52 protein-coding genes and 2 riboswitches (2 of these 54 running past the window's edge) are annotated in these 56,587 nt (G+C 65.4%); of the genes, 26 read left to right on the top strand and 26 right to left on the bottom strand.

The window, feature by feature from the left end:
* Positions 1-277 carry the end of a malate/lactate/ureidoglycolate dehydrogenase gene (locus tag BMY35_RS32160; protein WP_093207320.1) on the top strand. It extends 782 nt beyond the left edge of the window, so the window shows 277 of its 1,059 coding nt (coding positions 783-1,059); its start codon lies off the left edge, out of view; the stop codon is at positions 275-277.
* Between the two features lie 14 nt (positions 278-291).
* On the opposite strand, the gene BMY35_RS32155 is transcribed toward BMY35_RS32160, so the two are convergent.
* From BMY35_RS32155 to BMY35_RS32135, 4 genes are all read right to left on the bottom strand, one after another.
* On the bottom strand, positions 292-1,185 hold the full coding sequence (locus BMY35_RS32155) for a DMT family transporter (protein ID WP_093207317.1): 894 nt from the start codon (positions 1,183-1,185) through the stop codon (positions 292-294).
* Between the two features lie 184 nt (positions 1,186-1,369).
* Positions 1,370-2,020, bottom strand: coding sequence for a nucleoid occlusion factor SlmA (gene slmA, locus BMY35_RS32150; protein ID WP_093207315.1), 651 nt, complete (start codon positions 2,018-2,020; stop codon positions 1,370-1,372).
* Between the two features lie 69 nt (positions 2,021-2,089).
* Positions 2,090-2,983, bottom strand: coding sequence for an acetylglutamate kinase (gene argB / locus BMY35_RS32145; protein ID WP_093207312.1), 894 nt, complete (start codon positions 2,981-2,983; stop codon positions 2,090-2,092).
* Between the two features lie 188 nt (positions 2,984-3,171).
* Positions 3,172-4,269: an MraY family glycosyltransferase gene (locus BMY35_RS32135; protein WP_093207307.1), complete on the bottom strand. Its 1,098-nt coding sequence runs from the start codon at positions 4,267-4,269 to the stop codon at positions 3,172-3,174.
* A gap of 45 nt (positions 4,270-4,314) precedes the next feature.
* On the opposite strand from BMY35_RS32135, the gene BMY35_RS32130 reads away from it, so the two are divergent.
* Positions 4,315-5,064 carry a glycosyltransferase family 2 protein gene (locus tag BMY35_RS32130; RefSeq protein ID WP_093207305.1) on the top strand — a complete coding sequence of 250 codons (750 nt, stop codon included), beginning with the start codon at positions 4,315-4,317 and terminating at the stop codon, positions 5,062-5,064.
* 22 nt (positions 5,065-5,086) lie between these two features.
* Here BMY35_RS32130 and BMY35_RS32125 read toward each other — a convergent pair whose 3' ends face one another.
* Complete coding sequence (locus tag BMY35_RS32125) at positions 5,087-6,070, bottom strand: glycosyltransferase family 2 protein (protein ID WP_093207302.1); 984 nt, start codon at positions 6,068-6,070, stop codon at positions 5,087-5,089.
* A 10-nt stretch (positions 6,071-6,080) separates the two neighbouring features.
* Positions 6,081-7,943: a glycosyltransferase family 2 protein gene (locus BMY35_RS32120; protein WP_256230221.1), complete on the bottom strand. Its 1,863-nt coding sequence runs from the start codon at positions 7,941-7,943 to the stop codon at positions 6,081-6,083.
* Positions 7,944-8,146: 203 nt separating this feature from the next.
* On the opposite strand from BMY35_RS32120, the gene BMY35_RS32115 reads away from it, so the two are divergent.
* The 3 genes from BMY35_RS32115 to BMY35_RS32105 are packed head-to-tail and all read left to right on the top strand — an operon-like array spanning position 8,147 to position 11,070.
* Positions 8,147-9,565, top strand: coding sequence for a mannose-1-phosphate guanylyltransferase/mannose-6-phosphate isomerase (locus BMY35_RS32115; RefSeq protein ID WP_093207297.1), 1,419 nt, complete (start codon positions 8,147-8,149; stop codon positions 9,563-9,565).
* Positions 9,562-10,365 (top strand): ABC transporter permease, encoded by an 804-nt coding sequence (locus BMY35_RS32110; RefSeq protein WP_093207293.1) that lies wholly within the window; start codon positions 9,562-9,564, stop codon positions 10,363-10,365. The genes BMY35_RS32115 and BMY35_RS32110 overlap by 4 nt, the downstream gene beginning before the upstream one ends.
* A gap of 3 nt (positions 10,366-10,368) precedes the next feature.
* Entirely contained in the window at positions 10,369-11,070 is a 702-nt protein-coding gene (locus BMY35_RS32105) for an ABC transporter ATP-binding protein (protein ID WP_093207291.1), read from the top strand.
* 37 nt (positions 11,071-11,107) lie between these two features.
* On the opposite strand, the gene BMY35_RS32100 is transcribed toward BMY35_RS32105, so the two are convergent.
* Positions 11,108-13,195: a glycosyltransferase family 4 protein gene (locus BMY35_RS32100; protein ID WP_256230218.1), complete on the bottom strand. Its 2,088-nt coding sequence runs from the start codon at positions 13,193-13,195 to the stop codon at positions 11,108-11,110.
* Between the two features lie 266 nt (positions 13,196-13,461).
* On the opposite strand from BMY35_RS32100, the gene BMY35_RS32095 reads away from it, so the two are divergent.
* The 9 genes from BMY35_RS32095 (at position 13,462) to BMY35_RS32055 (ending at position 27,145) form a co-directional block, all read left to right on the top strand.
* Complete coding sequence (locus BMY35_RS32095; RefSeq protein WP_093207286.1) at positions 13,462-14,730, top strand: FkbM family methyltransferase; 1,269 nt, start codon at positions 13,462-13,464, stop codon at positions 14,728-14,730.
* Positions 14,731-14,812: 82 nt separating this feature from the next.
* The gene (gene rfaD, locus BMY35_RS32090) at positions 14,813-15,787 is read left to right on the top strand and encodes an ADP-glyceromanno-heptose 6-epimerase (protein WP_093207283.1); all 975 of its coding nucleotides are present in this window, start codon (positions 14,813-14,815) and stop codon (positions 15,785-15,787) included.
* A 1-nt stretch (position 15,788) separates the two neighbouring features.
* On the top strand, positions 15,789-17,225 hold the full coding sequence (hldE, locus tag BMY35_RS32085) for a bifunctional D-glycero-beta-D-manno-heptose-7-phosphate kinase/D-glycero-beta-D-manno-heptose 1-phosphate adenylyltransferase HldE (protein ID WP_093207281.1): 1,437 nt from the start codon (positions 15,789-15,791) through the stop codon (positions 17,223-17,225).
* A 5-nt stretch (positions 17,226-17,230) separates the two neighbouring features.
* Positions 17,231-18,952 (top strand): HAD-IIIA family hydrolase, encoded by a 1,722-nt coding sequence (locus BMY35_RS32080; protein ID WP_093207278.1) that lies wholly within the window; start codon positions 17,231-17,233, stop codon positions 18,950-18,952.
* 5 nt (positions 18,953-18,957) lie between these two features.
* Complete coding sequence (locus BMY35_RS32075) at positions 18,958-22,620, top strand: glycosyltransferase (protein ID WP_093207276.1); 3,663 nt, start codon at positions 18,958-18,960, stop codon at positions 22,618-22,620.
* Positions 22,613-23,650: a GDP-mannose 4,6-dehydratase gene (gene gmd, locus BMY35_RS32070; RefSeq protein WP_093207273.1), complete on the top strand. Its 1,038-nt coding sequence runs from the start codon at positions 22,613-22,615 to the stop codon at positions 23,648-23,650. Before BMY35_RS32075 ends, gmd begins: the two co-directional genes overlap by 8 nt.
* Positions 23,647-24,498, top strand: coding sequence for a GDP-mannose 4,6-dehydratase (locus BMY35_RS32065; protein WP_093207271.1), 852 nt, complete (start codon positions 23,647-23,649; stop codon positions 24,496-24,498). The genes gmd and BMY35_RS32065 overlap by 4 nt, the downstream gene beginning before the upstream one ends.
* A gap of 84 nt (positions 24,499-24,582) precedes the next feature.
* Positions 24,583-25,563, top strand: a complete 981-nt coding sequence (locus tag BMY35_RS32060; RefSeq protein ID WP_256230214.1) for a glycosyltransferase — start codon at positions 24,583-24,585, stop codon at positions 25,561-25,563.
* A 4-nt stretch (positions 25,564-25,567) separates the two neighbouring features.
* Entirely contained in the window at positions 25,568-27,145 is a 1,578-nt protein-coding gene (locus BMY35_RS32055) for a hypothetical protein (protein WP_093207266.1), read from the top strand.
* A gap of 13 nt (positions 27,146-27,158) precedes the next feature.
* Here the strand turns inward: BMY35_RS32055 and rfbC (BMY35_RS32050) are convergent, their stop codons facing one another.
* The 12 genes from rfbC (BMY35_RS32050) to rfbB all read right to left on the bottom strand — a co-directional run bounded on the left by rfbC (BMY35_RS32050) (position 27,159) and on the right by rfbB (position 38,462).
* On the bottom strand, positions 27,159-27,710 hold the full coding sequence (rfbC, locus tag BMY35_RS32050) for a dTDP-4-dehydrorhamnose 3,5-epimerase (RefSeq protein ID WP_093207264.1): 552 nt from the start codon (positions 27,708-27,710) through the stop codon (positions 27,159-27,161).
* 27 nt (positions 27,711-27,737) lie between these two features.
* A complete protein-coding gene (locus BMY35_RS32045) occupies positions 27,738-28,478 on the bottom strand; it encodes a cephalosporin hydroxylase family protein (protein WP_093207262.1) in 741 nt (246 codons plus the stop codon).
* Positions 28,468-29,535 carry a class I SAM-dependent methyltransferase gene (locus BMY35_RS32040; protein ID WP_093207259.1) on the bottom strand — a complete coding sequence of 356 codons (1,068 nt, stop codon included), beginning with the start codon at positions 29,533-29,535 and terminating at the stop codon, positions 28,468-28,470. The genes BMY35_RS32045 and BMY35_RS32040 overlap by 11 nt, the downstream gene beginning before the upstream one ends.
* Positions 29,535-30,377 (bottom strand): NAD-dependent epimerase/dehydratase family protein, encoded by an 843-nt coding sequence (locus BMY35_RS32035; RefSeq protein ID WP_093207257.1) that lies wholly within the window; start codon positions 30,375-30,377, stop codon positions 29,535-29,537. Before BMY35_RS32035 ends, BMY35_RS32040 begins: the two co-directional genes overlap by 1 nt.
* A 2-nt stretch (positions 30,378-30,379) precedes the next feature.
* Positions 30,380-31,606, bottom strand: a complete 1,227-nt coding sequence (locus tag BMY35_RS32030) for a class I SAM-dependent methyltransferase (protein WP_093207254.1) — start codon at positions 31,604-31,606, stop codon at positions 30,380-30,382.
* Between the two features lies 1 nt (position 31,607).
* Complete coding sequence (rfbC, locus tag BMY35_RS32025; protein ID WP_093207252.1) at positions 31,608-32,162, bottom strand: dTDP-4-dehydrorhamnose 3,5-epimerase; 555 nt, start codon at positions 32,160-32,162, stop codon at positions 31,608-31,610.
* Positions 32,155-33,219, bottom strand: coding sequence for a CDP-glucose 4,6-dehydratase (gene rfbG, locus BMY35_RS32020; RefSeq protein WP_256230210.1), 1,065 nt, complete (start codon positions 33,217-33,219; stop codon positions 32,155-32,157). The genes rfbC (BMY35_RS32025) and rfbG overlap by 8 nt, the downstream gene beginning before the upstream one ends.
* The gene (gene rfbF, locus BMY35_RS38955; protein ID WP_093207249.1) at positions 33,216-33,989 is read right to left on the bottom strand and encodes a glucose-1-phosphate cytidylyltransferase; all 774 of its coding nucleotides are present in this window, start codon (positions 33,987-33,989) and stop codon (positions 33,216-33,218) included. Before rfbF ends, rfbG begins: the two co-directional genes overlap by 4 nt.
* A gap of 103 nt (positions 33,990-34,092) precedes the next feature.
* Entirely contained in the window at positions 34,093-35,568 is a 1,476-nt protein-coding gene (locus BMY35_RS32010) for a glycosyltransferase family 2 protein (RefSeq protein WP_093207247.1), read from the bottom strand.
* Between the two features lie 14 nt (positions 35,569-35,582).
* The gene (gene rfbA, locus BMY35_RS32005) at positions 35,583-36,479 is read right to left on the bottom strand and encodes a glucose-1-phosphate thymidylyltransferase RfbA (protein WP_093207244.1); all 897 of its coding nucleotides are present in this window, start codon (positions 36,477-36,479) and stop codon (positions 35,583-35,585) included.
* Between the two features lie 19 nt (positions 36,480-36,498).
* Entirely contained in the window at positions 36,499-37,389 is an 891-nt protein-coding gene (gene rfbD / locus BMY35_RS32000) for a dTDP-4-dehydrorhamnose reductase (protein ID WP_093207242.1), read from the bottom strand.
* On the bottom strand, positions 37,386-38,462 hold the full coding sequence (gene rfbB, locus BMY35_RS31995; RefSeq protein WP_093207239.1) for a dTDP-glucose 4,6-dehydratase: 1,077 nt from the start codon (positions 38,460-38,462) through the stop codon (positions 37,386-37,388). Before rfbB ends, rfbD begins: the two co-directional genes overlap by 4 nt.
* Before the next feature lie 118 nt (positions 38,463-38,580).
* Positions 38,581-38,680, top strand: a riboswitch (glycine riboswitch).
* Positions 38,681-38,683: 3 nt separating this feature from the next.
* Positions 38,684-38,789: riboswitch (glycine riboswitch) on the top strand.
* Between the two features lie 92 nt (positions 38,790-38,881).
* On the opposite strand from rfbB, the gene BMY35_RS31990 reads away from it, so the two are divergent.
* The gene (locus BMY35_RS31990; protein WP_093207237.1) at positions 38,882-40,189 is read left to right on the top strand and encodes a D-amino acid dehydrogenase; all 1,308 of its coding nucleotides are present in this window, start codon (positions 38,882-38,884) and stop codon (positions 40,187-40,189) included.
* A gap of 19 nt (positions 40,190-40,208) precedes the next feature.
* On the opposite strand, the gene BMY35_RS31985 is transcribed toward BMY35_RS31990, so the two are convergent.
* The 4 genes from BMY35_RS31985 to BMY35_RS31970 all read right to left on the bottom strand — a co-directional run bounded on the left by BMY35_RS31985 (position 40,209) and on the right by BMY35_RS31970 (position 45,524).
* Positions 40,209-41,615 (bottom strand): RtcB family protein, encoded by a 1,407-nt coding sequence (locus tag BMY35_RS31985; RefSeq protein ID WP_093207234.1) that lies wholly within the window; start codon positions 41,613-41,615, stop codon positions 40,209-40,211.
* Positions 41,616-41,820: 205 nt separating this feature from the next.
* Positions 41,821-43,101, bottom strand: coding sequence for an FIST signal transduction protein (locus tag BMY35_RS31980; protein ID WP_093207469.1), 1,281 nt, complete (start codon positions 43,099-43,101; stop codon positions 41,821-41,823).
* A 45-nt stretch (positions 43,102-43,146) separates the two neighbouring features.
* On the bottom strand, positions 43,147-43,887 hold the full coding sequence (locus tag BMY35_RS31975; protein WP_093207232.1) for a PhaM family polyhydroxyalkanoate granule multifunctional regulatory protein: 741 nt from the start codon (positions 43,885-43,887) through the stop codon (positions 43,147-43,149).
* A gap of 191 nt (positions 43,888-44,078) precedes the next feature.
* Positions 44,079-45,524, bottom strand: coding sequence for an aminotransferase-like domain-containing protein (locus BMY35_RS31970; RefSeq protein ID WP_093207229.1), 1,446 nt, complete (start codon positions 45,522-45,524; stop codon positions 44,079-44,081).
* A 122-nt stretch (positions 45,525-45,646) separates the two neighbouring features.
* Here BMY35_RS31970 and BMY35_RS31965 point away from each other — a divergent pair, with 122 nt between their 5' ends.
* From BMY35_RS31965 to BMY35_RS31915, 11 genes are all read left to right on the top strand, one after another.
* The gene (locus BMY35_RS31965; RefSeq protein WP_093207227.1) at positions 45,647-46,246 is read left to right on the top strand and encodes a LysE family translocator; all 600 of its coding nucleotides are present in this window, start codon (positions 45,647-45,649) and stop codon (positions 46,244-46,246) included.
* Positions 46,243-47,205, top strand: coding sequence for a DMT family transporter (locus BMY35_RS31960; protein WP_093207225.1), 963 nt, complete (start codon positions 46,243-46,245; stop codon positions 47,203-47,205). Before BMY35_RS31965 ends, BMY35_RS31960 begins: the two co-directional genes overlap by 4 nt.
* On the top strand, positions 47,205-47,612 hold the full coding sequence (locus BMY35_RS31955) for a VOC family protein (protein WP_093207222.1): 408 nt from the start codon (positions 47,205-47,207) through the stop codon (positions 47,610-47,612). The genes BMY35_RS31960 and BMY35_RS31955 overlap by 1 nt, the downstream gene beginning before the upstream one ends.
* Positions 47,613-47,676: 64 nt before the next feature.
* The gene (locus BMY35_RS31950) at positions 47,677-48,879 is read left to right on the top strand and encodes an aminotransferase-like domain-containing protein (protein ID WP_093207220.1); all 1,203 of its coding nucleotides are present in this window, start codon (positions 47,677-47,679) and stop codon (positions 48,877-48,879) included.
* A gap of 19 nt (positions 48,880-48,898) precedes the next feature.
* Complete coding sequence (locus BMY35_RS31945) at positions 48,899-49,534, top strand: LysE family translocator (RefSeq protein ID WP_093207218.1); 636 nt, start codon at positions 48,899-48,901, stop codon at positions 49,532-49,534.
* Positions 49,535-49,545: 11 nt separating this feature from the next.
* Positions 49,546-50,385 (top strand): PhzF family phenazine biosynthesis protein, encoded by an 840-nt coding sequence (locus BMY35_RS31940; protein WP_093207216.1) that lies wholly within the window; start codon positions 49,546-49,548, stop codon positions 50,383-50,385.
* Between the two features lie 35 nt (positions 50,386-50,420).
* A complete protein-coding gene (locus BMY35_RS31935; RefSeq protein WP_093207213.1) occupies positions 50,421-51,062 on the top strand; it encodes a glutathione S-transferase family protein in 642 nt (213 codons plus the stop codon).
* Between the two features lie 5 nt (positions 51,063-51,067).
* Positions 51,068-51,991, top strand: coding sequence for a PhzF family phenazine biosynthesis protein (locus BMY35_RS31930; RefSeq protein ID WP_176947376.1), 924 nt, complete (start codon positions 51,068-51,070; stop codon positions 51,989-51,991).
* Between the two features lie 24 nt (positions 51,992-52,015).
* The gene (locus tag BMY35_RS31925) at positions 52,016-52,708 is read left to right on the top strand and encodes a VOC family protein (protein ID WP_093207208.1); all 693 of its coding nucleotides are present in this window, start codon (positions 52,016-52,018) and stop codon (positions 52,706-52,708) included.
* A gap of 22 nt (positions 52,709-52,730) precedes the next feature.
* Complete coding sequence (locus BMY35_RS31920) at positions 52,731-53,363, top strand: LysE family translocator (protein ID WP_093207206.1); 633 nt, start codon at positions 52,731-52,733, stop codon at positions 53,361-53,363.
* Positions 53,364-53,385: 22 nt separating this feature from the next.
* Positions 53,386-54,360 (top strand): threonine dehydratase, encoded by a 975-nt coding sequence (locus BMY35_RS31915; protein ID WP_093207203.1) that lies wholly within the window; start codon positions 53,386-53,388, stop codon positions 54,358-54,360.
* Positions 54,361-54,419: 59 nt separating this feature from the next.
* On the opposite strand, the gene BMY35_RS31910 is transcribed toward BMY35_RS31915, so the two are convergent.
* The 3 genes from BMY35_RS31910 to BMY35_RS31900 form a co-directional block, all read right to left on the bottom strand.
* A complete protein-coding gene (locus BMY35_RS31910) occupies positions 54,420-54,767 on the bottom strand; it encodes a hypothetical protein (RefSeq protein WP_093207201.1) in 348 nt (115 codons plus the stop codon).
* A gap of 120 nt (positions 54,768-54,887) precedes the next feature.
* Positions 54,888-56,315 carry a sensor histidine kinase gene (locus BMY35_RS31905; RefSeq protein WP_093207198.1) on the bottom strand — a complete coding sequence of 476 codons (1,428 nt, stop codon included), beginning with the start codon at positions 56,313-56,315 and terminating at the stop codon, positions 54,888-54,890.
* Positions 56,316-56,323: 8 nt separating this feature from the next.
* Positions 56,324-56,587 carry the end of a response regulator gene (locus BMY35_RS31900; RefSeq protein WP_093207196.1) on the bottom strand. The gene runs 399 nt beyond the window's last position, so the window shows 264 of its 663 coding nt (coding positions 400-663); its start codon lies beyond the right edge, outside the window; the stop codon is at positions 56,324-56,326.

Below are 56,587 nucleotides of genomic sequence, written 5' to 3'. Positions count from 1 at the left end.
GGCGGATACGGCGCGCACGGTGCTCAACGGCATGCTCACGGTGCTGATCGATCCGGCGCGGCTGGGCACGCAGAAGTCCTTCGACGAGGAAGCGCGGGAATTCGTCGGCTGGCTGCGGCAGAGCCCGCCCGGCCAGGGCTTCGACGAAGTGCAGATCGCGGGCGAGCCGGAGCGCAAGGCGCGCGTGGCGCGGCGCAAGGACGGGATCTGGGTGGACGATGCGACGTGGGGTGAGATCGTCGCGGCAGGCGCTAAGGTGGGCGTGGCTGTCGCCTGAGGCCCTGACACCAGCTACCTGCGGGCGACGCTTCGCGACTTCTGGCTGAGCACGAGCGCGATGCCGCCCAGGATCGCCACGGAGGCCGCCGCCAGCCGCGGCGTGATCGCCTCCGACAGGAACAGCACGCCGCCGAACGCCGCCAGGAGAGGAACCGACAACTGCACGGTGGCAGCGCGCATCGCGCTCAGGCGGCTCAGCGCCGCATACCAGACGGCATAGCCGAGGCCCGAGGTCAGCGCGCCGGAAATCACGGCGAGCAAGATGCCGGCCGCATCCGCGCGGGCGCTGGCCGCGAACACCAGGCTGAGCGCAAGGGCGAGCGGCACGGCCCGCGTGAAGTTGCGCGCCGTGGCGGCCAGCGGATCGGCCACGCCACGGCCGCGCAGGGAATACACGCCCCACGCAACGCCCGCGACGGCCATCAGCACGGCCCCCAGAAGCGGCGGCGCGGCAACGCCCGGGGACACGAGATAGACCAGCCCGCCGGCCGCCAGCACGAAGCCGAACCACGCGAGCGCCCCGAAGCGCTCGCCGCCGGAGCGCAGGCCTACGCCGAACATCGTCAGCTGGACCGCGCCGAACAGGATCAGCGCACCCGTGCCCGCCGGCAGGCTGAGGTAGGCAAAGGAGAAGAACGCGACGTAGCCGAACAGCATGACGGCCGCCAGCCAGTCGACGCGGGCGGGCGAGACCGGAGGCTGCGTCCTGAACCGCACGATGAGCCCCAGCACGAGCGCTCCCGCCACGAGCCGGACGCTGCCGAAGGTCGCCGCGTCGATGCCCCGGTGCTGCAAGGCGAGCCTGCACAGCAGCGAATTGGCGGCGAAGGCCAGCATCGCGAGCGCCGTGAGGAGGAATGTCTGCAGCGTCGGCCGCAGGCTGTCGCGTGCATCGTCACCGGGCATGCCCGGACACCCGCGACAAGCGGGGCTCCACCAGATCACCGACCGTGCCGTGGCTCATGCGCCCTCCGTGGAGGAAACTGCGCAAACACAGGCTCGCCACCGGAGTCCGGCGGCAAGGGCTGTGGATGATGCTACGCCGCTGGAAGGCTTGAGGCGAGCCGGTCGGCCCCCGTGCTGGGTACCCTCAGACGATCAGCGCGATCGTCGCTTCGAGGTGCTCGGACGGCGCACGGCGGAAGCCCGAGCGCGCGAAGCGCTGCAGCTGCCCCACCACGAAGGCCGTGAGCGCCGCAGCGCGAACCTGCGCGTCGACGCTGGGCGTGGCCGAGCCGTCGGCCGCTGCCGCGCCGCGCAGCACCTGGCGCAGCGTGGCTTCGATCTTGTCGAAGAACTGGTTCATGCGCTGCTGCAGGCGCTCGTTCTCGTAGACCAGCGCATCGCCCACCATGACGCGGGTCATGCCGGGATTGCGCTCGGCGAACTGCACGAGCAGCGTGAGGATCTTGGCGGCCTGCTGGGCGCCGGTGGCGCCCTCGCGCTCGAGGATCTGGTTGACCAGCGTGAAGACGCTCTGCTCGATGAAGTCGATCAGCCCCTCGAACATCTGGGCCTTGCTCGCGAAATGACGATACAGCGCGGCTTCGCTCACCTCGAGCCGGGCCGCCAGCGCGGCAGTGGTCACGCGCTCGGCACCGGGCTGCTCGAGCATCGCGGCCAGCGCCTGCAGGATCTGCACGCGCCGCTCTCCCGGCTTCGGGCGCTTGCGCACCGGAGGGGTGGACGTTTCCGTCGGCGTGTCTACGCCGGAAGCACCTGTCGTCTCTTCGTTCTGCATGGGAGCGCGTGCAAAGATGTAATCAATTGATTCTCGCACAGCGCAGTAAGCACGCGCCCACCCGGCCCGTCAGCGGGCGCGGATCATCGTCCCGTAAGCCTGGTCGGTCAGGATTTCCAGCAGCATCGCGTGCGGCACGCGGCCGTCGATGATGTGCACCGCGTTCACGCCGCTCTTGGCCGCATCGAGCGCGCCTTCGATCTTCGGCAGCATGCCGCCGGAGATGGTGCCGTCGGCGAACAGGTCGTCGATTTCGCGGGCGCTGAGGTTGGTGAGCAGCTTGCCGTCCTTGTCGAGCACACCGGGCGTGTTGGTCAGGAGCATGAGCTTCTCGGCCTTGAGCACGGTGGCGAGCTTGCCGGCGACGACGTCGGCGTTGATGTTGTAGCTCTCGTTCTCCTCGCCGAAGCCGATCGGGCTGACCACCGGGATGAAGGCGTCGTCCTGCAGCGCCTTGACCACGCTGGGGTCGATGGAGACGATGTCGCCGACCTGGCCCACGTCATGGTGCAGGTTGGGATCGTTGCGGTCGGCCATCTTGAGCTTCTGAGCGCGGATCAGGCCGCCGTCGCGACCGGTCAGGCCCACGGCCTTGCCGCCGGCCTGGTTGATCAGGCCCACGATGTCCTGCTGCACCTCGCCAGCCAGCACCCATTCGACGACTTCCATGGTCTCGGCGTCGGTCACGCGCATGCCCTGGATGAAACTGCCCTTCTTGCCCAGGCGGTTGAGTGCCGCCTCGATCTGCGGACCACCGCCGTGCACCACCACCGGATTCATGCCAACCAGCTTGAGCAGCACCACGTCTTCGGCGAAGTCGGCCTGCAGCGCGGGGTCGGTCATGGCGTTGCCGCCGTACTTGATGACGATGGTCTTGCCGTGGAACTTGCGGATGTACGGCAGCGCCTGGGCCAGGATCTCGGCCTTGTCGCGCGGGGGAATGTTGAGGACGGGGTCGGTCATGGGCGGTCAGGCTCCAAAGCGGTGGACGATCAGGTGAAGCTCAAATTCTCGCGCAATCCCGGTGACAGCCGACTGACTGACTTCGCGGGAAACACCGTGGAACCGGCTTTGCCGGGCCACCGGTGTTGCCCCCTGCAAGGGGGTTGGCGCAGCGACACGAAGTGCGCGAAGCCTGGGGGTGTGCCTGTTCATGGCCGCAGCCAGCGAGGGACCTTGAAGCGCACGATCATCAGATAGGCGCCCACGTAGGTGGTGACGAACAGCAGGCAGAAGAACATCAGCACGATGGTGTTGTTCCAGAACAGCACCGCCGGCACCACCGACAGGGCCGCGAACATCCAGAGATACGGCGAGGTGCGGTTGTTGCGCGCCAGCAGCTGCCGGGCCTCGTCGTCCGCGAAGGCCACGCGCACGATGCGGCGGAAGATCAGCTGGTGGAAATGCAGCGCGTCGGCGGTACCGGGCGACTGGCCGCGCGCCAGCTTGCGGTAGATGGAGAACAGCGTCTCCCACACCGGGTAGATCAGCAGCAGCATCGGGAACCAGGGCGACACCACGCGGTGGCGCTGCACCAGCGTCACGCAGGCCACGGCGATCACCATGCCCCAGACGTAGGCGCCGCCGTCGCCGGCGAAGATCTTGCCGCGCGGGTAGTTCCACACCAGGAAGCCGAAGGTGGCGCCGACCAGGCAGATCACCATGGCCGCGAGCTGCCGGTCGCCGACCTGCAGCGCCACGTGGGAGATCGCCAGGCAGACCAGCACGGCCACGGTGCCCGCGAGCCCGTTGTAGCCGTCGATGATGTTGAAGGCATGCGGCAGGCCGCCGATGGCAAGCGCCGCGAACAGCACGGTGGCATAGGGCACCATCGCCAGCCAGCCGTCGACCGTCTCGAAGCCGGTGCGCGCCACGCCCAGACCCAGCAGCCAGCACACCAGCAGCGCCGAACCGATGGTCAGGCCCAGCCGGTAGCGCACCTTCACGCGCTGGGTGACGTCTTCGACGATGCCGCCCAGCACCGCCGGCAGGATGCACACCAGCGTGAGCATCGAGGTCGTGACCGGCCACGAGACATTGAACGGATCGGTGCCGGTGATGCCGGCGGCCAGCCAGGCCGCCCCCATGCCCAGCAGGATGCCCGCACCACCCAGGCGCGGCACGTGGCCCTTGTGGAAGCGCTGGGGCATGTCGGCGCCGTAGAGGCGGGCATGCCGCCGCGCACGTCGCATGAACACCTGGACCGAGAAGGCGGCGACGAAGAAACTGATGACGATCAGAGCAATCATGTGTGGGGGTTGGGGAACCCTAGAATTCCCGGGCGAAATTAGACCATGCCCACGCCCCCCTCCTCCCGCCACCCCGTCACCATTTCGATCGTGAGCCACGGCCAGCTCGCGCTGGTGCTGCCGCTGCTGGAGCAGCTGGACAGGCACAGCCGCGCCGTCATCGACAAGGTTTTGCTTACATTGAACATTCCCGAGGCCGACGTGCTTGCCGGCCGCAGCTGGGGTTTCGAGGTGGAGCGGATCGAGAACGCAAGCCCCAAGGGCTTCGGCGCCAATCACAACCAGGCCTTCGAGCGCTGCGACACGGACTGGTTCCTGGTGCTGAACCCGGACATCCGCTTCGACAACGACGTGCTGTCGCCGCTGCTCGCACAGGCTGCGGCCGACGCCGGCCTGCTGACGCCGCGCATCCTGGAGCCCGGCAAGACCGAGCCGGAGCCTCATCGAGCGCTGCTCACGCCACTGGAAATCGTAGGAAGAAAGAAGCCCGGCTACGTGCGGCCGACGGTGCCGGCCTGGATTCCAGGCCTGTTCATGCTGTTTCGCAGCGAGGCCTACCGGCAGGTCGGCGGCTTCGACGAGAAGTTCTTCATGTACGGCGAGGACTTCGACATCTGCGCCCGCACCCGGCTCGCGGGCTGGAAGCTGCAGGTGGGCGAGAACCTGCTCGCCCGGCACGACGCGCAGCGCGAGAGCCATCGGAGCAGGAAATACCTGTACTGGCACGTGACCAGCCTGCTGAAGGTGTGGCTGTCTGCCTCGTTCTGGCGGTACCTGCGGCTGCAAGGCCGCTAGCCAGCCCGTTCAGCGGGGACGGTCAGCCGCGCTCAAAGACGTCCTGCACGATGGCCTGCTTGCCGCGGCCAAAGCGTTCATAGCGGCCGCGCGCGGCCTCCAGAAGGATCGGCAGCAGGCGCAGCGGACGCGCCGCCGGCAATCCGGCCCGGAACCGCTGATGCGCGACCTTGTCGCGCTGCGCATCCAGGCGACCTGCCCGCACCCGCCCACCGAGCTGCTCCAGGCGCTGCAGCAGTGCCTCGGCCCGGCGCAGCCGCGCCACGTGCTTGTCGCCCCGCGCCACAAAGGCCTTCGCCACCTTCTCGGACAACGTCAGCCGCCGCGCGCCGATCTGGTTGTTGCCGTGCTGGCGGTAGTCGATGGTCGGTTCGGGGAGCACATCCATGCGGCCGGTGGCCGCGGCCACCGCGGCGAGCCACTCGTCGTGCACCCACTCGGGCGCGAACGGCAGCGCCGCATCGAGCAATGTCTTGCGGAACATCGTCGTCGCGCCCGTCACGAGGTTGCGCCTCAGCAGCACGCCGAAGGCCTCGCCGCTCGCGATGGCCTCCAGCTCGGCGGGCCGCACCTCGAGCGCGTGGAAGAGCGTGGAGCCCAGCGGCTTCAGGTCGCCATCGACGAGGCGCGCGTCGGTATGCAGCAGCAGCAGATCGGGCCGCGCCTCGAACTGCGCCACCATGCGCGCCAGCCGGCCCGGATGCCAGGCGTCGTCCTGGTCGCACAACGCGATGAGGTCGTGGCTGCAGGCGCGCACAGCCTGCTCGAAATTGCGCGTGACGCCCAGCGGCGGAGAGTTGCTGAACACCCGCAGCGCGATGCGGTCGGACATGCCGCACTGGGCGAGCGTGTCGCGCACCACGGCGAGCGTGCCGTCGGTGGAGCCGTCGTCGGACATCACGATCTCCCGCGGCAAAGGCGTCTGCGCGCAGATGCTCCGGATTTGCTCGGGGAGATAGCGCGCCCCGTTGCGGGTGCACAGCGCGACGGAGACTTCGAGTGCCATCCTGTCCCGATCAGACAGGCGCCACGCGGGGCGGCCAGGCGTAGCTGAAGTCTTCGCGGGCCAGCATGAGGTTGGGGCTGTAGGCGGGATCGTTCTGGATCAAGTCGCCCCAGCGCTTGTGCATGTAGGCAGCCTCTTCCTGGAACTGCGCCTGCTTCTGCGGCGAGACATCCTTGGCACGGGTCGCGGACTCGTGATGGAACAGCTCGGCATAGGGCGTCCAGACGTTGCGCAGGCCCGCTTCGCGAAGCCGCAGGCAGAAGTCGATGTCGTTGAACGACTCCTTCAGGTGCACCTCGTCGAGACCGCCCACCTCGAGGTAGTGGCTCTTGCGGATCACGAGACAGGCCGCCGTGACTGCCGAGAGCGACTGGATCAGCGCCGCGCGGCCGGCATAGCCTTCGCGGCCCATCGGCATGCGACGGTGCGAATGGGCGGCAATGCCACCCACGCCGAGGATCACGCCTGCATGCTGGAGCGTCCTGTTCGGGAACCACAGCCGTGCGCCCACGGCGCCCACGCCCGGCTGCAGCGCAAGGCTCACCATCTCGCTCAGCCAGTCGGGCGTGATGACCTCGATGTCGTTGTTGACCAGCGCCACGAGCTCGCCGTTGGCCACCCTCACCGCGCCGTTGTTCAGCGCCGCGTAGTTGAAGTCGCGGTCGTCGCGCAGCACGCGGACATTGGGCTTCTCGGCGGCGATGCGCTTGAACCAGGCCAGCGTGTCGGGATCGTCGGAGCCGTTGTCGACGATGATGATTTCGTAGTTCGAGTAGCTGGTCTTCTCCAGGATCGACTGGACGCACTGCCGCGTGAGCTGCAGCGCGTTGCGCGTCGGGATGATCACGGAAACCAACGGTAAGACATCGGGCAAGGCGTAATGCACCCGGTAGCCGAAATCGAGGTGCTCGGCCGTGGCTCGCACGCCGGTGCGCTCGAAATGCTCGTTCAACGCCCGCTCGCCCGCGATGGCGGCGTAGGGCTTGGCATTCATCGACTTGGCGGTGCTTTCGACGTGCACGCGCCAGTGATACAGGACGCGCGGAATGTGACGAATCTGGCCCGGTTCGACACGCTCCATGCAGCGCAGCACGAGATCCCAGTCCTGCGAGCCCTCCATGCCCACGCGGAAGCCGTCGACGGAGCGCATCAGTTCGGTCGAGAGCACGCCCAGGTGGCTGAACATGTTCTGCGAGCGGAAGAGATCGACGTTCCAGTCCGACTTGAAGTAGGGCCCGAAACGGTGGCCGCCTTCGTCGACCTTGTCCTCGTCCGAGTAGATCAGCTTCACGTCAGGATGGGCCGCGATGCAGTCGGCAACCCAGAAGAGCGCATGGGCCGGCAGCAGGTCGTCGTGGTCCATGAGGGCGACCCAAGGACCGGAGACGAGTTCGAGCGCGCTGTTGGAGGCCGCCGAGATATGGCCGTTCTTCGGACGGAATACGACCTTGATGCGCGGATCGCTCTCGCTGTACGACTTGAGAATTTCGCGCACCTCGGCCGACGGCGAGGCGTCGTCCGCGATGCAGAGCTCCCAGTTCGGGTAGATCTGGCTGCGCACCGACTCGATGGCCTCGCGCAGCCAGGCCGGTTTGGGGTTGTAGGTGGGCATCACGACCGAAATCAGCGGCCGGTCCTTCATGGCGGCGACGCGCTGGGCGATCTTCTCGCGCAGCTCGGGCGTCAGGGTGTCGTAGCGCTGCACCCACTTCGTGTAGTCGTTGTAGCCGCCGAAGCGCCGCCCCAGCTCCCAGCGGATGCCTGGCCAGCCCGACTTGTTGAACATTCGCCATGCCCGCTGCACGCGCCCCATCATTCCGGGTCCTTGCCAGAGTCCGGCCAGGCCGAGGATGAATCGATAGACAGATTTCATAGAGGAATCGAGCACCGTGGGGCGCGGCGTGTGAGAGAAATACCGGCGAGCCGGGCGGCACCAGGACAAAGCGTCGCGGCCATGCGGGAGGCGATTATCTTCGCAACCACCCGGCGAACCGGCCGGTCCGGGCTGTTTCGCCCCGGAAACAGGGCCACGGGGCTACCCGTAAAATTCGCGAGTTACAAAGCAAAAGGAAAAGAATGAGGCTGCTCTCAGTGGTGCTCTCGGGAGGCGCCGGCTCCAGGCTCTGGCCTGCTTCGCGCCAAGCCTTTCCCAAGCCATTCATGAAGATCGGCGACTCCACGCTGCTTCAACAAGCCATCGAGCGAGGCCAGGCCTGCGGTACGGGCGACCTGATGGTCGTGACCAACAAGGACCACCTGTTCCTGACCCGCGACGTGCTCCAGCAGATGAGCGACCCGCCGGAGACGACCTTCCTGCTCGAGCCGAAGGGCCGCAACACCGGCCCGGCCATCGCCCTGGCTGCGCTGCAGTGCGCCCGCCAATTCAGTGGCGACACCGTGATGCTGGTGCTGTCGGCCGACCACCTTGTGCCTGACGTGCACGCTTTCGTGGCCAGCGCAACGGAAGCCTTCCGCCTGGCGCAGGAAGGCAACCTCGTCGTGTTCGGCGTGAGTCCGACCAGCCCGGACACCGGCTTCGGCTACATCGAAGTCGAAAACGTCTCCCGCGAAAGCCAGGAGGTCAAGCGCTTCGTGGAGAAGCCCGACCTCGAGACCGCGCAGAAGTACCTGGCCACGGGCCGCTACTACTGGAACAGCGGCATGTTCGCCTTCACGGCCGACACCATCATCGCGGCGCTCGAAAAGCACGCCCCGGACGTGATCAGGGCGGCGAGGCATGCACTGGACAAGTCCAGGGCTTCCGCCAACTCCATCAACTTCGACCTGCATGCATTCGGCCTTCAGCCGGACATCAGCATCGACTACGCGGTTCTGGAACACGCTTCGAACGTCCACGTGGTGCCCGCGAAGTTCAGCTGGAGCGACGTGGGCTCCTGGCCCGCCGTGTCCAACGCGCTGACGCCCGACGCCAGCGGCAACACCCTCCCCGACGACGTCGTCGCACTCGACACGACGGGCACGCACGTCCAGGTCGAAAGCTATGGGCCGAAGGTCGTTGCCACCATCGGTGTCCATGACCTCGTGATCGTCGACACGCCCGATGCGCTGCTGGTACTCCACAAGAACAGCGCGCAAAAGGTCAAGAAAGTGGTGGACGTGCTCAAGGCCCGCAAGCATGAGACGGTGCATCTCCCACCGGTGGTCCATCGCCCCTGGGGAACCTACGCCTCGCTCAAGGAAGAAGACGGCTACAAGGTCAAGCGCATCACGGTGCGTCCGGGCGAGGCGCTGTCGTTGCAATACCATCATCAGCGCGCCGAGCACTGGGTCGTGGTGCAGGGCCAGGGTATCGTGCAGATCGGAGAAGTCGAGCACAAGACCTCCCCTGGCCAATATCGCTACATTCCCCTCGGGGAAAAACACCGCCTGACCAACACCGGCGACGAAGAGCTGGTGCTCATCGAGGTGCAGTGCGGTGGCTACCTGGGCGAAGACGACATCGTCCGTCTCGCAGACACCTACGGCCGTACATGAGTCAAGTCCACTCCAATCTTCATCGAAGCGCCCTTTCCGACTGGTGGCAGGGCACCCGCCGCACAGACATCTGGTGGACCCTCGCCTGGTTCGACATCGTCTTGCGCTATCGCCGCTCCATGCTCGGGCCGATGTGGCTCACCCTCAGCATGGGCGTGATGATCGCCGGCATGGGACCGCTGTACAGCTCCCTGTTCGGGACCGAGCTGTCCCGCTTCTTCCCCCACCTCGCGCTGGGCATCATCTTCTGGGGATTCTTCTCCAGCATCGTGACCGACGCCTGCAATGCCTTCATCGGTTCGTCCAACTACCTCAAGCAGGGCTACTTCCCGATCAGCCTGTTCGTCTGGCGCAGCCTGGCGCGCAACCTGATCCAGTTCGCCCACCAGATCGTGCTCTACATCCCCGTGGCGATCTGGGCCGGCGTCTCGCTGTCGTGGTCCGTGCTGCTGGTCCTGCCGGCCTTCGCCGTCCTGATCTTCAATGCGCATGCGCTCGGTCTGCTGCTGGGGTTGATCTGCACGCGCTACCGCGACGTCACCCAGATCATCACCAGCGTGATGCAGATGCTGATGTTCCTCACGCCTGTCTTCTGGCTGCCCGAGAACCTCCCCGGCCGCGCCAAGTACGTGCTGTGGAACCCCTTCGCGCAGATGCTGGACCTGCTTCGCACGCCTCTGATGGGCGGCACCGCGCACATACACAGTTGGATCGGCATCCTGTTCTGGACGGCGCTGTGCCTGATTCTTGCCGTCTTCGTGTTCTCGAAGTACCGCCGCCGCGTCGTCTACTGGCTCTGATACATGGCATTCATCTCACTCAAGAACGTAGCCGTCAACTTCCCGATCTACGGAGCCGGCGCGAACTCGCTCAAGAAGACGCTCGCGGCCTCGGTGACCGGTGGCCGCTTCGGCAAGGAAACCGGCGTGACGGTGGTGCAGGCGCTCAGCGGCATCAACATCGAACTGAAGAGCGGAGACCGGCTCGGGCTGGTCGGCCACAACGGTGCGGGCAAGTCGACCCTGCTGCGCACGCTTGCCGGGGTCTACGAGCCGTCGTCGGGCGAATTCGCGCGCCAAGGCACGGTGGCCAGCCTGATCGACCCTTCGCTGGGCATCGAAATGGACGCCACGGGCGTGGAAAACATCATGCTGCGCGGCCTCGTGATGGGCATGAGCAAGAAGGAAATCGACCGCCTCACGCCCGACATCTGCGAATTCAGCGGCCTGGGCGAATACGTGAACATGCCGGTGCGCACCTACTCGACCGGCATGATGATGCGCCTCGCGTTCTCGATCTCGACGAGCGTCGAGGCCGACATCCTGCTCATGGATGAATGGCTGTCGGTGGGCGATGCCGAGTTCACCGAGAAGGCCGAGAAGCGAATGCGGGACGTGGTTTCGAAGTCCGGCATCCTGGTGCTTGCATCGCACTCGCCGGAGCTCATCGCCAAGGAGTGCAACCGGGTGATCCACCTCGAGCACGGGCGGATCGTCGAGCAGTAATCATCATCTGACTTGGCCGGCAACACACCGGCCCGGCTCAGCGTCCCTGTCGCCGCAACGCCTCGATCTCTTCGAGGCGAGCCCTGATCCTCCGTCCCGCGGCTTCCAGGGACAGATTGGCCTCGGCACTTGCCTTGGCACGAGCGCCAATCTCGCGCGCCCACGCCTGATCGTCGTACACACGGCGCATGAGCTGCGCGGCATGCTCCACCGACGGCTCCGCCCACTCCAGGTCGGCGTCGTACGGAGGAATGGGCTTGCCGAGCTTCACGAGCTCGTACGGCACCAGCAGGCTGTTGCCGTCATCCATGAAGTCGACATTGCCCGAGAAGTTGGTGGCGATCACGGGCTTGCCCATGAGCATGGCCTCGGCCATCGTGAGGCCGAGGCCCTCGCTGCGATGCAGCGACACGTAGGCGTCGCAGGCATTCATGAGCGAAAGTACTTCGTCGGGGCTGAACACCTGGTCGATGACCGTGATGTTCGAGCCGGCAGCAGCATCGCGCAGCTTCTGCAATTCCGCCGGGTGCCGGTCGCCGAACGAAGTCTTGAGGACCAGCGAGACCTTGTCGTCCTTGCGGAAGGCGGCCCTGAAAGCTCGGATCAGCCCCAGCGGGTTCTTGCGCTCCATGACACTCATCATGTGGAACGTGAACAGGAAGGTGTAGCGATCCTCGTCCAGGCCGAAATCGCTGCGCTTTCGCACCTCGAACGGAGTCAGCCGCACGCCGGGGAACAAGGTGCGAACCGGGATGGGCAACCGCTCGCGCAAGCCGCGTGCGATGAACTCCGTCGCGGTCCACACCTCGTCGACCTGTTTCGCGCAATCGACCCACGCGTCGGGGATGGAGTCGAACTCCCAATACCAATAGGCGATCCTGTAGGTGCGGGGCATGCGCTCGGCGAGGTCGGACCTTGCGTAGGCCTCCGGGAAGAAGGGGTCGGGCTGCGTATGAATGACGGTGACGTCGTGCACTTCGGAACCGCCGAAGTCGACATGATGCGGATCGTCCTTCGCATCGGTCCGCAGGTCGCGCAGCGACGTGTCCACGCCGGCCTGCCCCAGCGCCTCCGCGATCGACTCGACCGACACCCGAAGGCCCGAGGGATAGCAGAAATGGCCGATGATGTTCACGCCCGGCTTGAGCAACTCCGACGCCACTGCCGGCAGATCCAAAGCCTGGCACCACTGGCGCGCCGTGGCACTCAGGCCGGCATCCCCCTCGGGGGAACCCAGCCAACCGATCAGTGCGCGCGCCTGACCAACATCCGAAAGCGCCAGCGGATACCTGGTCGACCATGCGCCTCGTGCGCCGTAACCGATACGTAGCTGCAACGCCGGCTCATGCCACTCCGGAGCGACGGCAACATCGACCCAGCGCGCATCGGCGCCATAGTGGCGGACGAACCACGACGCAAATTCGGGCCACCCGAAGACAGTCAACGCATCGGGAAACCTCCGCTGCCAATCGGGCGTGAATTCATAGGCCCGCGCCAGTTCCATCCTCGGGTTCTCGGCCGCCTGCATGAAGAGCCAGAGAACTTCCTCGCGCCGCAGGTGAGTCTCGGCCTCGCTCCATACATGCTGCATGAACCATCCGAACAGGCCGCGCTGGCCGGCGGGGGTCAGCCCGTGAGGCAAGACCTGCCTGATACGTGGATCGGCCATGAACGCCTGCCGCGCCCGCGCGGCAAAATCGCCGGAAAAGAGTCCGACGACATGCACCTGCGAAGCGGGTGTCAGCCCGGTACTCTGCGCACCTTCGTCGCTTTGAAGCCACGCCAGGAAGGCATTTTTGTCGGCCGCTGCCGACAAAGCATAGGGAAACCTCGCATACAAGTCCTTACGGCCGCGCAACAGGGACATGCAGAAACGTGCCGCGGCCCACCTGTCGTCGACTGCCCGGGAATCGGCCGGGGCGCCAAGAATCGATGGCAGCGGCAGACCCGCCGCTTCGGACAATGCGGAGTCGCTGCACAAATCCAGCAGCGGCATGGCGGCAGACACGTTCCCCTGCGCCAGGGACTCCAGGCGCGAGCGCTCCCTCTCGATCAGGCCATCCAGCAACCTTGCCCGCTCCTGCATCGCGGCCCGCTCCCGCAGAAAGCGGATTCGCTCAGGCATGCGCCACGGTGTCATCAGCCAAAAAGCTGCCTTGGGAACCCTTCGCGCGTTTCGGCGCAGCGAATCTAGCCCTGTCATTTGTTATTTACTTTCACTAGCAACCGTAAATTCTTCCGGATCGTGGGTATCCGCTTGGGAGATGATGCCCAAGAATGCGCATTCTCACCTCGTAAAATGCGAAACATCCACCTTTCCGAGTGCATGCTTCCCAGAGAACGGCCACGATTGTGGCGGCCAGTTCCCTTTGCACTTTCGTTAGCAACCAGATGACGTTTATCTCATACGCGCAGAACTTCGAAGACGTCATGCTCTGGCGCGCACTCGGGCACGTGCCTGCCGGGAGATACATCGATGTGGGCGCCCAGGACCCGGTCGTCGATTCGGTCAGCAAGGCGTTCTACGAACATGGCTGGCGCGGCATCCACGTCGAGCCGGTCCCCCGTTACGCGGACATGCTGCGCCGCGACCGCCCCGATGAAACAGTGTTGCAATTGGCACTGTCGGATCAGGCGGGCATTCTCGAACTCAACGTGTTCGAGGACACCGGTCTGAGCACCGGCGTCAAGGAGTTCGCGGACAGCCATCGCACACAGCATGGCCTCGCCCACCGCACCGTTGCGACGCCGATGCTGCCCATGAGCACCGCGTTCGCCTCGCTGGCAGGACAGCCGGTGCACTGGCTCAAGATCGACGTCGAGGGGCTGGAAGAGGCTGTACTGCGCGGCTGGGACAGCGAAACGCTGCGTCCCTGGATCATCGTCATCGAGGCGACCGTGCCGATGTCGACCGAGGTCCGCTACCAGGGCGCCGAAGACATCCTTCTGGCTGCGCGCTATGAATTCGTCTACTTCGACGGCCTCAATCGCTTCTACCTTGCTGCCGAGCACCCGGAGTTGAGGCACGCCTTCTCATCTCCGCCCAATGTGTTCGATGGCGTCCGCCTCAGCGGTCTGGCCAGTTCCGAACTGTGCCGGGGCCTGCTTGAATCCCATGGTTCCGAAACGAGCATGCTCGGCGAAACGATCCGCATCCTGCGCGGCGAGGCTCTCGAGGCGCACGCCGAGTCGCAGCGCAGGCAGCACGAGACCGAGATGCAGGCGCGGCGCGACGTGCAGGCAGCATTGGCCGCGCTCCAATCGGCCGAGTTGCAACGCGGCACGATCCAGCATCGGCTGGATGCCGTCATGAACAGCACGTCCTGGCAGGTCACGGCTCCCCTGCGCGCGGCGGGCACATTGTGCCGCCGCTTGCTATCCGCGCTCAGGGAGGGCAGGCTGGGCAGCGGCATCAAGCGCCGGATCAAGGCTGTGCTGCGCCGCTGCGCTCTTGCCGTGATGCGCCGCCCGACACTCAAGCGCGGCCTGCTGGCCATCCTCGACCTGGCGCCGCCCCTGCGCCGGAGACTGAGCGCCATGCTCGCGCCCCCGCCCGCCGCGCCGCAAGGTGGCGCCATATCTGCGGAAGCCTTGTCCACCATGTCACCCGCCACACGCGCCGTGTACCAGGCACTGAAGGCGGCCAGCGGAAGCGAATGAGAGCGCCGCGCTCGCTGATTCCCGTATTGCTACAGCTTCCCCTTCGTCACAGAGAAAGAGCGCATCGCTCGGAGTACCGCAAATGATCATCGTCACCGGAGCGACAGGCTTCATTGGATCGAACCTCGTCGCCCACCTGAACCAGCTGGGTCACACCGACATCGTCATCGTCGACTGGCTCGGTACCGGCGAGAAGTGGAAGAACATCGCCAAGCATCGCTTCGTGGAGTTCGTCTTCCCCCAGGACTTCCAGGCCTTCCTCGAGAAGAGCAGGGGTGCAGTCGAAGCCGTGTTTCATCTGGGCGCGATCTCGTCGACCACTGCGACGGATGGCGACGAAGTCGTAAGCAACAACATCCAGTTCTCGATGAACCTCTGGAACTGGTGCGCCGCCAGACAAGTGCCGTTCTTCTACGCATCATCGGCCGCGACCTATGGAGACGGCGACCAGGGCTTCGACGACACGCAGGACATCGCCCCGCTTCGTCCCCTGAACCTCTATGGCTGGTCGAAGCAGGCATTCGACCGCTGGGCGCTCGGGCAGCAGGACAAGGGTATCGCGCCGCCCCGCTGGGCCGGCTTCAAGTTCTTCAACGTGTATGGCCCCAACGAATATCACAAGGCCGACATGATGAGCATCGTCGCGAAGAACCACTCGCGAGTGATGGCCGGAGAGCCGATCCACCTCTTCAAGTCGCATCGCCCGGACTACAAGGACGGCGAGCAACTGCGCGACTTCGTCTACGTGAAGGACTGCTGCAAGGTCATGGCGTGGTTCATGGCAGGCGCACGCCAGAGCGGCATCTACAACCTCGGCACCGGTTCGGCCCGGTCTTTCCGCGATCTCATCGAAGCGGTCGGCACGGCCAGCGGCATCAAGCCCGACATCCAGTACGTGCCCATGCCGGAAAACCTCCGCGGCAAGTACCAGTACTTCACGCAGGCGGCGATGCAGAAGCTTCGCGCAGCCGGCTATGACGAAGCCTTCTACTCCCTCGAGGAGGGCGTGGCCGACTACGTGAAAGGCTATCTCAACACGCCCGACAAGTTCGCCTGATATGCAGCAGCCCTCTTCTTCCTCTCCCGCAAAGCCGCGCATCCTGGTCGTCGGCGACATCATGCTCGATCGCTACGTGATCGGCGAGGTGTCGCGCATTTCACCGGAGGCTCCGGTTCCGGTGCTGGCCGCCAAGCATGAAGAGAACCGGCCGGGTGGGGCCGCCAACGTGGCGGCCAACATATCCGCGATGGGTGGCGACGCGACCCTGCTGGCAGTGGTCGGCGAGGACAGCGCCTCGACGGAGCTCGATTCCTGCCTGCAGCGCTACAACGTAAACACGTTGTTCGTGAAAGACCCCCAGGGCGGTACGACGCAGAAGACGCGCCTGGTGGTCGGCTCCCAGCAGATCGCGCGTGTCGACCGGGACGTGCGGCCCACGGGCCAAACGCAGCAACGGTTGCTCGAGGAGTTCGAACGCCAAGTGAAGAGCTATGACCTGGTGGTCTTCTCGGACTATGCAAAAGGCACGCTGGACCGGCTGCCGGAATTCCTCGAAGCAGCAGCCAGGCAAGGCGTGCCGACGCTGGTCGACCCCAAGCGGGTCACACCGGCGTTCTATCGCGGGGCCTATCTGCTGAAACCGAACAACAACGAGTTCATCGGGCTCTTCGGCCCCTACGGCTCCGAACAGGAACTGGTGGCCAAGGCCAGCGCCGCTATCGATGCGCTGCAGCTGCAGCACCTCGTGATCACTCGTGGCGCGAAAGGCATGGTCATCGTCAGCGCGGGCGGCCGCACGGATTTCGTTCCTACACGGGCACGCGATGTCTTCGATGTGTCCGGTGCGGGCGACACGGTGCTGGCGGCTCTGGCCACGGAACTGTCGGCCAAGCGCTCCATCTCGGATGCCGTTCACCGGGCCAACGTTGCGGCCGGCATCGCGGTATCGCATCCCGGCACCTATGTCGTCAGCGAGCAGGAGATCGAGGCGGAAGCCAACGACTTCAGTCACGAACACCCCAAGGTGCTGACCGAGGATCAGCTCAAGATCGCCCTGGTCAACCCCAGGCTGCACGGCAAGAAAATCGTGTTCACCAATGGTTGCTTCGACATCCTGCATCCAGGCCACGTCCGGCTGTTGAAGGCCGCGCGCGCATTGGGCGATGTCCTGGTGCTCGGACTGAACTCGGATGATTCGGTCCGCAAGCTGAAAGGGCCGAGCCGGCCGATCAACCATTTCGCTCATCGCGCGGAAGTTCTGGCCGGTCTCGCATCGGTGGACTACATCGTGGAGTTCGACGCGCCAACCCCCCTGGAAACCATCCAGTACGTGCTGCCTGACGTTCTCGTGAAGGGAGGCGACTACCCCGTCGCCGACATCGTCGGCTACGGCGAAGTGACGGCGCGCGGCGGACAAGTGCTCGCGCTCGACTTCCACGACGGCTATTCGACGACCAGGATCGTCGACGAGATCAACAAGACGCGAAAGTCGTAACCCCGGTGGAAAATTTCGAAGAGCTGCGCGCACGTGCCAGCAACTGGTTGAGCGTCGACGCACTGCCGCTATGGGTCGATCGTGGCTACGACGACAAGTTCGGCCTCTTTCACGAAAAACTCGATTTTTCGGGAGGCCCGCTGGAAGAGCTGCCACGACGCCTGATGGTGCAATGCCGCCAGCTGTATGTACTGGCCCAGCTGAGCTTGCGTGGCATGCGCGACAACCGTGTATTGATCGAACGCACATGGCGGCAGGTAAAGCACTGCTTCTACCGAAAGGAACTGCCCCACCGCTGGGCGTTTTCCATCGATGCCCGCGGCGAGATACATGACAGCAAGTGCGATTCGTACACTCTCGCATTTCTGGTCTTCGCCCTTGCGTGGCTCCACCGGCTGAAGCCGGATCCGTCCTATCTCGCTCTGGCCGACGAGGTGTTCGCGGTACTCGAAGGCCCTCTGGCAGCCAGCAAGGGCGGCGTCATCGACGCACTGCCGCGGCCTGACGATTTCCTGCGCCAGAACCCGACGATGCATCTCCTGGAGGCCTGCCTGGCGCTCTACGAATCCGCGGGCCGCCCCCAGGATCTGGCTCGTGCCCGCGAACTTCACGCGAACTTCTCCAGGCACATGCTCTGGCGGTCACAGGCCGCATTGCCCGAACAGCATGACGACGCCTGGAATGCCGAAGGCATTGCCGACAACTGGTACGAGCCTGGCCACCATTTCGAATGGGTGTGGCTGCTGCGCCGGTTCTCCATGCTGAGCGGCGTCAAGGTCGATGACGACGTTCGACTCCTGCTATCGCGAGCAGAGCGAGAAGGTATCGATGCCGAAGGCTTTGCGGTCGAGCGGGTCGGCATTCTCAGCGGGGTCCCGGTAGGCAGCCGGCGCTCCTGGGGCACCTGCGAATACCTCAAGGCCTGTGCCGCCGAGGCGGAGGCGGCGCCCGAAGATGCGGGCATGTGGCGGGAAAAGGCAGCGGTTGCCCTGAAAGCGCTATCCACGGGCTTTCTCTCCGTCACCCCCTCGGGCCTGTGGCGAGACCGCGTCGATGCCGATGGACAAACGCTTTCGGTGGATGTGCCCGCAAGCAGCCTCTACCACTTCGTCTTCGCGCTCATGGAGTGCGAGCGCGTGTTCGGCCGCATCCTGCAGAGTCCGCCTGCATTCGCGCCGGTCAAGGCACCCGCGCTGTTCCTTGACCGCGACGGCGTGATCAACATCGACACCCGCTACCCGAGCAAGCCCGAAGACATCACGTTCGTGGACGGGGCCGGCGACGCCATTCGGCTCGCCCAGTCCCAGGGCTACAAGGTCGTCGTGGTGTCGAACCAATCGGGGGTCGCACGCGGCTACGCGAGTGAGGCACAGGTGCTGGACTTGCACCGCTGGATGGCGGCACGCCTCCGGGAGAAAGGTGCCCACGTCGATGCCTGGTATCACTGCCCTTTCCATGACCAGGCAAAGCTTCCGGCCTACCGGCATGAAGATCACTTCGATCGCAAGCCGAATGCCGGGATGATCCTTCGCGCCGCGCTGGACATGAACATCGACCTAAACCACTCGCTGCTGATCGGCGACAACGAATCGGATGTCGTTGCCGCCTCCCGTGCGGGCGTTCGAGGCCATCTTTTCAAGGGAGCGAACCTTTTCGAATTCGCACAACCGCTGGTGGAAAAAATCCGTACCTCGGTCTCTACACCTGTCACACCAAATCAATCGTAGATCCGATGCGAATCATCATTGACATGCAGGGGGCCCAGACCGAAAGCCGATTCCGCGGGATCGGGCGGTACAGTCTGTCGCTGGCACTGGCCATTGCGCGCGTCGCGCGGAAGCACGAAGTCTTCCTGGCGTTGAACGGGCTGCTGCCCGACTCCATCGGCGCCATCAGGGAAGCCTTCGCAGACATTCTGCCGCGCGAGAACATCAGGGTCTGGAATACCCCGGGCCCGACGCGAGAGCTCGACCCCGCGAACGGCACGCGCCGGGAAATCGCGGAACGTGTGCGTGAAGCATTCATTCTGTCGCTCGAACCGGACGTGGTGCTGGTGACGAGCCTTTTCGAAGGACTTGGCGACGATGCAGTCGCCAGCCTCGGCCGCTTCGATGCGAAGACGCCGACGGCGGTGATCTTGTACGACCTGATCCCGCTGCTCAATCCCGATATTCACTTTCGTTCCAGCACGCTCCGGCAGGAGTACTACGCCCGGAAGATCGAATCACTCAAGCACAGCAAGCTCTTGCTGGCCATCTCCGAAAGCGCCCGCAGCGAGGCGCTGCGCGGGCTTTCATTCGCTCCCGAGGACGTAGCGAACATTTCGGGTGCGTGCGATGTCTCATTCAGGAAAATCGCGCTGACCGAGGCAGAACAACAGGCCATCCGCACGAAGTTCTCCATCCTGCGGGAATTCGTGCTCTATACGGGTGGCGCGGATGAGCGGAAGAACCTTGCCCGCCTGGTCGCGGCCTACGGGAAATTGCCGGCGGACGTTCGCGCGGCTCACCGGCTAGTCATGGCCGGCCGCATGCCCAGCGGCGAAATCTCGGCCTTGCAGGAGCGGGCCAGGGAAGCAGGCCTGGGAAGCGAAGAGCTCGTCTTCACCGGCTACATCTCCGACGAGGAGTTGCTTGCGCTCTACAACATGTGCAAGCTCTTCGTCTTTCCGTCTACTCACGAGGGCTTCGGGATTCCGCCGCTCGAAGCCATGTCCTGCGGCGCAGCGGTCATCGGGGCGAACAGCACCAGCCTGCCCGAAGTCATCGGCTCCAGCGAAGCAATGTTCGACCCGGAGTCGATCGATGCCATCAGGGACAGGATGCACCAGGCCCTGACGGACGACGCGTTTCGCGCGCTGTTGCTGCGTAACGCGGAAACGCAGGCGGCCGCATTCTCCTGGGAGAAGAGCGCCCGCAAGGCAGTCGAGGCCCTGGAACGCTTCGACCCACAGGCGACAAGAGGCGATACGCGTCTCTCCCGCATCGAGAAGACGACCATCTTCCAGCCGAGCACCAAGCGCATCCTCGTTCTCAAGCTCGATCACCTGGGGGATCTGATCCTCGCGATGCCGGCCATCGCCAAGCTGAAGGCACGTTACCCCGCCGCGACACTCGAGATCGCAGTGGGCGGCTGGAACCTCGAGCTGGCGAAGATGTTCCCCTACTTCGACAAGATCCATACGCTGGACTACTTCAAGAAGCAGTCCGCGAGCCAGGCATCGATAGCGCAGGAGGAGCTACGCTCCTTCCTTTCGCAGATCGGTACATACGACATCGCCATCGACCTGCGCAGACAAAGCGACACTCGCTTCGTGCTGAAGGGAGTCAAGGCCGAACTGAAGGTCGGCTACCAGACCTTCGACCCGTCGATCGACTCGAATCTCGACATTGCACTGGAGGCAGTCCAGGATGCGCCGTTCGTCGAAACCTCGATGAATCGCACATCGATCAGCAACCAGATGCTCGCGCTGGTCGATGCGCTTCCTGCCGATTCCAGCGACTTCATTTCATTGCCTCGCCTCTTCGATTCCACAGAGAGGAAAAAGGGCGCCATCGCACTCTTCCCATATGCGGGGAACGACGTGAAGGAATGGGAGATCGCGAAGTTCCAGACGCTCGTGTCCAGGCTATGCGCCTCTGACGGGGTGAAGGAGATCAATATCTTCTTTGCTTCGCCTGCCGAAGCGCAAAGACACGCCTTCGAGCCTTCCCCCAAAGTGATCGCACATGCGGGACTGAGCATTCCCGCGCTGATGGAGTCGGTTGCCCGGAATTCCATCTGCATCGCCAACAATTCGGGCGGTGCCCATATCGCGTCCTACCTGGGCCTGACGGTGATCGGCGTCTACGGCGGCCACGAAACGGCAGCGGAATGGGCCCCAGTGTTCCCGAACAGCTTCGTCATCCATCGGGAAGCCGATTGCTCTCCCTGCCACATTGCCACACGCGCCGACTGCAGGTATCAGCTGCACTGCCTGTCCGACATTTCAGTCGACGAGGTGTACGGCCTTGTCATGGCGGCGGTCAATTCGACAGCCATTTCGACTTCGGAGCCGGTGCTGACGGCCAAGGCCATCAAGAATCAGCTGGTTGCCGCACTCGGCCCATTCCTGCATGACCGAACCGACGGCGAAGTCGCGGCAATTGCCCAGTGCATCACGGCGAACATTCGCCCGAACAATGCCGGCGCACGCATCTTTGTCGATATCTCGGAGCTCGTACACCGGGATTCCAAGACCGGCATCCAGCGCGTGACGCGGAGCATTCTCAAGGAGCTGCTCGAGAATCCGCCGACCGGCTTCGAGATCGTGCCTGTCTACGCAACGATGGCAACCAAGGGCTACTTCGCCGCGAGGAACTTCCTGAGCAGGTTCAGCGGCAAGAACCCACAGCACAGCGTTCCTGACGAGGCCATCGACTTCTACCCCGAGGACATCTTCCTCGGGCTGGATTTTCATCCGCACGTGGTATGCGCACAGAAGAATGCACTGGATGCCATGCACCTTGCCGGCGTCAAGGTGCTCTTCGTCGTGTATGACCTGCTGTGCGTTCAGATGCCTCAGCATTTCGTCGAGGGCACCGTCCAGGGGTTCGGTCAATGGCTGGACACCATCGCGGCCTATGACGGCGCACTATGCATTTCGAAGTCCGTCGCGGACGACCTCTCCGGCTACATGCAGCGGGCCCATCCAGCCCGCTCGAAGCATTTCGACATCGGCTGGTTCCACATCGGTGCAGACATAGAAAGCTCGAACCCGACCAGGGGGCTGCCGGCGAATGCCACGCAGACGCTCCATTCGCTGCAGGCGCGCCCCAGCTTCCTGACGGTGGGCACTGTCGAACCGCGCAAGGGACATACCCAGACCCTCGACGCCTTCGAACTGCTCTGGTCGCGCGGATTCGATGCGAACCTGGTCATCGTGGGCAAGCAGGGCTGGCTCGTCGACAGACTGGTGAATCGGCTGCGCAATCATCCCGAGGCAGGCAAGCGGCTTTTCTGGCTCGAGAACATCAGCGACGAATACCTGGAACGCATCTACAGCGTCTCGACCTGCCTGGTAGCAGCTTCGGAAGGAGAGGGATTCGGGCTGCCCTTGATCGAAGCCGCACGCCACAAGATTCCGATCGTCGCCCGGGATCTGGCAGTCTTCAAGGAGGTGGCAGGGCAAAATGCATACTATTTCCATGGAATCACGGCAAATGCGCTGGCGGATGCGATCCAATCCTGGACCGTGCTGTTCAGGGAACAGTCTCACCCGAAATCCGACGCCATGCCATGGCTGACCTGGCGCCAGACCACGCAGGACCTGCTGAAGCTGGTTCGTTGCGCCGATGCTGGTACCGGTGCCCCTTGTATCCAATCCAAACCCCTCGAAGAGTTGAGTCATGAGTAAAAGAGCTGTCATCACTGGAATCACGGGCCAAGACGGGGCCTATCTGGCGGAGCTTCTGCTGGCCAAGGGCTACGTTGTCTATGGCACGTACCGCCGCACGAGTTCGGTGAATTTCTGGCGTATCGAGGAACTCGGCATCCAGAACAATCCCAACCTGCACCTGGTCGAATACGACCTGACTGATCTGGGCAGCTCGCTCTCCCTGATCCGCGACACGGCGCCGGACGAGGTCTACAACCTCGCGGCCCAGAGCTTCGTTGGCGTGAGCTTCAACCAGCCCTCGGCCACAGCCCAGATCACCGGCGTGGGTGCGCTGAACCTGCTCGAAGCCATCCGTCTGACGAATACCAAGATCCGCTTCTACCAGGCCTCGACCTCCGAGATGTTCGGCAAGGTCCAGGCTGTGCCGCAGGTCGAGGACACGCCCTTCTACCCGCGCAGCCCCTATGGCGTCGCCAAGCTCTACGCGCACTGGATCACGATCAACTACCGCGAGAGCTATGACATCTTCGGCTGCAGCGGCATCCTGTTCAACCACGAGAGCCCGCTGCGCGGCCGCGAGTTCGTGACCCGCAAGATCACCGACAGCGTTGCCAAGATCAAGCTTGGCAAGCTCGACGTGCTGGAACTCGGAAACCTCGACGCCAAGCGCGACTGGGGCTTCGCCAAGGAATACGTCGAGGGCATGTGGCGCATGCTGCAGGTCGATGAGCCGGACACCTATGTACTCGCGACCAACCGCACGGAAACCGTTCGCGATTTCGTGAGCATGGCCTTCAAGGGTGCCGGCATCGCCGTCGAGTTCAAGGGCAGCGGCGAAAGCGAATCGGCCGTGGACACGGCTACCGGCAATACGGTGATGCGCGTGAACCCGAAGTTCTACCGTCCGGCCGAAGTCGAACTGCTCATCGGCAACCCGGCAAAGGCCAAGCAGAAGCTCGGTTGGGAGCCGCAAACCACTCTGGAACAGCTGTGCCAGATGATGGTCGAAGCAGACCTCGAGCGAAACAAGAAGGGCTTCTCGTTTTGAAGATCTTCCTGACCGGCGCGGACGGATTCACCGGTCGCTACTTTGCCGACCGGGCCACCGCTGCCGGGCACGACGTGATCCCGATGCAGGCGGACCTGACGAATCGGGAAACGCTGGAGCGGGAGGTGCTTTCGGTACAACCCGAGGTTGTCGTTCATCTGGCCGCGATCAGTTTCGTCGGGCACACGGACAACAGCGCCTTCTACGCGGTCAATGTTGTCGGCACGACGAATCTGCTCGAAGCGTTGACGCGGTTGCCCTCCGCGCCGCATCGTGTGCTGCTCGCCAGCAGTGCCAACATCTACGGCAATAGCGAGCAGTCGCCACTGGCCGAGACTCAGCCGCCGGCGCCGGTCAACCATTACGCGATGAGCAAGCTGGCGATGGAATACATGGCCAGGACCTTTGCCGACCGCTTGAATCTCGTGATCGCGCGCCCGTTCAACTACACAGGCCGCGGCCAGGACGTCAACTTCGTCATCCCGAAACTCGCCAAGCATTTCGCCGAGAGAGCGAACTCCATATCGCTTGGCAATCTGGACGTGGAACGCGAATTCAACGATGTGCAGTTGGTGTGCGATGCATATCTTTGCCTCATGAAGTTTGGCCGTCCCGGCGAAGCCTACAACGTGTGCTCGGGCCAGCCCCATACCCTGCGCGAGGTGATCGCCTGCTTCGAAAAGGTCACCGACCATCGAATGGATGTCGAGATCAATCCGGCCTTCGTCCGCAAGAACGAGGTACATCGCCTCTGCGGCAATCCCGACAAGCTGAACGCCCTGCTGCGTGACTGCGGCGTCAACATCGCTCCGCCCACGCTTTCGGAGACCCTGGCGCGGATGCTCTGACACATATTTGCCAAGACAGCGCGGAGAGCCCATCAACGAACCTCGTATCCCCGGTTTTCCGCTTCGATCAACCATAACAGCATCATGAGCCAGTCCATGTCGACGACTCTTTATCGAGGGCAGCGCGTTGCGCTGATCGTTCCCTGCTACAACGAGGATCCCACCATCGCCGGTGTGATCAGAGGCTTTCGCGCAGCCATGCCTTGCATCGAGATCCATGTCTTCGACAACATGTCGAGCGACAGGACCGCTGAATTCGCGAGAGCCGAAGGCGCTCATGTGAGAACGGTTACCTTGCGCGGCAAGGGCAATGTCGTGCGGCGCATGTTCGCGGACACCGAAGCGGACGTCTACGTGATGGTGGATGGCGACGGAACCTACGACGCGTCCTCGGTCTGCCGGATGGTGGACAAGCTGCTCGACGAGGGACTCGACATGGTCGTGGGATGCCGGGAGACCAGCGCCGAAGAGGCTCAAGCCGCCTATCGGCGAGGTCACCAATGGGGCAACAGGATGCTCACCGGAAGCGTCAAGGGCATCTTCGGTGGCGATTTCAACGACATGCTCTCGGGATACCGGGTCTTCTCGCGGCGCTACGCCAAGTCCTTCCCGGCGCTGTCGCGAGGTTTCGAGACCGAAACCGAGTTGACGGTACACGCCCTCGAACTGCGCATGCCCTATGGGGAGCTGATGACGCCGTATGGATCGCGTCCCGAAGGATCGGCCAGCAAGCTTTCCACCTATCGCGACGGCTGGCGCATTCTCAAGACGATCATCCGGCTTCACGCGAGCGAACGTCCCATCGCATTCTTCGGTGCGTGGGCGGCCGCGTTCTGCGTTGCCGCGCTGGTGCTGGCCTTTCCCCTGCTCGTTCAGTATCTCGAGGCAGGAAATGTCCCTCGACTGCCTACGGCGGTGCTGTCAGCCTCGCTCATGCTCATGGCCATGCTCGCACTGACCTGCGGGCTGATTCTGCAGAACATCACTCAAGGCCGACACGAAATGAAGTGCCTGGCCTTCCTGGGTATTCCGGCCAACCGTGCCGATACCACTGCCGGGCACTAAGCAAATGAAGTTCCTGAGAGAGACGAGAGTCCCGATCTGGCTGATCCTGGGTCTGGGCACGCTGGTCTATTGCTACTTCTATTTGAACCACCCTGCGCTGCCGGGCAACAACCTCGAGTACCCCCGCGGGTGGTGGGGCTGGTTCGATCAAGGCGAGTACATCAAGGCTGCGGCGGCCATCGGGGTGGGTGATTTCTCTCCCGCCAAGCACGCCTATCCGCCGCTGTACCCGGCGATCGGATCGGTCTTCCTGTCGGTTCTGCCAGTACATCCGTTCTTCTTCTTCAACCTGCTGGGCCTGCTGGCGTTTTCGTACGTTTTCGTGGCGTTCGCAACGCGCTACGTGTCGCAGCTCGAGGCATTCGTACTGCTCGCGATTTCGCTTTACTTCAACGAAATCATCATCCTCAATTTCGCCATCCCGTGGACGACCACAGGCACGGCGCTGATCTACGCGGTGACCATCTATCAGCTTCTGCAGAAGTCCAAGCAGGAGAAGTTGAATGACGGAATGGCACTGGCGAGCATCAAGGCATTCGTCTTTTCGGGAATCTTCAGCCTGCTGGCTATTCTTCGTCCGGTCGATGCAGGAGCTGCTGCCATTTTCTATCCGGCCTACCTGTACTTTTCGTACAAGAGCCTGAGTGGAACATCAGCCCCCAGACGCAACGCGCTCCTATTCGCTCAAACGATCGCACTCGGTGCGGGCCTGCTCATCGGGATAGGCCTGTTCCTCCTGTTCAACCTGGAAGTTCACGGCCACATACTAGGCGGCTATTTCAAGTCGACGGCGGTCGGGTCCGGTTACTTCCCGCTGGAACTACCGAGGAAGATCTTCTCGCTGGTCTTCGATTCGAATACGGCCTTTCTCGAGCCCAACGGATCACTGGTCACGCACTTCCCATGGCTGGTACTGAGCGTCGTGGGCCTGGTTGCGTCCCTGGTACGTGGGTCCGCACTGCTTCGCATGATGGCGGCGGCGATCTGCCTGCAGTTCTGCCTGTACGCGCCCTATGGCGACTTGCTGCCGAATGGTGTCTATCGCTACTACAACATTCACTACTTCAAGTGGATGTTCCCTTATCTTGCATTCTTCGGCTGGCTCGTGGTTCGCTGGGTATTCGAAGGTTCCGCCGCTCCGCGGGCCAAGAATCTCGCGATCCGCCTGCTGGCGGCTGTGATCACGGTCGCTGCCGTGCTGGCGGTGCAGTACAAGGTCAAGCCAGCATCGCCAATCGCCATCGAACAGGTTGGTCCGGGTAACACCATCTCCTTCTCGGCCAACGGGGACGGTATCGACTTCATCGATTTCTACGGCCTGGCCGGCGGGTTCAATGAAATTTACCTCGGTGACCACCATATGCTCGCCGACGGAAAGCCGCTGAGCCGCGTCAGGGAGTTCCGGCTACTGCCTGCGCCCTGGGGAGTACGAGTCTTCTTCAACCGGCGAGTGCGGGCCAAGGAATTCCTGCTCACGCCCGACAAGGGGGTCAACCCGCCCTCCGGTGAGCTGAAGATAAAAGCCTCGACCTACCGATTCAGTCTCGGCTGGCCACGCCTGGTACACGACAACCCGCAATAGCCGTCTTCGGCGGTTATTGCTGGAATACTTCAGCAGCGTCGAAGCTCGCCCCTGCCGCATCCTTGGCGGACAACACGGGGGCGCCTCCCGTATCCGGCCACTCGATGCCGATCGAGGCATCATCCCAACGGATGCACCGCTCGTACGCGGGCGCGTAGTAATCGGTCGTCTTGTAGAGAAAGTCGGCTGTCTCGCTCAATACCAGAAATCCGTGGGCAAATCCTGCCGGCACCCACAGCTGCTTGTGGTTGCTTTCCGAAAGCTCGACACCGACCCATTGGCCGAAGGTGGACGACGAGCGGCGGATATCAACCGCTACATCGAACACGGTGCCGCTGACTACTCGCACGAGTTTCCCCTGCGGCTGCTGAATCTGGTAGTGCAGTCCACGCAGCACGCCTTTCGCCGAGCGTGAATGGTTGTCTTGCACGAAGTCGACGTGCTGGCCAATCGCTTCGTCAAAGGCCTTCTGGTTGAAGCTCTCGAAGAAGAAGCCGCGCGCGTCGCCGAAGACCTTGGGCTCGATCACGATGACATCGGGAATGGATGTGGGTGTTGCTTTCATGATTGACGTCCAAAAATGATGAGGCGATCAGGCGACGCGTTTGAGATAGCCGTCAGGCGCCACGCTCACGAGCAGCTTGTTGTCCATGGCGCGGTCGACCTCGAAAGAGGTCGCGTTCGTCTTCAGGAATTCGTGAACCGCTGTCTTGGGGTTGTCACCGGGCCCCCAGGGCCGATCCGGGTACATGCTTTTCGGCAGGTCCTCAACGACGGTATCGAAGACGACGCAATAGCTGCCCACAGTCACCATGGGTGCGTAGGCGCGCAACTCGTCGAGAACGTGAGCATGGGTGTGGTTGCTGTCGAGACACACCAGCACGCTGCGTTTTCCCGAAGCAATGCTGCGCACCTTCTCGATCACATCCGATGCAACGCTGGAGCCTTCGATCATCGAAATCCGCTTGACCATCGGATGCTCCTCGATAGCCTTTCGGTTGTGAGCGCGGATGTCGATGTCGATCCCGAGCACGTGCGCATCGGCAGGGCCGCCGCATGCGGCATTCAGCTCCAGCATCGCGGCGGAGAAGATGAGCGATCCGCCGTGCGCGATCCCGGTCTCGATGATCAGGTCGGGCTGCACGCGCCAGATGATCTCCTGCATCGCGACGATGTCCTGCGGGTACTGGATGATCGGGCGCCCCAGCCAGGAGAAGTTGTAGGAATAGCCGGCCTGGATGGACGACTTCATCAAGGCCTTTGCATCGTCGCGCAAGGTTTCGTTGGTTTCATTGGCCGCCACGCGTGCCGCAACTTCAGCTTCAAATGTCATTCTGGTCTACCTTCACAAGACGAAACTTGCCGCGGGACTGCTCCGCGATCTCGTCGAAATAATTGGAATTCATCACGAATACGAGCGAGTCCGGCGGCAGCAGCCGCAACGCGGCCTCAGGGGACACGATTTTCAGCCCGGTCCCCGCCATATGCCGGTCCTGCTTGACGGGATTGATGTCCACGGCCACGTCAAATTCGATGCCGGCGGCCTGCAGATGGTGAGAGAAGATGACTCCCTTGGAAGAAGCACCCCATATTGCCTTCGGACCCGGCGTCGACCTTGCGAGAGCCTTGCTTTGCTCGATGCCCGAGAAGAAATCCTTCGGCAATTCGATGCGGTCCGGCGGTGCCTCCGCGGACTCCCGCAGCGATGCCAGGTCGGCCACGACATAGAGATACTGTCCTCCGAACACGTGCCCTTGCTCGTGAATGCGCCCGAACATGCGCCGGAAGTCGGTGGCCCGAAAGTAGTTCACGTGCTCGTAGAAGATGTCGAACCATGCGCGACGCGCGCAGATCCAGTCGAAGCACGGCACCTCGATGTAGATCTTGCCCTGGCCAGCGTTGGCTCGGGCGATGTCCTGCAGGAAGCGCAAGGGTTCCCTGATGTGCTCCAGCACGTGCCGCAGCACGAGAGCATCCGCGGACAATCCGAGCGATGGAGAAAACGCAGCCTTGACGACGTGCGGACTGTCTCCCTCATAGGCAGGGTCGATGCCCGTTGCATCGTAGCCGGCGGCTCGCAGGTAGTTCAGGAAGTACCCCTTGCCGCAGCCGACCTCGATCAACGACGAGGTTTGAAAATGGCGCCTGACGATGGACAGGACTGCGTCCAGATGCTCCCGGAAGACCGATGAGCATGCCTGTTCGTTCTGGTAGTCGGCATCGTAGGTCAGCAGGGCCGGATCGAACTCCCGGTTGAAGACCAAGCCGCTGTCCCGGTCCTGGACAAGCACCATGTTGCCTTGCGGCGAAGCCACTCCAGACGAGGCGCTGTCGAACACCCGATTCTGCAATACAGGGAGACCTGTGATGCGCAAGAGTTCGTTCTGCATCAGCTGTGCTCCAGTAGCCGCAGCAACTTGGCGTTGCTGCCCCAGAAGGCCATCGGCTCATGGCTTGGATAGGGGAAATGCCCCAGCGCAAGCTTCATCGGCACGCCCAGCGAGTCCCGCCATCCCTCCACGAGCGATCGCACCGACGTGGGCCGGCCCGAGCAGACGTTCACGATGCCGCCACCTGGTGCGGTCCGGGCAAGCGCCGACAAGTAGCGAGCGACCTCTTCGACCGGGAGATAGTCGCGCAGCTGCTCTCCGCCGGACATAGGAAACTCGGCATCGCCCCGCCCACGAGCGGCCAGGAACTGGCTGTACAGCGCGCCAGCGGACTGACCTTCTCCATACATGTAGAACAGCCGCGCCCAGGTCAGCTTGACCCCGGCATCCGCTGCAAGAAACTCCAGCTGGCGCCGCAGCGCATCCTTCGCGAAACCGTAGGGGTTGCGGGGATCGGTGGGAAGCGACTCGGTCAACTCTCCCGACTGCATGCCGTACTCGAAGCAGGTACCGGCACACACCAACTTCGAAAGCCCTGCTGCTACGAGCCGCTCGAGGAACCGGTACTGCTCCGCCAGATGCGTATCGAAATGGTGTCTCGACTGGTAGTTCGGCAAGCCGCCCCAGGCCAGATGGATCAGCACGTCAGGACATCCCAGCATCTCGAATGCATCGGAAGGCACCGAAGCCATATCGATGGCCACATGGCGGACACCCGATGGCATCGGCGAGCCGGGAGCCTGACGCGACATGGCCACGACCTCGACGTCAGGACACCCCACCAGCGCGCTGAGCACGTGGCGCCCCACAAAACCGCTGGCTCCGGTAACTGCGATCTTCATCGTCAGAAGACCTCGAGTCGAGGAACCGCGCAGACGAACCGGCCACCCCATTCGCGGATGTAGGCAAGCTGATTCATCACTTCTGCCTTGAGGTTCCAGGGCAGCACAAGTACATAGTCGGGCCGTTCGCGCTGCAGACGCTCCTCATCGACGATGGGGATGCGGCTTCCGGGCATGTACTGCCCCTGTTTGGCAGGGTTCCGATCGACGACCCAGGGAAGCAGGCCCGGCCGGACGCCTGCGTAGTTGAGCAGCGTATTTCCCTTTGCGGCGGCGCCATAGGCGGCGACCCGCTTGCCCGCCCTGCGCGCCTCGATCAGGAAGGTCACCACGCCATCGCGGATGTCGTCCGCACGAGCCTGAAAGCCCTCGTAGTACGCCGCAGTTTCGATGCCGGCCTGGGTTTCGACGCGCGTCAGCTCCGCCACCCGGGACTCGACCGAACGTGCTCCCGTGTCGCTGCGCTGCGCGTAGACCCGCAGGCTGCCACCGTGCGTAGGCAACTGCTCCACATCGAAGATGCACAGTCCGTTGGCCTCGAACAGTCGACGCACCGCTGCGAGGGACAGGTAGGAGAAATGCTCGTGGTAGATGGTGTCGAACTGGCAGTCGTCCACGAGTTGCATCAGGTGCGGGAACTCGAAAGTAGCCACGCCATTTGCCTTCAGCAGTCTCGCGAAGCCGGAGACGAAGTCGTTGATGTCCGGTACATGCGCCAGCACGTTGTTGGCTGCGATGAGGTCGGCTGCCTTTCCTTGCGCAACCAATCGTTCGGCAAGTTCGACTCCGAAGAACGCTTCGACGATCTCCAACCCCTTGGCCCGCGCGGCGCTGGCAGTGCTGGCCGTCGGCTCGATCCCCGTGCACGGAATGCCTGCCTGCTGTACGTACTGAAGAAGATAGCCGTCGTTGGCAGCCACCTCGACGACATGCGACACGGGCGACAGTCCGAATCGTTGCACCATGTCGTCGACATAGCGTTTGCTGTGGGCCAGCCAGCTCGTCGAGAACGAACTGAAGTAGGCATAGTCGCTGGAGAAGAGTTCTGCATAGTGCGCATAGTCTTCCGTCTGTACCAGCCAGCACCGGGTGCAGGTGAACACGCGCAGCGGGTACCACCTCTCCGGCGCAACAAGCTGCGCCGCAGTCAGGTAGGCATTGGACGGAGGCGAAGCTCCCAGATCCATCAATTGCAGACTGAGCTCCGCGTGGCAATGGCGACATTTCATCTCAGATACCGCCGAAATCAGAAGTCAGGTGAGCATGCGCGGCATCGCGCTGCGACACCTCGGCAAAAGGCAGAGGCCATGCAATGGCGAGCATCGGATCGGCCGGATTCAAACCGCCCTCCGAGCTTTGAACATAGGGTGTCGAGTGCAGGTACAACAATTCTGCGTCATCTGAAAGAGTCTGGAATCCATGCGCGAACCCCTTGGGGATCAGCAGGCTGCGGCCATTCTCGGCACTGAGCTTCTCAGCGTGCCAGCGAAGAAAGGTCGGCGAATCCTTGCGTATGTCGACAGCAACGTCGAAGACCTCTCCGCGCAGACAACTGACCAGCTTGTCTTCAGCGTGAGGCGGATACTGGAAATGCAGGCCACGCACGGAACCGCGGCGACGCGTCAAGGTGTGGTTCATCTGGGCAACCGGCTGGGCAAAACCGGCGTGCGCCAACTCATCTGCACAAAAGAAGCGGCTGAAGAACCCTCGGGAATCCTCCAGCTTCTGCCGCTGTATCAGTTTCAGGCCGTCCAGCGGCGTTGCTTCGATGACGAATCTAGCCATGTGCAGCCATGCCTTCGTACATCTCGATCTGCGACAGACAGAAATCCTGCATGTCGCCACCCGATCGCCAGACAGCGTCCCAGGCCACAGTCTTGTCGAGCGCTTCATCGAGCGCCCACCGCGGACGCCATCCAAGCAAACCTCTCGCCTTGCTGCTATCGAGCTTGAGATATCCAGCCTCATGCAGGGTCGATGCGCCGGTCTCCCGCCATTGCGCTCCTTCCACCTTGCTCACCAGTCGGTCCAGCAGTTGGCGCACGGGTACTGCATCTTCGTCGGTCGGACCAAAATTCCATGCGGAGGCAAACTGCGGGTCGCCAGAAGCCAGGTGTTCGGCAAGCAGCAGATACCCCGACAAAGGCTCCAGCACATGCTGCCAAGGCCGCGTTGCGCCTGCATAGCGCACTTCGAGCGGCCGGCCAGCATGGGTCGCTCGAAAGAAGTCCGGCACGAGTCGATCATCGGCCCAGTCACCGCCGCCGATCACGTTCCCCGCCCGTGCGGTCGCGATTGCCACACCCGCCTGTGCCAGGAACGATGCCCGGTATGCAGCCGTGACAAGCTCGGCGCAGGCCTTGCTGCTGGAATAAGGATCGGAGCCACCCAGCGCCTCGCCCTCGCGGTAGCCCCAGACCCACTCCCGGTTGTCATAACACTTGTCGGTAGTGACGTTCACGACCGCTCGCACATTGCTGGAAGATCGCACGGCTTCCAGCAGGTTGATCGTTCCCATCACATTGGTGGCATAGGTCTCCACCGGCTCGCGGTAGGACTGGCGGACCAGAGGCTGCGCAGCCAGGTGAAAAACGATCTCCGGGTCGGCCTCTCGCAGCGCCTGCTGCACGGCATCGGCATCGCGGACATCGGCCGTGACGTGGCTCTTCAACACGCTGGCGACACGCGCCACCGAGAACAGGTTGGTCGACGTCGGTGGCGGCAATGCATAGCCGTGGACTTCGGCTCCCGACTTGTGCAGCCACAGTGACAGCCAGCCGCCTTTGAACCCGGTGTGCCCCGTCACCAGGACTCGCTTGCCCTGCCAGAACGAGCGACTCACGGCCACACCTTCCAGGGGGCGGCATTGCTCGCCCAGAGTTGCTCGAGATGCGTCTTGTCGCGCAGCGTGTCCATCGGTTGCCAGAACCCTGCGTGTTCGAACGCCATCAGCTGACCATCCTTCGAGATCTGTGCAAGCGGCTCGCCTTCCCAGCTGGACTGGTCGCCATCGATGTAGTCGAGGCATTTGGGCGAGAGGACAAAAAAGCCGCCGTTGATCCAGCCGCCGTCCCCTCGGGGTTTCTCGATGAAGCCTCGAACTGATTCCCCGTCTCGCTCGAGAGCCCCATAGCGGCCGGCAGGCTGCACGGCAGTTACCGTCGCCAGCCGGCCATGCGAGCGATGGAACTCGATCAGCTTGTCGATTCGCAGATCCGATACGCCATCGCCATAGGTGAAACAGAACGCCTCTTCGTCTTTCAGGTATTCCCCGACCCGCTTCAGGCGCCCCCCGGTAAGGGTCTCGTCCCCGGTATCGACCAGCGTGACTTTCCAGGGTTCAGCCTTGCGCTGATGTACGTGCATCTCGTTGCTGCGCATGTCGAAGGTCACGTCCGACATGTGGAGAAAATAGTTCGCGAAGTACTCCTTGATGACGTAGCCCTTGTAGCCGCAGCAGATGATGAAGTCATGGATGCCGTAGGCCGAGTACAGCTTCATGATGTGCCAGAGCACAGGCTTGGCACCGATCTCGATCATCGGCTTGGGCTTGAGATGCGTCTCCTCCGAGATTCGAGTCCCCAGTCCACCGGCCAGAATGACTGCTTTCATCGTTTTGAGCTAGCGATTCGAGAGAAAGAAAGAAAAGATCCCGGCGACCTCATGGTCGCCGGCATGCGGTGAAACACTGGCGCCCGGGCTCTTGCCCGGAGTGTCATGCGACAGGGGGAGGCTTCCTGAACAGACTGACCGCCTTGCGTGCCAGCCGTTTCGGAACATAACGCAACGAACCCATCCGCTGGGCTTCACCGAGGCTGTGCTCCAGTTGCGTGCATGCTTCCCGCCATGCCTGCGCCTGCGACAGCAGATCGGCCGTGTTGGCTGCAGCAGCGCTCAGATCATGATTCGTGCGACGCAGTGTTTCGGCGGCCTCATTGTGCGCACGTTGCGCATTCTGCCTTTCCGCCTCGACCTGCGCGCGCATGTCGTTCAAGGATGGCACATCGAAGGGAATTGCTTGCCCACCCGCGCCGAGCAGCGACGCCGACAGTGTTACCGCACCCGAAACGTCCTTCACGCCGAAAGGCGCTGCATCAAGGCTCAACGTGATGCCGTCGAAGCCGAATCGCCGTGGACGGAACGTATGGGCGGATGCCGGAGGCAGATGCGGCGCCTCGCGGTCGAACCATTGCAGCAACTCGGGGCTGTCCGCGACCGAAGCCCTGATGATCTGTCGCACCTCGTCTCGTTCTGCGGGATCGGTTTCGAGTATCGCGCCCAGATAGCGCTCCGTGATCGCCTTCCGGTCCAGCACCAGCGTGTCGTCATGGGGAAAGAGCGCATCCTTCGCGTGAAGAAAGGAGTCGGCGACATGGACCGGCGCAAGGATCATCTTGTCCGGCACGAACGGGTGCCGCCGATAACCGAAGGTCTCGTTCAGTTGCGAGAAGTCGCTCGCTATCGCGGTCTTCTTCTCCTTCATGAGCGTCGCAACGCCATTGCTGGCGTGCGAAAGGCCAGCGATGTTCATGGGCGTACTGATCGATAGATAGTTGCCGACCAGATATGCGAAGCCGAAGCCGGAGTAGATGTCGGGATAGACGTTCAGGAAAACGCGCCCTGTCGCCTCCCGATGTTTCGCGATCAGATCGCGGTGGATGGCCGAGCAATAGATCATCGGCAACGAGTCCGTTCCATCCTCGAACCGCATGACCTTGGCTATCTGGGAGCGCCCTTCGATCTCGGTGATCGTCCGCGACAGCGTGATGATGAGCAGGTTCGCTTCGCCTTCGATCCCGATCGTCGGCCACGTGTAGATGCCACGTTGCCAGCGCATTGCCTTGGCGCCGGTGCTCGAGGCAAGGCGATCCAGTTCGCGCAGCGCATAAGGCATGAGCCCATCGTCGTCGCCGAGCACCGTGACGTACTCGCCACGAGCTTCGCTCAAGCCGCGCTCCCAGTTTGCGCTCATCGCCAGAGGCCGTTCAGCAGGCAGATATCGCACGCGCGAAGATGCAACTGCTGCAACGATTTCGGCGACCTGGGCTGCCGCCGCCGGATCGCTGTTGTCGCAGATCAGGATTTCATAGTCGTCGAAATCCTGATCGAGGCACGTCGCCAGGGAATGGCGCAGGGTCTCGGGGCGGTTGCGCGTCGGCAGGACGATGCTGAACCGAGGTGTATTGCGCATTGGCTCCCTCGATATCAAGAGCGAACCTCTTCGCGCAGCAAGTGTTTCAGGTACTTGCCATAGCCACTCTTTGCCAACGGCGCCGCCAACTTTTCAAGCTGCTCGCCCGTGATGAAACCGTTGCGCCACGCAATCTCTTCCGGACACGCAATCTTCAACCCCTGCCGATGCTCCAGCGTCGCGATGAACTGCCCCGCTTCCAGAAGGCTGTCATGCGTGCCCGTATCGAGCCACGCATAGCCCCGCTGCATGATCTGCACGTTCAACTGATCGCGGTCCAGATACGCCTGGTTGACAGCAGTGATCTCCAACTCGCCCCGCGCACTGGGCTTCACCGCCTTGGCGATATCGACCACCTGGTTGTCGTAGAAGTACAGGCCGGTCACCGCATAGCTGCTCTTCGGCTTCAGCGGCTTCTCTTCGATGCTGCTCGCCTTGCCCTTCTCGTCGAACGCGACGACGCCATAGCGCTCCGGATCCTGCACGTGATACGCGAACACGGTGGCGCCGGATGCCTTTGCATCCGCATCGGCCAGCAGATGCACGAAATCGTGGCCGTAAAAGATGTTGTCGCCCAGCACCAGCGCACTCGGCGAGTTGCCGACGAACTTGTCACCGATGATGAAGGCCTGCGCGAGCCCGTCCGGGCTGGGCTGCACCTCGTACTGCAGATTGATGCCCCATTGGCTACCGTCGCCCAGCAGCTGCTGGAAGCGCGGCGTGTCCTGCGGCGTGCTGATGATCAGGATGTCGCGCATGCCGCCCAGCATGAGCGTGCTGAGCGGGTAGTAGATCATCGGCTTGTCGTACACCGGCAGCAGTTGCTTGCTGATCGCCAGGGTCGCGGGGTGCAGGCGTGTGCCCGAGCCGCCGGCCAGGATGATGCCCTTGCGTTGCGTCGTCTTGGTCATGTTCTTCTTCTCGTGAAGTTCAAAGGATCTCGCGCAGCATGCGCGAGACGCCTTCCTGCCAGGGCGGCAGGCGCAGGCCGAAAGTGGTCTGCAGCTTGGTGGTGTCGAGGCGCGAATTGTGCGGGCGCTTCGCCGGCGTCGGGAAAGCGCTGGTCGGCACGGCCTCGACGGCATTCGGCCCGGCCTTGAGTTCGACGCCAGCCTGCTGCGCCAGTTCGAGTACGAAGCGTGCGTAACCGTGCCACGTCGTTTCGCCGCCAGCAATCGCGTGATACAGGCCCGCCTTCGATGAATCCTGCAACGTGGCCCGGATCGCATGCGCCGTCACGTCTGCCAGTAGTTCCGCACCGGTAGGTGCCCCGAACTGGTCGTCGATGACGGTCAGCTTGTCGCGCTCCTTCGCCAGCCGCAGCATCGTCTTGGCGAAGTTGCCGCCGCGCGCTGCATACACCCAGCTGGTGCGAAAGATCAGGTGCTTCGCGCAGTTCCGCGCAACCAACTGCTCGCCCTCAAGCTTGGTCTGGCCGTACACGCTGAGCGGACCGGTCGCGTCGTCTTCCTTCCAGGGCTTCGTGCCACTGCCGTCGAAAACGTAGTCGGTCGAGTAATGAACCATCAGCGCACCGATCTTCTGCGCCGCTTCGGCCACCACTCCGGGCGAGGTGGCGTTGAGCTTGCGCGCGAACTCGGGCTCGCTCTCGGCCTTGTCGACGGCGGTGTGCGCCGCCGCATTGACGATCACGTCGGGTCGGACCTTCAGCACCGTGTCGGCCAGCTCCTCCGGCCGGCTGAAGTCGGCGTGGAAATCGGTGCTGTCGAAATCGAGCGCGACCAACTCACCGAGCGGCGCCAGGCTGCGCTGCAGCTCCCAACCGACCTGTCCGCCCTTGCCCAGCAGCAGCAGCTTCATGCCGCAGCCTTCGCGTTGCTGTCGTACTGCTTCTCGACCCACTCGCGGTAGGCGCCGCTCTGCACGTTGCGCACCCACTCGCTGTTCGCGAGGTACCACTCGACGGTCTTGCGGATGCCGGTGTCGAAGGTCTCGGCGGGCTTCCAGCCGAGCTCGGCCTCGAGCTTGCGCGCATCGATGGCATAGCGGCGGTCGTGGCCGGGACGGTCGGTGACGTAGGTGATCTGTTCCTTGTACGGCTTGCCGTCTGCGCGCGGGCGCAGTTCGTCGAGCAGGGAGCAGACGGTGTTGACGATCTCGATGTTGGGCTTCTCGTTCCAGCCGCCCACGTTGTAGGTCTCGCCCAGCTTGCCGGCTTCGAGCACGCGGCGGATGGCGCTGCAGTGGTCCTTCACGTAGAGCCAGTCGCGCACCTGCATGCCGTCGCCGTACACGGGCAGGTTCTTGCCGGCCAGCGCGTTGACGATCATCAGGGGGATCAGCTTCTCGGGGAAGTGGAACGGACCGTAGTTGTTCGAGCAGTTGGTGGTCAGCACCGGCAGGCCGTAGGTGTGGTGCCAAGCGCGCACGAGGTGGTCGCTGGCTGCCTTGCTGGCCGAATAGGGGCTGTTCGGCTCGTACTTGTTCTCTTCGGTGAAGGCCGGGTCGGTCTTGGAGAGCGAGCCGTAGACCTCGTCGGTCGACACGTGCAGGAAGCGGAAGACCGATTTCTGTTCGGCCGGCAGCGCGCTCCAGAAGCCGCGCACCGACTCGAGCAGGCGGAAGGTGCCGAGCACGTTGGTCTGCACGAAGTCCTCGGGGCCGTGGATCGAGCGGTCGACATGCGACTCGGCGGCGAAATTCACCACGGCGCGCGGCTTGTGCTCGGCCAGCAGGCGGTCGACGAGGGCGCTGTCGCCGATGTCGCCCTGAACGAAGATGTGCTTCGGGTTGCCCTTGAGCGAGGCGAGCGTCTCGAGGTTGCCCGCGTAAGTCAGTTTGTCGAGGTTCACGACCGGCTCGTCGCTGTTCGCGATCCAGTCGAGTACGAAATTGGCGCCGATGAAGCCGGCACCGCCGGTAACCAGGATCATGAAGTCCCCTATGGTTTTGGAACGATCGCCCTGCGGCAAATCAACAACAGGCGATTATCCATCGGGCTGACACGTGGAAATCGGCGGGTTGGCAGCCGCTCACGCCCCGCCTACAATCGTCCCCACTGCAGGAGAGCGGGCCACCCTAGTGGCCCTACCGAAGGCGCAAACTCCCATAAACGCTCAGGTCGGCCCCCACAAGGGCCTGTACTGCACCAACTGAAACGCCGTCTGGAGAGCCGCCACGCCATGTGGCGCACCGAAGGAGCAAACCCTCTGCGGGCGCAGCGGGTGAATCTCTCAGGTACCGAGGACAGGGGGAGCGGCAACTTGGACTGCGGTCGTCCGGTTGCTTTGCTATTCATTCGATAGCAATCACGCCCGCCGTTCAAGCGCTGCAACCTCAAAAGGTACTTGAAATGCGCGTGATCGTTCTCGGCGCCGGCCTGCTCGGCGTGACCTCGGCTTACTACCTCCAGCAACTCGGCCACGAAGTGACCGTGATCGACCGGCAGGCCACTCCGGCCGCCGAAACCAGCTTCGCCAACGGCGGGCAGATCTCCGTCAGCCACGCCGAACCCTGGGCCAACCCGAGCGCCCCCCTGAAGGTGCTGCAATGGCTGGGCAAGGAAGACGCCCCGCTGCTCTTCCGCATGCGCGCCGACATGCGCCAATGGCTCTGGGGCCTGCAGTTCCTGCGCGAATGCACGCCGGCGCGTACCCGTCACAACATCGAGCAGATCGTGCGTCTCGGCACATACAGCCGCTCGATGTTGCAACAGTTGCGCCGCGACACCGGCCTCAACTACGACCAGCGCACGCAAGGCATCCTGCACTTCTACACGACGCAGAAGGAGTTCGACGGTGCTCTCGAGCCCGCCGAACAGATGCGCGCCCTGGGCTGCGAGCGCCTGGTCATCTCGGCCGACGAGGCCGTGAAGCTCGAGCCCGCCCTCGCCCACATCCGTCCGAAGCTGGCCGGCGCCACCTACACGGCCGAGGACGAATCGGGCGACGCCAACCGCTTCGCCCGCGAGCTCGTGGGCCTGGCCGCCGCCGCGGGCGTGAAGTTCCTGATGAGCCACACCGTGACCGCGCTGCGCGAAGCCGGCGGCAGCATCGACCACGTCGAGGCCACCGACAGCGAAGGCCGCTTCCAGCGCATCCGCGGCGACGCCTTCGTGCTGGCGATGGGCTCGCTGAGCCCGCTGTACGCGGCGCCGCTGGGCATCCGGCTGCCGATCTACCCGGCCAAGGGCTACTCGGTGACGCTGCCCGTCAAGGACGCCTCGAAGGCGCACCAGGTCTCGCTGACCGATGACGAATTCAAGCTCGTGTTCTCGCGCTACACCTCGGCATCGGGCGACCGCCTGCGCATTGCCGGCACGGCCGAGCTCAACGGCTACGACCGCGACCTGAACCGCGTGCGCTGCGAAGCCATCGTGCGCCGCGTCGAAGAACTGTTCCCGGGCGCCGGCGACACCACGCAAGCCCAGTTCTGGACCGGCCTGCGTCCCGCCACGCCGAGCAACGTCCCGCTGATCGGCAAGACGAAGCTGCTGAACCTGTTCCTCAACACCGGCCACGGCACCCTGGGCTGGACGCACGCCTGCGGCTCGGGCAAGTCGATCGCGCGGATCGTGAGCGGGCTGGAGCCGGAGGTCGATTTCGCGTTCACGGGGATGCCTGCGCCCAAGCCGCGCATCCCGCAACCCGTACTGGGCTGACGAACCGGCAAGCCCTGAATCACGCCTTGAACGTGATCCAGGGCCTGAGCCGCACCGCGCAGTGGATCAGGCCTGCGCGCTCCTGCGCGTCGATCACCTCGCCGATGGGCTTGTAGGCCTGCGGCGCCTCCTCGATCCGGCGCTCCTCGCGCAAGGTCACGCACTGCCAGCTTGCCTGCTCGTCGACGGGCGCCGGCCGCATCGCGCGCACCTGCTGCCGACGCATCCGCCGGCCGGCGCCATGGCTGCACGACCAGAGCCAGTCTTCGTGCCCCAGTCCGGCCGCCAGATACGAGTAGTCGCCCATGGAGCCGGGAATCAGCGCCAGATCGCCCGCGTTCGCCGGCGTCGCTCCCTTGCGGTGGATATTCATGCCATGTTCCTGCAGCACGACGTTGTGCGGCACGTCCACGACGAGCCTCGACGACGTGGCACCCAGCAATTCCGCGAAATCCTTGCGTACCAGTTCGGCCAGGACGACCCGGTTTGCCCATGCGTAGCGCGCCGCCACGCCCATGGCCTCCAGGTATTCGTCGGCCAGCGGTCCCGCCAGGCCGTACAAGCCGCTTTTCGGATGACGCAGGCCCTTGGGCCATTCGTCGCGCGCACGGTCCATCCAGCGGCCGCCCACATGGAACCCGATGTCGCGCGAGCCGCTGTGGATCATCACGACCACGTCCCCTGCCTTCAGGCCGGCGCGATAGGCCTCGTGACGGTCCATCACATGGTCGACAACTTGCAGTTCCACGAAGTGATTGCCACTGCCCGGCGTGCCGAGGCAGGGGTCACGAAACACCTCGTGGCGGACGCCGGTGTACGCCTCGGGTGCATGCCGCGCGCTGCCGCCGAACGTCGCCAGGCCGATGCAGGCATCGAGTTCGGCCTGCATCCGGTCGCGGTCGCACGCCGACCATAGCCCGCCGTCCTGCACTGTCTCGAGGAATGCCGACGGCCCCACATCGAACAGCGCCCTGAATGCCGCCGTGTGCACCGGCACGTCACGCCCGTTGTCGAGCAGGCTGCGCGTGAGCCGCTCGACCAGCCGCGTCTTGTGCGGCGCCACCTGGTCGAGCGTGAGCCCGGTGGTCAACAGTCGCATGCCGCAGTTGATGTCGGTGCCCACCGCTGCGGGGATGACAAAGTCGGCATCGGTCGCGACAACGCTGCCGACAGGCGCGACAGAGCCCGGATGGAAGTCGGGCGTCGCACAGGCCTTGCACACGCCCCGCTCGCCGTCGGGCGAGCGCACGCTGGCAAAAGCCAGCAACTGATTCACCGCCTTTTCTTCCAGCGGAAGACTGGGCGGCAGGAGCACCGTGGCCTGCGAGGCCTCGTGGTGCAGGTGGTAGACACCGTCGCGGTAGTCGACGGCGATGCCAGCGCGCGAAAACGCGCGCTGAAGTCTGGAGAAACGAAGGTCGCTCATGGCTGCTGTTCCATTGGGGAAGCCGTGTCGGCTTCCTGCCTCGTCGCACTTTGCGTGGGGAGGCGAAAGAGATCGCCCGCGCATCGCTGACGATGCGCGGCTGGCTCTTTCTTGCAGCAGCAGAGATTCAAGAAAGCGGGCGGATTCTAGTGACGCATGCTTCCGTTGGAAACCCGCCCGTCGTTTTTTCGCGTCGGGTCTGGAATCAGTCGTTGGCGGTGAAAACCGTCAACACCCCGGTATACCCATACAGATGGTGCCGCGCGATCTCCCCCGCGGCGAAGAAACCAACCAACGGCACATCGCCCAGCGCATGCCGCACGATCTGCAGCTCCGCCCCCGGCGCGCCGAAGTGCGGCCCGCCACGGCCGGAGCAGCTGACATACACCGCGCCTGCGATGCGCCGCGCAGGATGCGGCGCGGCCTCGGCCTCGCCCGCCGCCACGGCGCGGGCGGTGGCCAGCGTCTGCTCCTCGGGCTCCAGCTCCTCGCGAATCTCCGCGCAGATGCGCATCAGGTCGGCGCGCGCTGCCTGCGCGTTGCGGCGGCAGAAGGTGAGCCGCATGCCGGCTTCGGCCGTGTCGGCAATCGCGATGCCGCGCCGCGTGGGGTCGAGTCCGATGATGTGGCGTACCAGCACGTCGGCGCCCAGGTCGCCGGTGCGGCGGATGCCATCGGCGCCCGCATCGGCCAGGCCGACCAGGGTGTTGCGCACCGCATCGATGGCCTCCTGGGGCCGTTCGAGAGACACCTGCAGGTCGGCCAGCAGCACGTCGAGCGCCGGCTCGCCGTCGAGCTTCAGCAGCAGGTTGCCATCGGCCTCGGTGATCTCGCGTTCGCGCACCGCGCCCGAGCGAAGCGGCTGGCAGCCCTGGGTGACGCGCGACACCAGCCGTACGCCCTCGCCGAACACCACGCCCGACAGGCCGCCCGAGAACACTCCGCCCGCCGCGCCATGTCCGCGGATGTTGCCGTTGCCGCCGATGGCGAACTGCAGCGCGCCGCCGCGCCCGGAAGACAGGCCGCCGAACAGGTAGCCCGTGTCGGTGCGGCCGGCCATCTCGCCGATGAGCTCGGCCAAATCGGGCGTGGCCGGGTCGGCGTGCACCAGCGCCGTGTGCGCCTCGAAACCGCTCATTTCCGAATTGCCCAGCGGCGCCACGCCGGAGAACACGCGGTACTGGTCGCTCGGCAGGGCGCAGAGCATGAGGGTCATGCCGGGTTCGTCGAAGTACTCGGCGTTGTTGGCCGACACGCCGATGCCGACGGTGCCCGACCAGTCGGTCACCTCGGGCAGCTCCGCGCTCAGGTGGTCGAGGATGTCCTGCGCGTCGCTCGCGTAGTGGTCGGTGATGTAGAGCAGGCCCAGCGTCGGCGACGAGGCGTAGTCGGGCAGCGCCATCTGCGCCCGCAGCTGGGCGAGCACGAGGCCCGCCGCCATTCGCCATTGCGGATGGGTGGCATGGCCGGAGGGAAACAACTTCATGATGCGTGCCAACCCGTTCTTCAAGAAATGGATGTGTGTATGACGTCAGCGTCGCGCGGAGGTTCGCTTGCGCGCGGCGGTCGACGTCCTTTTCTTCGCGGCCGGTGCCGCGGCCTTCTTCGCAGCGGCGGCGGGCTTGCGGGCCGCCGCCGGCTTGCCGATGACCGAGCCGACCGCGTCGGCCAGCGGCTGGGCCATGGCCGGCACCTTCAGCTGGGCCGCGTCCTGCAGCGCCGTGCTGGCGATCTGCTGGAACTGTTCGGTGAGCGAGCCCCACCATTGCATCGGATCGACCACGCCTGCGCCGTCGGCCGACCCGGCCTTCGCCTTGGCCGCGGCCGGCTTGCGGCGCGGCTTGCTGGGGGCCGGGGCTTCTTCTTCAGGCGCCTCGCCCTCTTCCTCGATCTCCTCGAGTTCGGGCTCAGGGGCCGCTGCCGCCGCAGGTGCCGGCGCAGGCGCCATCGCGGCCGCCTGCCTGGTGAACGCGCTGGCGATGTCTTCCATCCGCACGTTCATGCCGCGCAGCGTCGAAAGCGTCATCTTCTGCACCTCGAGCGCCTGGATGGTGGCCTTGAGTGCGTGCCCGTTCTGCTCGAGCCAGTACTGCACCGTCTTCAGCTCCTGGATGCGCTTGTCGACCTCCTCCACGCTCAGCGTGGGAGCCACCCAGCTCGCGATGCCGGGAATCGACCCGTTCCCCGCCGCCGCGCCGCCGGCGAGGTTCTTCAGGAAGTCGAAACCGGGAACGAACTGGCTGAAGTCGAAGGGCTTGCTGGCGTTGCTCATGCGGGAGGTCTCCTGGGTGCTGGGTATGGGTTTTCTTGTGCTGCCAGCTTACTCCAAGCCTCCGGCGTTTGACCCTCCGTGCCGCCTTTTCCCAACGAGGATTTGCCCCTTCGCGGAGCATCGCGAAACCGGCATTGCCGCGCCGCCGGCATTGCGCTCGCCAGGCACGCAAAGCCTGGGGGCGAGCCGGGTCAGAGCTCGCTTCGCACCTTGCTGAACACCTTCCAGAAGGCCGCGTCCTGCGAGGTCGCGAAGTTGATGCGCATCATCGTGCTGGGCGGCCGGCGCGCGTGGAAGAGCGAGCCCGGCGCCAGCAGGTAGCCCTGGTCGAGCATGCGCTGGGTGAGCGCGTCGGTGTCCACGCCGGTGTCGACCCAGCCGAAGAGCCCCGCCGGCTCAGAGGCGAAGGTGCAGCCGTGCGCCATGGCCAGCTTCACCGCCCGCCCCCGCGCCCCGTCGAGCCGGATGCGTACGCGCTCGGAGTGCCGGCGCAGCTGCCCCTGGTCGATGCACCACGACAAGGCCCGCTCGAACAGCGTGGGCGAGGTCAGCGTGGCCAGCAGCTTGGTCTCGAGCAGCCGCTCCTTCAGCGCGGGCGGCGCCGCCAGGAAGCCGATGCGCCAGTTGGGCGCGAGGATCTTCGCGAAGCCGCTGACGTAGATGGTGCGCTGCAGCCCGTCGAGCGCGCTCAGCCGCGTGGCGTGCTCGGGCGCGAGGTGGCTGTAGGTGTCGTCCTCGACGATGTGGAAGTCGTGCTCGTTGGCCAGCTTGAGCACGCGGTGCGCGCTGCCCGGCGTGAGGCTGTAGCCCGTGGGGTTGTGCAGCACGCTCACGCTGACGAAGAGCTTGGGGCTGTGCAGCTTGCAGTACTGCGCCATCACCTCCAGGTCGGGCCCGTCGGCGCGGCGCGGCACGGGCAGGATGCGCATGCCCAGCGCCTCCAGCCGAGCGAACTCGAGCGCCCAGCCCGGCTCCTCGACCATCACCGGATCGCCCGCCCGCAGCAGCGTGCGGCTCACGATGTCCAGCGCGTGCGTGGCGCCGACGGTGGTCACGATCTGGTCCGGCGAGGCCGGCACGTTGATGCCCACCAGCTTCTGCGACAGGCTGCGCCGCAGGCTCATGTCGCCGGCCGGCTCGCCGTACTGGAGCGACAGCTCCTGCAGCGCGGCTGTATTGGTCATGCGCCGCACGGCGGTGGGCATGAAGGTCGACGCCATCCAGTCGGGCGGAAACACGCCCATGCCCGGCTGCGGCTTGTCGCTGGGGCGGTGGAACATGCTGCGGATGAGCGAGCTGGCATCCGCCGGCACGCGCGAGGCCATCATCTGCACCGCGATCGCCGCCGGCATGCCGCTCGCGCCGTTGGCGTCCGCGCCGTTGCCCTGGCGGCCGTCCTGTACCGGCGCCGAGTCCCGCACATAGAAGCCGCGCTGGCGCCGGGCCTCGACCAGCCCCTGCGCCAGCAACTGGTCGTAGGCGGCGACCACCGTGTACGGGCTCACGCCCTGCTGCCGCGCGCATTCGCGTACCGAGGGCAGGCGCGCGCCGGGCGGAAGCAGCCGGGTGCGGATGCGCTCTGCCAGGCGATCGGCCAGCTGCCCGGTCAGCGACTGTGTGGAGGTGCGAGTGAGCATTCGTCGTCCGGGCTGTGCCGGTTTCCCTGGCTTCTGTGTCGAGGGGATGACCAATACAGATTGGGTGATTGTTCGATCATCTGTACTGGAACTGTAATGGTCTCAAGTTTAGAGTGCGTGTCATGAACTGGCAAGAATTCACCGCGCTGCTGGTGCTGGCCACGGCGATGAGCTTCTCGCCCGGCCCCAACACCACGCTCTCCACCGCCCTGGCGGCCAACGGCGGCCTGCCGCGCGCCATGCGCTTCGTGGTCGCGGTGCCGGTCGGCTGGACGCTGCTGCTGGCGCTTTGCGCCGCCGGCATCGGCGCGCTGGTGGTGGCGGTGCCGTCGCTGCGGCTGGCCATCAAGGCGCTGGGCATCGGCTACCTGCTGTGGCTCGCGTACAAGCTCAGCGGCAGCGCCACGCTCGGCAGGGCCGACGGCAAGAGCCTCTCGGTCGGCTTCGGCCAGGGCGTGATGCTGCAGTTCGTCAACATCAAGGCCTGGCTGCTGGCGCTCACGCTGGTGGCCGGCTGGATCGCCGGGCAGCCCGACGCGCTGCACCGCTTCGCGATCGTGGCGCCGGTGATGCTGACCTATGCCTTCGCCAGCAACTTCGCCTATGCGCTGGTCGGTGCGCTGCTGCGCGAGTGGCTCGCCAAGGGCTCCCGGCTGCTGTGGTTCAACCGCGCAATGGGCCTCGTGCTCGTGCTCACCGCCTGGTGGATGGTGGGCGTATGAAGCTCGACGTGAAGGACGAAACGCTCGGCATGTGGCTGGGCGTCCTCGGCGTGGCGATGTTCGCCGTCACGCTGCCGATGACGCGCCTGGCCACCGGCTCGCAGGATGCGCCGCAGCTGTCGCCGTGGTTCGTCACCCTGGGCCGCGCGGCGCTGGCGGGCGTGCTGTCGGCCGTCTTCCTCCTGGTCACGCGCTCGCCGCGCCCTGCTCCGCACCAATGGAAGCCGCTGGGCATGGCCGTGCTGGGCAATGCCATCGGCTTTCCGCTGCTGCTGGCCTACGCGCTGCGCGTGGTCACGGCCAGCCATGCGGCGGTGGTGACTGCGCTGCTGCCGCTGGTCACGGCCGCCGTCGCGGCCTGGGTGTTGCACCAGCGCGCGCGACTGGGTTTCTGGCTCTGCGCAATCGCGGGCAGCCTGCTGGTGGTGGTGTTCTCGGTGCTGCGCGCGAGCCAGAGCGGACACGGCTTCGGCTTCGAATGGGCCGACCTGCTGCTGGTGGGCGCGGTCATCGCCGCTTCGCTGGGCTACATCTACGGTGCGCAGGTCACGCCCTCGCTGGGCGCCGAGCGCGTGATCTGCTGGGTGTGCGTGATGGCGCTGCCGGTCACGCTGCCGGCCACGCTCGCGCTGTGGCCGACGCAGCCCGTGGCCACCGCGTCATGGCTGGGCTTCGTCTACGTCGGCATGTTCTCGATGTGGATCGGCTTCTTCGCCTGGTACCGCGGCCTGGCCCTGGGCGGCGCGCTGCGCGTGAGCCAGACGCAGCTGCTGCAGCCCTTCCTGTCGATCCTGGCGTCGATCCCGATCCTGGGCGAGCCGCTCGACGTGGTCACGCTCGGCTTCGCCGTGGCCGTGGTGGCCACGGTGGTCATCGGCAAGCGCCTCTCGCAGCCGCCTGCCGCGCCGGCCGCGGCCCCGCTGCCGGCCGCAGCGGTCGGCCCCGGAAGGAGCCGGTGATGTTCAGCCACGTCACCGTCGGCTGCACCGACCTGCCGCGCGCCGCCGCCTTCTACGACGCGCTGCTCGCCCCGCTGGGCCTCGAGCGCCGCCCGGTCACGCCAGACGGCGGCCCCGAGGCCGCCTGCTGGGTCGCGCCCGGGCAGGCGCTGCCGCGCTTCTACGTGTACATCCCGCTGGACGGCGAACCCGCCAGCGCCGGCAACGGCAGCATGGTCGCGTTCAACGCGGCCTCGGCCGTTGCCGTGAATGCCGCCCACGAGGCGGCCCTGCGCCACGGCGGCCGCGACGAAGGTCCGCCGGGCCCCCGCCCACGCTACGGCCATGGCTATTACGGCGCCTACCTGCGCGACCCGGACGGTAACAAAATCCATGTCGCATACCGTGGCGACATCCGGGCGGACTGAATCCCGCCCCGCCTGTACCCTCTATTCATCCGAACATCACCTCACCGCCTGAAAGAAGAAAACCATGAACTGGAAACTCGCCGCCCGCGCCGCCAAGATGAATCCCTCGGTGCTGCGTGAAATCCTCAAGGTCACCGAGCGCCCCGGCATCATCAGCCTGGCCGGCGGCCTGCCCTCGCCCAAGACCTTCCCGATCCAGGCCTTCGCCGACGCCTGCGCCGAGGTGCTGCACAACGACGGCCAGGCCGCGCTGCAGTACGCAGCCAGCGAAGGCTACGCGCCGCTGCGCCAGGCGGTGGCCGACATGCTGCCGTGGGACGTCGATGCCTCGCAGGTGCTCATCACCACCGGCTCGCAGCAGGGCCTCGACCTCGTGGCGAAGGTGCTGATCGATCCGGGCAGCAAGGTGCTGGTCGAAACGCCCACCTACCTCGGCGCGCTGCAGGCCTTCGGCCCGATGGAACCGCACCCGGTGGGCGTGGCCAGCGACGACGAGGGCGTGATCGTCGACGACCTCGTGGCCAAGGCGAAGGACGCCCGCTTCATCTACCTGCTGCCCAACTTCCAGAACCCCACCGGCCGCACCATGACGGAAGAGCGCCGCGCCGCCGTCTCGGCCGCCGCGGCCGCCGCCGGCCTGCCCATCGTGGAAGACAACCCCTACGGCGAACTCTGGTTCGACGAAGCCCCTCCGCTGCCGCTGGCCGCGCGCAACCCCGAGGGCGTGATCTACCTCGGCTCGTTCTCGAAGGTGCTGGCCCCCGGCCTGCGCCTGGGCTTCCTGGTGGCGCCCAAGTCCATCTACCCGAAGCTGCTGCAGGCCAAGCAGGCCGTCGACCTGCACACGCCGATCTTCACGCAGCGCATGGTCTCGGCCGTGATGAAGGACAAGTTCCTCGACAGCCACGTGCCCACCATCCGCGCCCTCTACAAGCGCCAGCGCGACGCGATGATCGCCGCGCTCAAGCGCGAAATGGCCGGCATGGACGTGAAGTTCAACGCCCCCAAGGGCGGCATGTTCCTGTGGGCGCGCCTGCCCGAGGGCGTGGACACCGTGAAGCTGCTGCCCAAGGCCGTGGAGCGCAACGTGGCCTTCGTGCCCGGCGCGCCCTTCTACGCCGGCGAAGGCGATCCGCGCACGCTGCGCCTGTCGTTCGTGACGGCCAGCGTCGACGAGATCGACACCGCCATCGCAGCGCTCGCACAGACGCTGCGCGAAGAGCTGGCGCTGCTCGGCGACAGGACGCCGGCCGTGGCGCAGGTCTGAAACCAACCGGGAGCCTTCCTTGATCGGCCTCGCCACGCTCTCGCTCTTCCTGCTCGCGGTACTGGCGCTGTTCCTGTCGCCGGGCCCGAACATGGCTTTCGTGCTCTCGCACGGCGTGGCCCATGGTCCGCGCGGCGGTTTCGCGGCGGCCATCGGCATCTCGGCGGCCGACCTCGTGCACACGCTGTTCGCCGCCACCGGCGTCACCGCGCTGGTGGCGGCCTGGCCGCCGTCGTTCGACGTGCTGCGCTACGCGGGCGCGCTGTACCTGGTGTGGCTCGCGGTGCAGGCCCTGCGTAGCGGCGGCCTTCGCATGGATGCGCAGGCCCAGCCCGCCGGCTTCGGCCGCATCGTGCGCATGGCGCTGCTGAACAACCTCGTCAATCCGAAGGCGCTGCTGTTCTTCATGGTGTTCCTGCCGCAGTTCGTCGACCCTGCGCGCGGCAGCGTGCCGCTGCAGCTGGTGCAACTCGGCGTGGTGCTGTCGATGGCGGCGCTGGCCTTCAACACGCTGCTGGGCGCGTGCAGCGGCCAGATCGGGCGCTGGCTGCACAGCCGCCCCGGCGCGGCGCGCTTCCAGAGCAGCCTGCTGGCGGTCGTGATGCTGGGGCTGGCCGTGCGCCTGCTGCTCCTCGACCGCCCCTCGCCCCGCTGAAGAGGCTCCACATGAATGTCCTGAAGATCGCAGCCTTCTCTGATGGAGAGACGGGCGGCAACCCCGCCGGCGTCGTTATCGCCGATACGCTGCCGCCCGCGGCGCAGATGCAGAGCGTTGCCGCGGAAGTCGGCTTTTCGGAAACCGCGTTCGCCGCTCCCGCCGATGATGCTGGCAGCTGGCGCGTGCGCTACTTCGCGCCACAATCCGAAGTGCCCTTCTGCGGCCACGCGACGATCGCGCCGGGTGCCGCGCTGGCAATGCAGCAAGGCGACGGCGTGTTCCCGCTCGTGCTCAACCAGGCACGGATCACCGTGGAAGGCCGGCGCAACGGCAGCGTGGTCGAGGCGGCGCTGCAGTCGCCACCCACGCGCAGCGCCGCGGCATCGCCCGAGCTGCTGTCCGAAGCGCTGGCCCTGTTCGGCTATTCGCCGCAGGACCTGGACCCGCGCATTCCGCCGGCCGTCGCCCATGCGGGCGCCGACCATCTGGTGCTGGCCCTGGCGAGCCGCGCGGCGCTGTCGGCGATGCACTACGAGCTGGAAGCCGGCCGCGCGCTGATGGCCCGCGCCGGGCTCACGACCATCGTGCTGGTCTTCGCCGAGACCGCGCAGCGGCTGCACACGCGCAACCCCTTCGCGTCCGGCGGCGTGTACGAAGACCCCGCCACCGGCGCCGCAACGGCCGCGCTGGCCGGCTACCTGCGCGACATCGACTGGCCGCACGGCGGTGCCATCGACGTGGTGCAGGGCGAGGACATGGGCATGCTGTCGCGCCTGCATGCCGACATTTCGCCCGCGCCAGGCAGCTCGATCCGCGTGTCGGGCACCGCGCGCATCATGCGGGCCTGAGTCGCCGAAGAACCAAGGAAAGAAAGAACCAAACCATGCTCAACATCTGGGGCCGCATCAGCTCGATCAACGTCCGCAAGGTGGTGTGGTGCGCGCAGGAGCTTGGGCTCGACTTCCAGCGCACCGAGGCCGGCGGCAAGTTCGGCGTGGTGCAGACGCCCGAATACCTCGCGCTCAATCCGAACGCGATGGTGCCCACCATCGACGACGGCGAAGGCGCCGAGCGCGTGACGCTGTGGGAATCGAACGTGATCGTGCGCTACCTCTGCGCGAAGCATTCGCACGGCAACCTCTATCCGGCCGAGCTGCCCGCGCGCTTCGATGCCGAGCGCTGGATGGACTGGCAGCAGACCACGCTCAACCGCGCGAGCCGCGACGCCTTCATCCAGTGGGTGCGCACGCCGCCATCGGAGCGCCAGCCGGCGCTCAGCGAAGCCTCGGTGCGCGCCAGCGAAGCGCTGTTCGCGATGCTCGACGCCCACCTCGCGCGCCAGCCCTACATGGCCGGCCAGCGCTTCACCATGGCCGACATTCCCATCGGATGCGAAACGCACCGCTGGTTCGGCCTGCCCGGCGCCGAATACCGCCGGCCGGTGTGGCCGAACGTGGAGCGCTGGTATTCGGAACTGCTTTCCCGCCCGGGCACGCGCGGCGTGCTCGATCTCACTCTCGAATGAACCCGATGAAATCCCGCCCCTTCAAGCAAGTCGACGTCTTCACCGCCACCGCCTACTACGGCAACCCGCTCGCGGTGGTGATCGACGGCCAGGACCTCGACGACGCCGCCATGCAGCGCTTCGCGCAGTGGACCAACCTGTCTGAAACGACCTTCCTGCTGCCGCCCACCGACCCGGCCGCCGACTACCGCGTGCGCATCTTCACGCCCGGCGGCGAGCTGCCCTTTGCCGGCCACCCGACCATCGGCAGCTGCCATGCCTGGCTGCAGGCCGGCGGCAAGCCCAAGGCCGCGGGCATGGTCGTGCAGCAATGCGGCGCGGGCCTCGTGCCGCTGCGTCGCGACGGCAGCCGCCTGGCCTTCGCCGCGCCGCCGCTCAAGCGCAGCGCGCCCAGCCCCGCCCTGCTTGCCAAGGTGGCAGGCGCACTGGGGTTGAAGGCACAGCAGGTGATCGCGGCGCAGGTGCTCGACAACGGCCCGGTCTGGTTCGGCCTGCTGGTGAACGACGCCGACGCCGTGCTGGCGCTGCAGCCCGACCACCGCGCGCTGAAGGAACTGGGCGTGAAGGCCGGCGTGGCGGGCGTGCCCGCGGCGCATGACACCTCGCTGCTCATCGGACGCTCCAACCGCGAGGCGCGCGCCTTCGGCAACCGGCCCGCGGTGCCGAACGAGGACGGCACCCGCATCGACCTGGAAGTGCGCGCCTTCGCCGAGCCCATCGGCGTGCAGGAAGACCCGGTCACCGGCAGCCTCAACGCCAGCCTGGCCGAATGGCTGATCGCCGACGGCCACATGCCCGAGCGCTACCTCGCGGCGCAGGGCCAGTGCCTGGGCCGCGCGGGCCGCGTCTACATCGAGCGCGACGCCGAAGGCCGGATCTGGGTCGGCGGCGACGCCGTGACCTGCGTGGACGGCAGCGTCACGCTCTGACACCCTGAAGGAGGGCATCGCACCATGCACGCGCAGCTCGACCATCTCGTGATCGCCGCCACCTCGCTCGCGGAGGGCGTGTCCTGGTGCGAGAAGACGCTCGGCGTCACCCCGGCGCCGGGCGGCTCGCATCCGCTGATGGGCACGCACAACCGCCTGCTGAACATCTCGGGCGACGCCTTTCCTGCCGCCTACGCCGAAATCATCGCGATCGAGCCTGGCAAGGAGCCCTCGCGCCCGAGAACTCGCCGATGGTTCGACCTGGACGACGCCGCGCTGCAGGCCGGGCTCGCAAGGCACGGCCCGAGGCTGATCCATTTCGCCGCCCGCGTGCCCGACGCGCACGCGGCAACCCGCGCACTCGCACGCGAGGAGCACGCGCACATCGACCGAGGCCAGCTGCTCGAAGCCTCGCGCGACACGCCGGCCGGCCGGCTCGAATGGCAGATCACGGTGCGCGACGACGGCCAGCGGCTGTTCTACGGCACGCTGCCCACGCTGATCCAGTGGGGCGCGGTGCATCCCACCGACTCCATGCCCGCATCGGGCCTCGTGCTGCGTTCGCTGCGCGCGGTGCACCCGCGCGCGCCGGCGCTGGCCGCCGCGTTCTCCGCCATCGGCATGACCGGCATGGAGATCGAGGCGGGCCCGCCCAACCTCGTCGCCGTGCTCGACACGCCGCGCGGCACCGTCACGCTCGAATCCCAGGGACTCTGACTCCCGGAACCGGAAGAAGACCATGCTGAGCCTCACCGAAATCGCCCTGTTTGCCCTCGCCTCGCTGCTGCTGGCGCTCACGCCGGGGCCGAACATGATCTATTGCGTCTCGCGCACGCTGATCCAGGGCCGCCGCGCCGGACTGATCTCGCTGGGCGGCGTGCTGCTCGCATTCCTGGTGCACCTGCTCGCCGCGGCGCTCGGCCTCACCGCGCTGCTGCTGGCCGTGCCGATCGCCTTCGACGCGATCCGCATCGCCGGCGCGGCCTACCTGATGTGGCTCGCCTGGCAGGCGGTGAAGCCCGGCGGCAGCGCGCCCTTCGAGGCACGCGCGCTGCCGGCCGATCCGCCGGGCAAGCTGTTCCGCATGGGCTTTCTCACGAACCTGCTGAACCCGAAGGTGGCGATGTTCTATCTCTCGTTCTTCCCGCAGTTCATCCACCCCGAGCGCGGCTCGGTGCTGCTGCAGAGCATGCAGCTGGGCATCGCGCAGATGACGGCCAGCGCGGTGGTCAACACCGTGATGATCGTCGGGGCCGCGAGCATCACGGCCGTGCTCTCGCAGAGCGCGGGTTGGCTGCGCGCGCAGCGCTACGTCATGGGCAGCGTGCTCGCGGCACTGGCCGTGCGCGTGGCGCTGACCGAACGCAAGTAAGACAAGAAGAGAGAGACATCCGATGAAGTTCACCCGCGAAGAGATCGAAGCCGCGCAGCGCACCGTGCACGCGGCCATGCCACCCACGCCGCAGTACGCCTGGCCCCTGCTGTCGCAGCGCCTGGGCGCCACCGTGTGGGCCAAGCACGAGAACCACACGCCGGCCGGCGCCTTCAAGATCCGTGGCGGCCTGACCTACTTCGAGACCCTGGCGCGCGAGCAGCCCGGCGTGCGCCACGCCATCAGCGCCACGCGCGGCAACCACGGCCAGTCGGTCGGCTTCGCCACGCGCCGCCACGGGCTGGCCGCGACCATCGTCGTGCCGCATGGCAATTCGACCGAGAAGAACGCCGCGATGCGCGCGCTCGGCGTCACGCTCGTCGAGCACGGCGACGACTTCCAGGCGGCCTCCGAGCACGCAGCCGCGCTGGCCGAGCGCGACGGCCTGCACCGCGTGCCCTCGTTCCATCGCGAGCTGGTGCGCGGCGTGTCGACGGCCTACGTCGAGTTCTTCGACGCACTGAAGGACGGCACGCCGCCCGACGTGCTGTTCGTGCCCATCGGCCTGGGCTCCGGCTTTGCCGCGGCGGCGGCGGCGCGCGCGTACTGCGGCGTGTCGACGAAGCTCATCGGCGTGGTGTCGGCGCATGCCACCGCGTACCGCGATTCCTTCCGCGCCGGCAAGCCGGTCGAGTCGCCCGTCACCACGCGGCTGGCCGACGGCATGGCCTGCCGCGTGCCGGTGCCCGAGTCGGTGGAGGTGATCCTGCGCGAGGCCGACGACGTGGTCACCGTCACCGACGACGAGATCGCGCAGGCCATGCGCATCCTCTTCAGCGACACGCACAACGTGGCCGAGGGCGCCGGCGCGGCCGCGCTGGCCGCCGCGCTCCAGCAGCAGGAACGCTGGCGCGGCAAGACGGTGGGCGTTTGCGTGAGCGGCGGCAATGTCGACACCGGCATGTTCGCCGGCGTGCTGGGCGGCGGCGCTTCCTAGCGTTTTGGCGCCTGCGGCATCGATCGGAGATCACGCGACTGCGGCGCGCCAGGAAGGCGTCAGAAACGGGTGGCCGGCGCCTCGCCAGTGGCGGCGCGCACCGGTTGCGTCGTGGAGATCACGACGCTGTTGACGCGCGAGCCGTCGACCACGTTCTGGTCGGGCGCGCGGGCCGCTTCCACCGCGGCCTGGCGCATGGCTTCGCGCGAGACAGTCGAGGTGAAGGGATCGGGGCCGCGCGAACCGCGCGTCACGTTCTGGTCGGGGGCGTGGGCCGCGGCCACGGCCTGGGCCGCCACGTCTTCGCGCGCGAGCAGGCCGGGGCCCTGGTGCACGCCGTCATAGCTTTCCGCATGGGCCGCACCGGCCAGGGCAAGGATGGCCAGGAGGCCGAAGGTCTTTCGCATGTGAACTCCTCTTTGAAGCTGGGTTGGCTGGCGCCTTTCGTTCGGCGCGGCCGCTTTCGCGGCTGGAGTCACTGTAGGAAGGCCGCTTTATGCGACCTTTAAGCGAGAGTTACCCGAGCGTTAAGCCGCCGCGCCGCCCACCGACGGATCGCCCATCAGGTGCACGCGCGCCTGCAGCCCGGCCTGCCGGCCCTGCGAGTCGTGGCGGTTGGCCAGCACGATGCGCAGGCCGTTGCGCTGCGCGGCCATGCGCGCGATGGCGAGGCCCAGGCCGCTGCCCTCGGCGGCGGTGCCCGGCACGCGGAAGAAGCGGTCGAACGCGCGGTCGATCAGCGCGGGCGGGATGCCGGGGCCGTTGTCAACCACGTCGACCACCGGTCGCCCTTCCACCTCGTGCAGGCGCACGTCGACCACGCCGCCCTCGGGCGAGTGGCGCAGCGCGTTGTCGATCAGGTTGTCGAAGATGCTGCGCAGCTCGGTCGGCGGCGCGGTCACGGTGGCGGCGGTTCCGCCCTCGAAGCCGACGTCGATGCGGCGGCGGTCGGCGATCACCATCAGCTGGGCCACGCTGTCGCGCAGCACGGAGGCCACGTCGAGCTGCACCGGCGCCTCGGGCTCGGTGCTGCTTTCCTGGCGCGACAGGCGCAGCAGCTGCTCGATCAGGTGCTGGGCGCGCGTCACGCCGCCCTTGAGGTGCACGTAGTGCTCGTCGATGACCTCGGCCGGCACCTCGGCGCGCATGTTGTCCAGCTGCAGGCCGATGGCGGCGATCGGCGTTCGCAGCTCGTGCGCGGCGTCCTGCACGAAGCGGCGCTGCACGGCGAAGGCCTGGCGCAGGCGGCCGAGCAGGCTGTTGAAGGCCTCCACCAGCGGGGCGATCTCGGCGGGCACGCCCGACACGGAGAGCTCGGACAGGCTGCGCTCGTCCTGCGCGGCCACGTCGAGCGCCACGCTGCGCAGCTTGCGCGACGAGGTCCACACCACCAGCCACAGCACGGCCAGCGACATCGGCAGCAGCAGCGCGATGGGCGCGGTGAGCGACAGCGCGCGCTTGGTCACCAGCCGGCGCACGAAGCCGCCGTTCTGGATCACCTGCACCTGGAAGCGGTCGGCGTCGGCCGCCGGCCCGGTGGAGTACACGCGCCACACCTCGTCCTCGTCGCCGGAGGCCATGCGCACGGTGCTCATGCCCTCCGCGGGCTGGCGCGCCATGGCCAGCTCCGGCCAGGAGCTGGCCAGGAGCTCGCCGCGCCCATTCCAGACCTGGATGACGAAGGCGCCGCGCTCGAAGATGCTGCGCTGGTCGGTCGGCCTGAGCTCGGGCACGTTCGCGTTGCCGGCATAGGACTCGGCCAGCGTCTGCATCTGGTCGTCCTTGGAGGTGACGATGAGCCGGTCGTAGCTGGCGTAGGTGAACCAGGCCACGCCCACCGCGGCCAGCAGGTGCACCAGCACCAGCCAGAGCAGCAGCTTGGCGCGCAGCGAGCCCGGCGAATACCAGGGGCGGCCCGGCGCGGCGGTCGTGGCGGCGGTCTTCGCTGCGGTCATCGCGGAACTCACGGGGAATCCACCACGCGCCAGCCCAGGCCGCGCACGTTGCGGATGGTGTCGGCACCCAGCTTGCGCCGCATGTTGTGGATGATCACGTCCACCGCGTTGCTCATCACCTCCTCGCCCCAGCCGTAGATGCGGTTCTCGAGCTGCTCGCGCGACAGGATGGCGCCGGGGCGCTCGAGCATGGCGTGCATCAGCGCGAACTCGCGGGCCGTGAGGGTCTCGCGCATGCCGCGGTAGAGCACCTCGCGGGTGGTGAGGTCGAG

Origin of the sequence: Variovorax sp. YR750 (assembly GCF_900109805.1) — a bacterium.
Lineage (GTDB): Bacteria > Pseudomonadota > Gammaproteobacteria > Burkholderiales > Burkholderiaceae_C > Variovorax > Variovorax gossypii.
The sequence above is the reverse complement of the archived record's forward strand: the minus strand, read 5'-3'. Positions and strand labels throughout refer to the sequence as shown.

Excerpts from the sequence above, each read along its gene's own strand:
- BMY35_RS32110 (WP_093207293.1), top strand. The coding sequence starts at position 9,562 with ATGAGTCAAGTCCACTCCAATCTTCATCGAAGCGCCCTTTCCGACTGG.
- BMY35_RS31905 (WP_093207198.1), bottom strand. The coding sequence starts at position 56,315 with ATGACCGCAGCGAAGACCGCCGCCACGACCGCCGCGCCGGGCCGCCCC.
- rfbD (WP_093207242.1), bottom strand. The coding sequence starts at position 37,389 with ATGAAGCTGCTGCTGCTGGGCAAGGGCGGACAGGTCGGTTGGGAGCTG.
- BMY35_RS31970 (WP_093207229.1), bottom strand. The coding sequence starts at position 45,524 with ATGCTCACTCGCACCTCCACACAGTCGCTGACCGGGCAGCTGGCCGAT.
- BMY35_RS32040 (WP_093207259.1), bottom strand. The coding sequence starts at position 29,535 with ATGCAGAACGAACTCTTGCGCATCACAGGTCTCCCTGTATTGCAGAAT.
- BMY35_RS32045 (WP_093207262.1), bottom strand. The coding sequence starts at position 28,478 with ATGACATTTGAAGCTGAAGTTGCGGCACGCGTGGCGGCCAATGAAACC.
- rfbB (WP_093207239.1), bottom strand. The coding sequence starts at position 38,462 with ATGATCCTGGTTACCGGCGGTGCCGGCTTCATCGGCGCCAATTTCGTA.
- BMY35_RS32010 (WP_093207247.1), bottom strand. The coding sequence starts at position 35,568 with ATGCGCAATACACCTCGGTTCAGCATCGTCCTGCCGACGCGCAACCGC.
- BMY35_RS31975 (WP_093207232.1), bottom strand. The coding sequence starts at position 43,887 with ATGAGCAACGCCAGCAAGCCCTTCGACTTCAGCCAGTTCGTTCCCGGT.
- BMY35_RS32115 (WP_093207297.1), top strand. The coding sequence starts at position 8,147 with ATGAGGCTGCTCTCAGTGGTGCTCTCGGGAGGCGCCGGCTCCAGGCTC.
- BMY35_RS31915 (WP_093207203.1), top strand. The coding sequence starts at position 53,386 with ATGAAGTTCACCCGCGAAGAGATCGAAGCCGCGCAGCGCACCGTGCAC.
- BMY35_RS31955 (WP_093207222.1), top strand. The coding sequence starts at position 47,205 with ATGTTCAGCCACGTCACCGTCGGCTGCACCGACCTGCCGCGCGCCGCC.
- BMY35_RS31940 (WP_093207216.1), top strand. The coding sequence starts at position 49,546 with ATGAATGTCCTGAAGATCGCAGCCTTCTCTGATGGAGAGACGGGCGGC.
- BMY35_RS31935 (WP_093207213.1), top strand. The coding sequence starts at position 50,421 with ATGCTCAACATCTGGGGCCGCATCAGCTCGATCAACGTCCGCAAGGTG.
- BMY35_RS32055 (WP_093207266.1), top strand. The coding sequence starts at position 25,568 with ATGAAGTTCCTGAGAGAGACGAGAGTCCCGATCTGGCTGATCCTGGGT.
- BMY35_RS31930 (WP_176947376.1), top strand. The coding sequence starts at position 51,068 with ATGAAATCCCGCCCCTTCAAGCAAGTCGACGTCTTCACCGCCACCGCC.
- BMY35_RS32155 (WP_093207317.1), bottom strand. The coding sequence starts at position 1,185 with ATGCCCGGTGACGATGCACGCGACAGCCTGCGGCCGACGCTGCAGACA.
- BMY35_RS31910 (WP_093207201.1), bottom strand. The coding sequence starts at position 54,767 with ATGCGAAAGACCTTCGGCCTCCTGGCCATCCTTGCCCTGGCCGGTGCG.
- hldE (WP_093207281.1), top strand. The coding sequence starts at position 15,789 with ATGCAGCAGCCCTCTTCTTCCTCTCCCGCAAAGCCGCGCATCCTGGTC.
- BMY35_RS31965 (WP_093207227.1), top strand. The coding sequence starts at position 45,647 with ATGAACTGGCAAGAATTCACCGCGCTGCTGGTGCTGGCCACGGCGATG.
- BMY35_RS31980 (WP_093207469.1), bottom strand. The coding sequence starts at position 43,101 with ATGAAGTTGTTTCCCTCCGGCCATGCCACCCATCCGCAATGGCGAATG.
- BMY35_RS32125 (WP_093207302.1), bottom strand. The coding sequence starts at position 6,070 with ATGGCACTCGAAGTCTCCGTCGCGCTGTGCACCCGCAACGGGGCGCGC.
- BMY35_RS32130 (WP_093207305.1), top strand. The coding sequence starts at position 4,315 with ATGCCCACGCCCCCCTCCTCCCGCCACCCCGTCACCATTTCGATCGTG.
- rfbA (WP_093207244.1), bottom strand. The coding sequence starts at position 36,479 with ATGACCAAGACGACGCAACGCAAGGGCATCATCCTGGCCGGCGGCTCG.
- BMY35_RS32035 (WP_093207257.1), bottom strand. The coding sequence starts at position 30,377 with ATGAAGATCGCAGTTACCGGAGCCAGCGGTTTTGTGGGGCGCCACGTG.
- BMY35_RS32060 (WP_256230214.1), top strand. The coding sequence starts at position 24,583 with ATGAGCCAGTCCATGTCGACGACTCTTTATCGAGGGCAGCGCGTTGCG.
- BMY35_RS32030 (WP_093207254.1), bottom strand. The coding sequence starts at position 31,606 with ATGAAATGTCGCCATTGCCACGCGGAGCTCAGTCTGCAATTGATGGAT.
- argB (WP_093207312.1), bottom strand. The coding sequence starts at position 2,983 with ATGACCGACCCCGTCCTCAACATTCCCCCGCGCGACAAGGCCGAGATC.
- BMY35_RS32095 (WP_093207286.1), top strand. The coding sequence starts at position 13,462 with ATGACGTTTATCTCATACGCGCAGAACTTCGAAGACGTCATGCTCTGG.
- rfaD (WP_093207283.1), top strand. The coding sequence starts at position 14,813 with ATGATCATCGTCACCGGAGCGACAGGCTTCATTGGATCGAACCTCGTC.
- BMY35_RS32100 (WP_256230218.1), bottom strand. The coding sequence starts at position 13,195 with ATGCCTGAGCGAATCCGCTTTCTGCGGGAGCGGGCCGCGATGCAGGAG.
- BMY35_RS31950 (WP_093207220.1), top strand. The coding sequence starts at position 47,677 with ATGAACTGGAAACTCGCCGCCCGCGCCGCCAAGATGAATCCCTCGGTG.
- rfbC (WP_093207252.1), bottom strand. The coding sequence starts at position 32,162 with ATGGCTAGATTCGTCATCGAAGCAACGCCGCTGGACGGCCTGAAACTG.
- BMY35_RS31985 (WP_093207234.1), bottom strand. The coding sequence starts at position 41,615 with ATGAGCGACCTTCGTTTCTCCAGACTTCAGCGCGCGTTTTCGCGCGCT.
- rfbF (WP_093207249.1), bottom strand. The coding sequence starts at position 33,989 with ATGAAAGCAGTCATTCTGGCCGGTGGACTGGGGACTCGAATCTCGGAG.
- BMY35_RS31990 (WP_093207237.1), top strand. The coding sequence starts at position 38,882 with ATGCGCGTGATCGTTCTCGGCGCCGGCCTGCTCGGCGTGACCTCGGCT.
- BMY35_RS31920 (WP_093207206.1), top strand. The coding sequence starts at position 52,731 with ATGCTGAGCCTCACCGAAATCGCCCTGTTTGCCCTCGCCTCGCTGCTG.
- slmA (WP_093207315.1), bottom strand. The coding sequence starts at position 2,020 with ATGCAGAACGAAGAGACGACAGGTGCTTCCGGCGTAGACACGCCGACG.
- BMY35_RS31925 (WP_093207208.1), top strand. The coding sequence starts at position 52,016 with ATGCACGCGCAGCTCGACCATCTCGTGATCGCCGCCACCTCGCTCGCG.
- BMY35_RS32120 (WP_256230221.1), bottom strand. The coding sequence starts at position 7,943 with ATGAAATCTGTCTATCGATTCATCCTCGGCCTGGCCGGACTCTGGCAA.
- BMY35_RS32075 (WP_093207276.1), top strand. The coding sequence starts at position 18,958 with ATGCGAATCATCATTGACATGCAGGGGGCCCAGACCGAAAGCCGATTC.
- rfbC (WP_093207264.1), bottom strand. The coding sequence starts at position 27,710 with ATGAAAGCAACACCCACATCCATTCCCGATGTCATCGTGATCGAGCCC.
- BMY35_RS31960 (WP_093207225.1), top strand. The coding sequence starts at position 46,243 with ATGAAGCTCGACGTGAAGGACGAAACGCTCGGCATGTGGCTGGGCGTC.
- BMY35_RS32135 (WP_093207307.1), bottom strand. The coding sequence starts at position 4,269 with ATGATTGCTCTGATCGTCATCAGTTTCTTCGTCGCCGCCTTCTCGGTC.
- BMY35_RS32105 (WP_093207291.1), top strand. The coding sequence starts at position 10,369 with ATGGCATTCATCTCACTCAAGAACGTAGCCGTCAACTTCCCGATCTAC.
- gmd (WP_093207273.1), top strand. The coding sequence starts at position 22,613 with ATGAGTAAAAGAGCTGTCATCACTGGAATCACGGGCCAAGACGGGGCC.